The organism is Agarivorans litoreus, assembly GCF_019649015.1.
In the GTDB taxonomy this organism is placed as follows: domain Bacteria; phylum Pseudomonadota; class Gammaproteobacteria; order Enterobacterales; family Celerinatantimonadaceae; genus Agarivorans; species Agarivorans litoreus.
This window is the reverse complement of record NZ_BLPI01000001.1, coordinates 1525001-1582216: the sequence shown is the minus strand read 5'-3', so window position 1 is coordinate 1582216 and position 57216 is coordinate 1525001. Positions and strand designations below refer to the sequence as shown.

General features: G+C 44.3%; 56 protein-coding genes and 3 tRNA genes (2 of these 59 only partly in view). 36 read left to right on the top strand and 23 right to left on the bottom strand.

The window, feature by feature from the left end:
- The 7 genes from K5L93_RS07285 to K5L93_RS07255 form a co-directional block, all read left to right on the top strand.
- Window positions 1-1872, top strand: partial view of a DUF8426 domain-containing protein gene (locus K5L93_RS07285; RefSeq protein WP_246615015.1) — the 3' portion only. Its footprint begins 348 nt before the window's first position; 1872 of the gene's 2220 nt are visible here — the last part of the coding sequence; its start codon lies beyond the left edge, outside the window; its stop codon occupies window positions 1870-1872.
- 5 nt (window positions 1873-1877) lie between these two features.
- The gene (locus K5L93_RS07280) at window positions 1878-3251 is read left to right on the top strand and encodes an McrC family protein (RefSeq protein WP_220719117.1); all 1374 of its coding nucleotides are present in this window, start codon (window positions 1878-1880) and stop codon (window positions 3249-3251) included.
- 70 nt (window positions 3252-3321) lie between these two features.
- Entirely contained in the window at window positions 3322-3633 is a 312-nt protein-coding gene (locus tag K5L93_RS07275; protein ID WP_220719116.1) for a hypothetical protein, read from the top strand.
- Window positions 3634-3686: 53 nt separating this feature from the next.
- Window positions 3687-5534: a metallophosphoesterase gene (locus K5L93_RS07270; protein WP_220719115.1), complete on the top strand. Its 1848-nt coding sequence runs from the start codon at window positions 3687-3689 to the stop codon at window positions 5532-5534.
- 18 nt (window positions 5535-5552) lie between these two features.
- Window positions 5553-5765, top strand: coding sequence for a hypothetical protein (locus K5L93_RS07265; RefSeq protein ID WP_220719114.1), 213 nt, complete (start codon window positions 5553-5555; stop codon window positions 5763-5765).
- A gap of 412 nt (window positions 5766-6177) precedes the next feature.
- The gene (locus tag K5L93_RS07260; RefSeq protein ID WP_220719113.1) at window positions 6178-6669 is read left to right on the top strand and encodes a putative pterin-binding protein; all 492 of its coding nucleotides are present in this window, start codon (window positions 6178-6180) and stop codon (window positions 6667-6669) included.
- A gap of 12 nt (window positions 6670-6681) precedes the next feature.
- Window positions 6682-8589 carry a putative bifunctional diguanylate cyclase/phosphodiesterase gene (locus tag K5L93_RS07255; RefSeq protein WP_220719112.1) on the top strand — a complete coding sequence of 636 codons (1908 nt, stop codon included), beginning with the start codon at window positions 6682-6684 and terminating at the stop codon, window positions 8587-8589.
- On the opposite strand, the gene K5L93_RS07250 is transcribed toward K5L93_RS07255, so the two are convergent.
- Together K5L93_RS07250 and epmB are read right to left on the bottom strand one after the other, a co-directional pair.
- On the bottom strand, window positions 8579-8893 hold the full coding sequence (locus K5L93_RS07250) for a primosomal replication protein PriC (RefSeq protein WP_220719111.1): 315 nt from the start codon (window positions 8891-8893) through the stop codon (window positions 8579-8581). The two genes, K5L93_RS07255 and K5L93_RS07250, sit on opposite strands and share 11 nt — an antisense overlap.
- 74 nt (window positions 8894-8967) lie before the next feature.
- Complete coding sequence (gene epmB / locus K5L93_RS07245) at window positions 8968-9990, bottom strand: EF-P beta-lysylation protein EpmB (protein ID WP_220719110.1); 1023 nt, start codon at window positions 9988-9990, stop codon at window positions 8968-8970.
- A gap of 34 nt (window positions 9991-10024) precedes the next feature.
- Between epmB and efp the strand changes: the two genes are divergently transcribed.
- The 3 genes from efp to K5L93_RS07230 all read left to right on the top strand — a co-directional run bounded on the left by efp (window position 10025) and on the right by K5L93_RS07230 (window position 11513).
- Window positions 10025-10591, top strand: coding sequence for an elongation factor P (gene efp, locus K5L93_RS07240; protein ID WP_220719109.1), 567 nt, complete (start codon window positions 10025-10027; stop codon window positions 10589-10591).
- A gap of 225 nt (window positions 10592-10816) precedes the next feature.
- Window positions 10817-11035, top strand: coding sequence for a hypothetical protein (locus K5L93_RS07235; RefSeq protein ID WP_220719108.1), 219 nt, complete (start codon window positions 10817-10819; stop codon window positions 11033-11035).
- A 328-nt stretch (window positions 11036-11363) separates the two neighbouring features.
- Window positions 11364-11513: a hypothetical protein gene (locus K5L93_RS07230; protein ID WP_220719107.1), complete on the top strand. Its 150-nt coding sequence runs from the start codon at window positions 11364-11366 to the stop codon at window positions 11511-11513.
- 172 nt (window positions 11514-11685) lie between these two features.
- Here K5L93_RS07230 and frdD read toward each other — a convergent pair whose 3' ends face one another.
- From frdD to frdA, 4 genes are read right to left on the bottom strand one after another with little or no spacing between them, the layout of a single operon-like run.
- Window positions 11686-12039, bottom strand: coding sequence for a fumarate reductase subunit FrdD (gene frdD / locus K5L93_RS07225; protein WP_220719106.1), 354 nt, complete (start codon window positions 12037-12039; stop codon window positions 11686-11688).
- 9 nt (window positions 12040-12048) lie between these two features.
- Window positions 12049-12438, bottom strand: a complete 390-nt coding sequence (locus tag K5L93_RS07220; protein WP_220719105.1) for a fumarate reductase subunit C — start codon at window positions 12436-12438, stop codon at window positions 12049-12051.
- 2 nt (window positions 12439-12440) lie between these two features.
- Window positions 12441-13175: a succinate dehydrogenase/fumarate reductase iron-sulfur subunit gene (locus K5L93_RS07215; protein ID WP_220719104.1), complete on the bottom strand. Its 735-nt coding sequence runs from the start codon at window positions 13173-13175 to the stop codon at window positions 12441-12443.
- Window position 13176: 1 nt separating this feature from the next.
- Entirely contained in the window at window positions 13177-14970 is a 1794-nt protein-coding gene (gene frdA / locus K5L93_RS07210; protein WP_220719103.1) for a fumarate reductase (quinol) flavoprotein subunit, read from the bottom strand.
- Between the two features lie 197 nt (window positions 14971-15167).
- Here frdA and epmA point away from each other — a divergent pair, with 197 nt between their 5' ends.
- Window positions 15168-16142, top strand: coding sequence for an elongation factor P--(R)-beta-lysine ligase (gene epmA / locus K5L93_RS07205; RefSeq protein WP_220719102.1), 975 nt, complete (start codon window positions 15168-15170; stop codon window positions 16140-16142).
- 39 nt (window positions 16143-16181) lie between these two features.
- On the opposite strand, the gene K5L93_RS07200 is transcribed toward epmA, so the two are convergent.
- The 4 genes from K5L93_RS07200 to rsgA form a co-directional block, all read right to left on the bottom strand.
- Window positions 16182-17585 (bottom strand): SLC13 family permease, encoded by a 1404-nt coding sequence (locus tag K5L93_RS07200; RefSeq protein ID WP_220719101.1) that lies wholly within the window; start codon window positions 17583-17585, stop codon window positions 16182-16184.
- A 68-nt stretch (window positions 17586-17653) separates the two neighbouring features.
- Window positions 17654-20932, bottom strand: coding sequence for a miniconductance mechanosensitive channel MscM (mscM, locus tag K5L93_RS07195; protein WP_220719100.1), 3279 nt, complete (start codon window positions 20930-20932; stop codon window positions 17654-17656).
- Between the two features lie 134 nt (window positions 20933-21066).
- Window positions 21067-21921 carry an archaetidylserine decarboxylase gene (asd, locus tag K5L93_RS07190; protein ID WP_220719099.1) on the bottom strand — a complete coding sequence of 285 codons (855 nt, stop codon included), beginning with the start codon at window positions 21919-21921 and terminating at the stop codon, window positions 21067-21069.
- Window positions 21922-21949: 28 nt separating this feature from the next.
- Entirely contained in the window at window positions 21950-22990 is a 1041-nt protein-coding gene (rsgA, locus tag K5L93_RS07185) for a small ribosomal subunit biogenesis GTPase RsgA (RefSeq protein WP_220719098.1), read from the bottom strand.
- A gap of 93 nt (window positions 22991-23083) precedes the next feature.
- On the opposite strand from rsgA, the gene orn reads away from it, so the two are divergent.
- The 5 genes from orn (at window position 23084) to K5L93_RS07160 (ending at window position 25464) form a co-directional block, all read left to right on the top strand.
- Window positions 23084-23638 carry an oligoribonuclease gene (gene orn / locus K5L93_RS07180; protein WP_220719097.1) on the top strand — a complete coding sequence of 185 codons (555 nt, stop codon included), beginning with the start codon at window positions 23084-23086 and terminating at the stop codon, window positions 23636-23638.
- A 285-nt stretch (window positions 23639-23923) separates the two neighbouring features.
- Window positions 23924-23999, top strand: a tRNA-Gly gene (locus K5L93_RS07175).
- 91 nt (window positions 24000-24090) lie between these two features.
- A tRNA-Gly gene (locus K5L93_RS07170) sits at window positions 24091-24166 on the top strand.
- A 205-nt stretch (window positions 24167-24371) separates the two neighbouring features.
- Window positions 24372-24447: transfer RNA gene (locus K5L93_RS07165), tRNA-Gly, on the top strand.
- A gap of 297 nt (window positions 24448-24744) precedes the next feature.
- Window positions 24745-25464 (top strand): DNA alkylation repair protein, encoded by a 720-nt coding sequence (locus K5L93_RS07160; RefSeq protein WP_220719096.1) that lies wholly within the window; start codon window positions 24745-24747, stop codon window positions 25462-25464.
- Here K5L93_RS07160 and ppgK read toward each other — a convergent pair whose 3' ends face one another.
- Window positions 25465-26202, bottom strand: a complete 738-nt coding sequence (ppgK, locus tag K5L93_RS07155) for a polyphosphate--glucose phosphotransferase (protein WP_220719095.1) — start codon at window positions 26200-26202, stop codon at window positions 25465-25467.
- Window positions 26203-26261: 59 nt separating this feature from the next.
- Window positions 26262-27395: a tRNA epoxyqueuosine(34) reductase QueG gene (gene queG, locus K5L93_RS07150; protein ID WP_220719094.1), complete on the bottom strand. Its 1134-nt coding sequence runs from the start codon at window positions 27393-27395 to the stop codon at window positions 26262-26264.
- Between queG and K5L93_RS07145 the strand changes: the two genes are divergently transcribed.
- The 11 genes from K5L93_RS07145 to K5L93_RS07095 all read left to right on the top strand — a co-directional run bounded on the left by K5L93_RS07145 (window position 27394) and on the right by K5L93_RS07095 (window position 38867).
- Window positions 27394-28914, top strand: coding sequence for an NAD(P)H-hydrate dehydratase (locus K5L93_RS07145; RefSeq protein ID WP_220719093.1), 1521 nt, complete (start codon window positions 27394-27396; stop codon window positions 28912-28914). The two genes, queG and K5L93_RS07145, sit on opposite strands and share 2 nt — an antisense overlap.
- Window positions 28914-29384 (top strand): tRNA (adenosine(37)-N6)-threonylcarbamoyltransferase complex ATPase subunit type 1 TsaE, encoded by a 471-nt coding sequence (gene tsaE / locus K5L93_RS07140; RefSeq protein ID WP_220719092.1) that lies wholly within the window; start codon window positions 28914-28916, stop codon window positions 29382-29384. The genes K5L93_RS07145 and tsaE overlap by 1 nt, the downstream gene beginning before the upstream one ends.
- The gene (locus K5L93_RS07135; RefSeq protein ID WP_220719091.1) at window positions 29374-30723 is read left to right on the top strand and encodes an N-acetylmuramoyl-L-alanine amidase; all 1350 of its coding nucleotides are present in this window, start codon (window positions 29374-29376) and stop codon (window positions 30721-30723) included. Before tsaE ends, K5L93_RS07135 begins: the two co-directional genes overlap by 11 nt.
- A 4-nt stretch (window positions 30724-30727) precedes the next feature.
- Entirely contained in the window at window positions 30728-32575 is a 1848-nt protein-coding gene (gene mutL, locus K5L93_RS07130; RefSeq protein ID WP_220719090.1) for a DNA mismatch repair endonuclease MutL, read from the top strand.
- Entirely contained in the window at window positions 32565-33491 is a 927-nt protein-coding gene (gene miaA / locus K5L93_RS07125; RefSeq protein ID WP_220719089.1) for a tRNA (adenosine(37)-N6)-dimethylallyltransferase MiaA, read from the top strand. The genes mutL and miaA overlap by 11 nt, the downstream gene beginning before the upstream one ends.
- An 86-nt stretch (window positions 33492-33577) precedes the next feature.
- Window positions 33578-33826, top strand: coding sequence for an RNA chaperone Hfq (gene hfq / locus K5L93_RS07120; protein ID WP_016403748.1), 249 nt, complete (start codon window positions 33578-33580; stop codon window positions 33824-33826).
- A gap of 49 nt (window positions 33827-33875) precedes the next feature.
- Window positions 33876-35168 (top strand): ribosome rescue GTPase HflX, encoded by a 1293-nt coding sequence (gene hflX, locus K5L93_RS07115; protein WP_220719088.1) that lies wholly within the window; start codon window positions 33876-33878, stop codon window positions 35166-35168.
- Window positions 35169-35196: 28 nt separating this feature from the next.
- On the top strand, window positions 35197-36384 hold the full coding sequence (gene hflK, locus K5L93_RS07110; protein ID WP_220719087.1) for an FtsH protease activity modulator HflK: 1188 nt from the start codon (window positions 35197-35199) through the stop codon (window positions 36382-36384).
- 3 nt (window positions 36385-36387) lie between these two features.
- A complete protein-coding gene (hflC, locus tag K5L93_RS07105; protein WP_220719086.1) occupies window positions 36388-37263 on the top strand; it encodes a protease modulator HflC in 876 nt (291 codons plus the stop codon).
- Window positions 37264-37295: 32 nt separating this feature from the next.
- Window positions 37296-37484, top strand: a complete 189-nt coding sequence (locus K5L93_RS20275) for a DUF2065 domain-containing protein (RefSeq protein WP_084682022.1) — start codon at window positions 37296-37298, stop codon at window positions 37482-37484.
- An 87-nt stretch (window positions 37485-37571) separates the two neighbouring features.
- Window positions 37572-38867 carry an adenylosuccinate synthase gene (locus K5L93_RS07095; RefSeq protein WP_040307643.1) on the top strand — a complete coding sequence of 432 codons (1296 nt, stop codon included), beginning with the start codon at window positions 37572-37574 and terminating at the stop codon, window positions 38865-38867.
- 66 nt (window positions 38868-38933) lie between these two features.
- Here the strand turns inward: K5L93_RS07095 and ispB are convergent, their stop codons facing one another.
- Window positions 38934-39905: an octaprenyl diphosphate synthase gene (ispB, locus tag K5L93_RS07090; protein ID WP_220719085.1), complete on the bottom strand. Its 972-nt coding sequence runs from the start codon at window positions 39903-39905 to the stop codon at window positions 38934-38936.
- A gap of 243 nt (window positions 39906-40148) precedes the next feature.
- Here ispB and rplU point away from each other — a divergent pair, with 243 nt between their 5' ends.
- The 6 genes from rplU to folA all read left to right on the top strand — a co-directional run bounded on the left by rplU (window position 40149) and on the right by folA (window position 43865).
- Window positions 40149-40460 carry a 50S ribosomal protein L21 gene (gene rplU, locus K5L93_RS07085; RefSeq protein ID WP_016403742.1) on the top strand — a complete coding sequence of 104 codons (312 nt, stop codon included), beginning with the start codon at window positions 40149-40151 and terminating at the stop codon, window positions 40458-40460.
- Between the two features lie 17 nt (window positions 40461-40477).
- Entirely contained in the window at window positions 40478-40735 is a 258-nt protein-coding gene (gene rpmA, locus K5L93_RS07080) for a 50S ribosomal protein L27 (RefSeq protein ID WP_016403741.1), read from the top strand.
- 122 nt (window positions 40736-40857) lie between these two features.
- The gene (cgtA, locus tag K5L93_RS07075; RefSeq protein WP_220719084.1) at window positions 40858-42024 is read left to right on the top strand and encodes an Obg family GTPase CgtA; all 1167 of its coding nucleotides are present in this window, start codon (window positions 40858-40860) and stop codon (window positions 42022-42024) included.
- A gap of 38 nt (window positions 42025-42062) precedes the next feature.
- Window positions 42063-42884, top strand: coding sequence for a threonine/serine exporter family protein (locus K5L93_RS07070; protein WP_220719083.1), 822 nt, complete (start codon window positions 42063-42065; stop codon window positions 42882-42884).
- Between the two features lies 1 nt (window position 42885).
- Window positions 42886-43353 carry a threonine/serine exporter family protein gene (locus K5L93_RS07065; RefSeq protein WP_220719082.1) on the top strand — a complete coding sequence of 156 codons (468 nt, stop codon included), beginning with the start codon at window positions 42886-42888 and terminating at the stop codon, window positions 43351-43353.
- A 26-nt stretch (window positions 43354-43379) separates the two neighbouring features.
- The gene (gene folA / locus K5L93_RS07060; protein ID WP_220719081.1) at window positions 43380-43865 is read left to right on the top strand and encodes a type 3 dihydrofolate reductase; all 486 of its coding nucleotides are present in this window, start codon (window positions 43380-43382) and stop codon (window positions 43863-43865) included.
- Here the strand turns inward: folA and K5L93_RS07055 are convergent.
- The 6 genes from K5L93_RS07055 to lptD all read right to left on the bottom strand — a co-directional run bounded on the left by K5L93_RS07055 (window position 43862) and on the right by lptD (window position 50467).
- On the bottom strand, window positions 43862-44692 hold the full coding sequence (locus K5L93_RS07055; protein WP_220719080.1) for a symmetrical bis(5'-nucleosyl)-tetraphosphatase: 831 nt from the start codon (window positions 44690-44692) through the stop codon (window positions 43862-43864). The two genes, folA and K5L93_RS07055, sit on opposite strands and share 4 nt — an antisense overlap.
- A 12-nt stretch (window positions 44693-44704) precedes the next feature.
- Window positions 44705-45088, bottom strand: coding sequence for a Co2+/Mg2+ efflux facilitator ApaG/CorD (apaG, locus tag K5L93_RS07050; RefSeq protein WP_220719079.1), 384 nt, complete (start codon window positions 45086-45088; stop codon window positions 44705-44707).
- Window positions 45081-45911 (bottom strand): 16S rRNA (adenine(1518)-N(6)/adenine(1519)-N(6))-dimethyltransferase RsmA, encoded by an 831-nt coding sequence (gene rsmA, locus K5L93_RS07045; protein ID WP_220719078.1) that lies wholly within the window; start codon window positions 45909-45911, stop codon window positions 45081-45083. The genes apaG and rsmA overlap by 8 nt, the downstream gene beginning before the upstream one ends.
- Window positions 45904-46902, bottom strand: a complete 999-nt coding sequence (gene pdxA / locus K5L93_RS07040; protein ID WP_220719077.1) for a 4-hydroxythreonine-4-phosphate dehydrogenase PdxA — start codon at window positions 46900-46902, stop codon at window positions 45904-45906. Before pdxA ends, rsmA begins: the two co-directional genes overlap by 8 nt.
- Window positions 46899-48176, bottom strand: coding sequence for a peptidylprolyl isomerase SurA (gene surA / locus K5L93_RS07035; RefSeq protein ID WP_220719076.1), 1278 nt, complete (start codon window positions 48174-48176; stop codon window positions 46899-46901). The genes pdxA and surA overlap by 4 nt, the downstream gene beginning before the upstream one ends.
- Before the next feature lie 62 nt (window positions 48177-48238).
- Window positions 48239-50467: an LPS assembly protein LptD gene (lptD, locus tag K5L93_RS07030; RefSeq protein ID WP_220719075.1), complete on the bottom strand. Its 2229-nt coding sequence runs from the start codon at window positions 50465-50467 to the stop codon at window positions 48239-48241.
- A 198-nt stretch (window positions 50468-50665) separates the two neighbouring features.
- On the opposite strand from lptD, the gene K5L93_RS07025 reads away from it, so the two are divergent.
- The 3 genes from K5L93_RS07025 to djlA are packed head-to-tail and all read left to right on the top strand — an operon-like array spanning window position 50666 to window position 53141.
- A complete protein-coding gene (locus K5L93_RS07025) occupies window positions 50666-51658 on the top strand; it encodes an aminoglycoside phosphotransferase family protein (RefSeq protein WP_220719074.1) in 993 nt (330 codons plus the stop codon).
- On the top strand, window positions 51655-52335 hold the full coding sequence (gene murU / locus K5L93_RS07020; RefSeq protein ID WP_220719073.1) for an N-acetylmuramate alpha-1-phosphate uridylyltransferase MurU: 681 nt from the start codon (window positions 51655-51657) through the stop codon (window positions 52333-52335). The genes K5L93_RS07025 and murU overlap by 4 nt, the downstream gene beginning before the upstream one ends.
- A gap of 2 nt (window positions 52336-52337) precedes the next feature.
- Window positions 52338-53141 (top strand): co-chaperone DjlA, encoded by an 804-nt coding sequence (gene djlA / locus K5L93_RS07015; protein WP_220719072.1) that lies wholly within the window; start codon window positions 52338-52340, stop codon window positions 53139-53141.
- On the opposite strand, the gene K5L93_RS07010 is transcribed toward djlA, so the two are convergent.
- The 4 genes from K5L93_RS07010 to rapA all read right to left on the bottom strand — a co-directional run.
- Window positions 53134-54090: a D-2-hydroxyacid dehydrogenase gene (locus K5L93_RS07010; protein WP_220719071.1), complete on the bottom strand. Its 957-nt coding sequence runs from the start codon at window positions 54088-54090 to the stop codon at window positions 53134-53136. The two genes, djlA and K5L93_RS07010, sit on opposite strands and share 8 nt — an antisense overlap.
- A gap of 202 nt (window positions 54091-54292) precedes the next feature.
- Window positions 54293-55069: a DUF3530 family protein gene (locus K5L93_RS07005; protein WP_220719070.1), complete on the bottom strand. Its 777-nt coding sequence runs from the start codon at window positions 55067-55069 to the stop codon at window positions 54293-54295.
- A 62-nt stretch (window positions 55070-55131) separates the two neighbouring features.
- Window positions 55132-55782, bottom strand: a complete 651-nt coding sequence (locus tag K5L93_RS07000; protein WP_220719069.1) for a pseudouridine synthase — start codon at window positions 55780-55782, stop codon at window positions 55132-55134.
- Window positions 55783-56119: 337 nt separating this feature from the next.
- Window positions 56120-57216, bottom strand: partial view of an RNA polymerase-associated protein RapA gene (gene rapA, locus K5L93_RS06995; protein ID WP_220719068.1) — the 3' end only. 1822 nt of this gene lie beyond the right edge of the window; 1097 of the gene's 2919 nt are visible here — the last part of the coding sequence; the start codon falls outside the window, past its right edge; its stop codon occupies window positions 56120-56122.

The following is a 57216-nucleotide window of genomic DNA, read 5'->3' as shown; positions in this document are numbered from 1 at the left end:
GATCAATATGTTGAAATACGTGGTGACTACTACCATTCCCCAATAGTTAAGTGTTTAGCGCTAGACAAAGGTCTAGCTATGAGCTTTTCCGACTTAGTTGCTTGGAGTATCGAAGCAATAGAAAGCTTTGAGCTTAGTTATGATCAAGTTGCTGGTTCATTAGGTATTTTAGTTGATGATGCCCAAGCACAAGTAAGCGTGGAAGATAATGACGCTAATTACACCGCCAAAAATGGAGCGAGCCAACAGATGAATAATACAATGGCTAGTCCGCTTAACCAGATTCTTTATGGCCCTCCGGGTACCGGTAAAACCTATCATACGATTGAAGCAGCGGTGAAAGCGGCAGAGCCGAGTTTTGTTTGGGCTAACCGAAAGGAACTGAAAGAAGAGTACGACCGCTTAGTGTTAGACAAGCGTATTCGTTTTGTCACCTTTCACCAAAGTTACGGATATGAAGAGTTTGTAGAAGGGCTACAAGCCAAAACCACGAAAGATAAAACCATTAAGTATGCTTTAAAAGCCGGCGCTTTTAAGGCGATTTGTAAGAAGGCTACGACTCAAAAATTGGCTAAGCCGAAAATAATTAGTGAAGACTCGAGAATATGGCAACTATCGATTGAAAGCAGTGGTAAAAGTGAGGTTAAAGAGCATTGTTTAGCATCTAACATTGCTGCTATTGGTTGGGGGCATGTAGGTGATATGGCCGACTCTCCGCGACCACAAAAGACTAGTGACAACTTGGCTAAAGAAAGCTCCCCAAACCAGGCGACGCTGCGTCATTTTTGTAATGAAATGAGTAAAGGCGATATTGTTTTATGCGTAAGTGGGCAAAAAACAATTGAAGCAATAGGCGTAGCTGGTGACTATGAATATAGACCAAAAGGCGTTTTGTCTAGAACTGACTATTGTCATACTCGAGAGATTAATTGGCTTGTTACCGGATTAACACTGAACGTGTATGACTTAAATTGTCAAACTCTGTTACCGATTAAAACCTGTAGCGAGCTTACCCGGTTCTCAGTATCAGAGTTACTGGTATTTTTAGAAAAAAATAATGTTCGACTAACGGATGATAAAGCCCAAAATGTTGAGAATTTCGTTTTGGTTATCGATGAAATCAACCGTGGCAATATATCTAAAATATTTGGCGAACTGATTACCCTTATCGAGCCTTCCAAGCGGGCAGGTGAAGCAGAAGCAGTAGAGTTAGTACTTCCTTATTCAAGAAAGCCGTTTTCGGTACCTAATAACCTGCATATTATTGGCACCATGAACACCGCTGACCGGTCGTTAGCGATGATGGATACCGCGCTTCGTCGGCGCTTCGATTTTGTTGAAATGATGCCAAAGCCCGAGTTACTTAAAACTTGTGTGGTAGAACATGGTGGCCACAGTATTGAGTTATCAACACTATTAACTACGCTTAATCAACGCATCGAAATCCTCTATGACCGAGAGCATACTTTAGGTCATGCCTTTTTAATGCCAGTAAAAGCGTTAGTTGATGCTGGCAAGCCAGATGAAGCATTTGGGGCCTTAGTTTCGGTATTCAAAAATAAGCTTATCCCTTTGCTAGAAGAATACTTTTTTGAAGATTGGAGCAAGATCCGTTTGGTACTCGCCGACAACCAAAAACCAGAGGAATTGCAGTTTGTTTTAGAAGAAGAGCAAAAAGCACAACAGCTGGCAAGTTTGTTTGGCAAGGGGCACAAGCTAGACCAGTATGGCCAATCGGTAGTTAAGTACACCTTGGTGGAGGGTAATAAAGCCGTTTGGCGTAAAGCCGCTGCTTATGTGGCTATTTATGACTCCGTAAAAAGTGACTCGTCTGAGCTGGATGAGCCTAAGGCTAGCCCAGAAGTTGAATAGTTAATATGCATATTACTGTATTTGAATACGGTTATTTAAGCTGCGATAAATCGGCGTGTGATGAGCTAGGCGCGGAGCTTATTTCTAGCCGAGCTTATAACTATTTAAAAGACGTTTGTTTAAGTGCCAGTGAATCTAACACAGCAAAATGCTTAGGTTTAACCAAGCGCTATGGCTATGAGCTTATTCAGGTTAAAAATTATGTGGGTGTTTTATTTACGCCCACTGGTGAGCATATTGAAGTGCTGCCTAAAACCGGTCGTACAGCGGCGACTAACAAGCAGGCGGTAGCGGAATCTCGACAAATATTGCTGATGATGTTGCAACATTTGGGGGTATTTCGTTATGTGGCGACAAATCAGGCCAATGTTGTAAGTAAACAAATGCCCTTGCTAGAAGTGTTTATTAGTCAGTTTTTACAGGCTGTGAATCGCTTAGTAAAAAGGGGGCTTAAAAGCGATTACCTTAGGCAACAAGCTAACCTGCATTTCCAAAAGGGTAAGTTGAATGTATCAAAGCAACTTAGGCATAACCTGGTTAGCCAGCACAAGTTTTACGTTGAATACGATGAGTATTTACTTAACCGTCCCGCAAACCGTTTAATAAAAACAGCGCTCATTAAGCTAGCTAGTTACACCCGGCTCGCTAGCCATCAAAAGTTACTGAGAGAATTACAGTTTGCTTTTATGGATGTGCCTAGCAGTACGTCAATTAAACAAGATATTAGCGCGCTTAAGCTTGATAGAACTATGGTGGATTACTACAGCCCTATTGCTTGGGCAAAGCTAATTCTTGAAGGCTTTTCACCACTAAGCATGAAAGGGCAAGATAGTGCTTTGTCGCTGCTATTCCCTATGGAGGCGGTTTTTGAAAGTTATGTGGCTTCTGTACTTGGACAACATATAAGTAATCATCCACTCTCTGATGAATTTGAGCTATTAACTCAAGCGCGCTCTTGCCACTTAGTGGAGCACCATGAGCAACAATGGTTTCAGCTTAAACCTGATCTGCTCATTAAGCAGGGTGAGAAGAATGTGTGTGTGCTTGATACTAAGTGGAAAGTGCTTGACCAGAGTAAAGATAACGGTAGCGACAAATATGGCCTGTCGCAGGCTGATTTTTATCAAATGTTTGCCTATGGCCAAAAATACCTTAATGGCCAAGGTAATATGTTTTTGATTTATCCCGCTAACGACAAGTTTCAAACCCCGATAGAACAGAGCTTTAAGTTTAGTGCGCAGTTAACCCTATGGGTTGTTCCCTTTTACTTGGATTTAGAGGGTAACAGTGTTTTGCAACTACCCAATAGCTTAGACCCAGAAATGCAAAAGTTAATAAGCTTATTAACCCCAGCACGTGAGCAGCAATTAGTAAGATAATGTGTAGCTGTTAGGTGGGAGCAAAGCAAAATCTCACTAGCAATGTCATGTTAGAAATTTGGGAGGCACTATGGGTAAAAGAAAAGACGCACAGAAAGCATTGTTGAAAAAGCTTTCTCAAAAAGAACAGCCTTTACGCACATTACATAGTGAGCTGTTTCCTGAAGAGTATGATTTTTATTATGACGACTTTGTTGATGCTAAGAAGCGAAGCCGAGGGGTAAACCCGATGAGTGAAGAGTATCAACACAAAACCAATGTGCGCCGTTTAGCTCTTGGTGTTGAGCCCTATATGGGCGGCGTGAGGGATGAGAGCAGCAAAGGCTTAATGAATAGTTGGGAGTATTGTCGCCTTTATTTATCACAAAATAAGCATGTTTAGCGTTAAACCTTATGTTTTCAATTTAGTTGACCATCTTGGAGAATGACCCTTATATGGCATTAATTTTACCAAAATACATTGATACCTTATTTGCCGATTTAAAGCAGTACGGTTTGCGAGGCAATTCAGCATTATGGGAACAACTAAAGGTAGCACTAAAAGAATCTGAACAAGCATTCACCGCTCAAGGTTTGATTGAGTGGGTACATAGCTATGCGCATCATGCCATTAGCCAAGCCATTATTGCAGAGCTAAGCGCTGGACAAGTTAATAGTATGAATCAGCGTGTTTTATCTGAATATGGTTACCACGCACGCATTGAGCCCAAAGATAAGCAACAAGATATTAAGCAGAACGGTGCGACCGATTGGCTTAGTGATTTTGTAGAAACCTTACTAACTAATCATGACACTGAAAATGACATTTATGTAGAAGCGTTTAACCAAGGCGGCATGTCAGGTGGTGGCTTTAGCTTGTCTTGCTGGAAGCAAGATATGTTGCCTGAGCTAAAGTTGCGTTGTTATCAGTTAGAGGCCGGACTTCAGTTTCGAGAAAAAAATGCGATAGAAAATCTGTTATTTATTGGCGATGTTCACGGGCAGCCTGAAAAACTAGATGCACTGTTAACTCACTCATCTTGGGATAAAGACGACACCAAGTTAGTGTTTGTTGGAGACCTCATCGATAATGCTCCAGAGAGTGGAGTTGACCACCTAGCTTTGCTGAACCAAGTAAAATCATATGTTGATAACAATCAAGCGTATTGCTTGTTAGGTAATCACGAATTTAATGCTATTGGTTGGCTGTTACAAAATGACGATGGTAGCTATTGCCGTGATCGTTCCAACCCAGGAAATATTAAGCAACACCAGTTGTTTCTTGAGCAAATTGGCGAAGGCAGTGCTGAGCATTACAAATGGATTGAATGGTTTAAGTCGCTCCCCCTATTTTTAAACTTTGGTGATATTACAGCGATACATGCGTGTTGGCATTTACCAAGTTTGGCCAAGCTCCGACCTTATCTAAATGAAGATAATTCTTTAAAAAGTGAACACTGGGTCGAGGCTTTTGACAAAGACCACGAGCTTTACCAGCTGATTGAAATTCTCTTAAAGGGCCCAGAAATTCAATTACCAGAAGGCCAATTCTTTTTAGATAAAAATGCTATTGAGCGTTTCGATATTCGAGTGGCGTGGTGGAAGCATGAATATTCTGTTGGTAGCTATCAAGAACTCGCGGTAGTGCCAAGCTCTCAGCGTCACCTTATTCCCAATGTACCTTTAGCGAGGGGAAGTAGAAAGTACAATATTGCGCCTATTTTCCCTGTGGTTATTGGCCATTACACCCTCGACCCTTCTCCATTTCCCGAGGCCTTAAGTGAGCAGGTTGTTTGTGTTGATTTTAATGCCGCCAAGCAAGCACATCCCTTAGTGGGCTTCTTTGTAAATTGCGACAGTTGGTGGGATAGCCCAAGTGAGCTAACCGAATGTGGCGGATTTGTCTGTGTAAATGAAATACATGCTGCAACTCTTGTTAATGAGGGAGTAGGTTGCATGTTGTCTGCTTGTTTAACTCCAAGTGGCCATTTAGTTAAGTCTAAACAGTTTGAGCAAGAAGTGGCGGAAGCTTTGTTGATTCGTTGGGATCCAATTGGAATTTACGATCCCGATGATGATGACCAAGAACTGGCTGATGAGTACGGTGCGTATGAGGCTGCGGTTAATCAATTAGCACAATCAAAAGACCTTAATAAACTTGCAGCATACCTATTCTTGGTTGAACGACATGTTATTGGCATTGAGCGAGAAGGTGCTGAGCGAGAGTGTGCAAAAATAGCCCACTATTTAGTGGATAGTTGGCAAAGCTATTTATCTAGGCAAGTACAGGATGATTTTTTTTAACTTAGGGGAGCATTCGCTATGGGCAGAAAGTTGGTTATTACATTGGATGAATCGACTACCGAAAAGTACTTACAATCAGTATCTACATTGACTGAAGAGCAAGTGGCTGCCGATTGTGAGCCTGCTGGTACACATTTAACCATTCTCGTTGAGGCTGCACATTATGATTCAGAGGTTTACTTAGGAAATAAGGAGATAGGGGTAGCTGCGGTGACCGTTGTAAGTGACTGATTTGTAGATCTGTTAGTGAATTTTCTAGATTATTTTTATATCTGGGAAACTTAGCATGGCATTCATGCGTTTTTGCTCGATTATATCGACATAAATTTCAGCTGTTTTTAGCTTTGATACTTGTAACTTGAGATAGGGGCTTACCTGGTGCTTTGAAATATGGTGGGGTATAAGTTGGGGTACTAAAGATGATGGGTTGGTAAATTTATAACTGTATCAAATGCTTATTAGCTAATGGGCGGCATGATGTAAGCCGGCTTCTCAAGCTCGAAAAAAGGGTAAGCTTTATAGCTTGCCCTTTTTTATTGGCCAAAACTCCCGCATACTCAGCAGACAACTGCAGCAAATGCGCTATGGTTTATGATGAAGTAACTAGATATAGCGCAGCTAACAACGTTAAGGAGAACGAGTTATGCGATTTTTGTTAGCATTAAGTTTATTGGTATGCTCCTCTTTCAGCTTAGCTGAATTACCAAGCCCACAAGACGAACCTATATTAACTATTGCAGGGCTTATTCTGCATGGAAATAATCAAGGTGCAGCAGACTTTGATCTAAAGATGTTACAGGCCTTGCCGCAGCACACCATTGTTACGCGTCACCCCTGGGTTGAAACGCGGCATCATTATAAAGGCCCAAGAGTAGCGGAAGTGCTAGCACTAGCTGGTGCGCAATCAAGCAAGCTTACTTTAGTAGCGCTAAATAATTATGAAGTTGAAATCGATTTTTCTGATATCGAGGAGTTTGAACCGATTTTAGCTTGGTCTGATAACGATCGCCCAATGCGGGTGCGTGATAAAGGCCCGTTGTGGTTAATGCTGCCGATAGACGACCACCCCGAATTACTGCAAATGCCCTACAACGATTTTATGATTTGGCAGTTACGCAGCATTATTGTTAAGTGAGTCTAGCTATTGATGAATTGGCTTATTCAGCTCCCGCAAAAATATAAGAAGTTCTTAATCTCCTTAGTTGTATCGCTTTTTATTGTTAGTGCGATTATTAGTATTTACCAATTAAGGCAAATTATTCAGCTACTTGAATCGCCTAAGTCGTCTACGTCTTGGTCGGTGGTTCAGCTGCAAATGGAGCACCGTCGTTTCATTAATTCGCTACAGCTGTATCGGCTTGGCGGCGTTAAGCATGCCGACTTGATGCTGCGTTATGACATTTTGTGGAGCCGTTTCCCTGTGTTACTGGAGGGCCAAGAAAATGCTGGTTTTCACAATATAAAGTCTGCCAGGCAGTTGGTTCGTGAGCTGTTTCAAGAGGTTCAACGCATAGAGCCTTTGCTGCAAGCCTTGCCGCCTAGCCATGAAAAATTTGAGCAGGTGATTGAGCGGCTAAATATGTATTCTTCCCCCATTAACACCTTAGTGAACAAAGAGTTTCAGCGGAACAGCGAGTTTGATAAAAAAACCGACTTTAAGTTATTGCAGCTGCAGCTGATTTTGTCTTTCGCTATTGGTGCGCTGCTAATCAGCGGATCTATTTTAATCGTGATGATTGTGCGTGAAAATCACATTAATCGCTATCTTGCTAATCACGATGTACTCACAGGCTTACCTAACCGAGCTGGTCTTCGAGAGTTTATTGCTAGCTTAGAGAACAATCGTCGTGATTACGCGATTATGGTGTTAGACCTTAATGGCTTTAAAAATATTAACGATTGCTATGGGCACGAATATGGTGATCGCATCTTAAACGTAGTGGCGCAGCGGCTAAATGGTCAAATGCGCCATTGTGATTATGCGGTGCGTTTAGGGGGGGATGAATTTGCCATTGTGCAAACAAGAGTGCGTTCAAGCGAAGACTGCTCTGGCTTTGCGCAGCGCTTAATTAACGTGATAGAAAAGCCAATGTCTTTGGAAGACAGAGAATGCTTTGTGGGCACTAGCATTGGTATTAGCACTGCCTTAGATAGCCAAGATGATTGGTTGACCATATTAGGCCAAGCCGATACGGCGATGTATCAAGCCAAGCAGGAATCGCGGTGCAGCTCATGGCAGTTTTTTGAGGGGCAAATGCAGCTCGCCAAAGAGCGAGAGCAGCATTTACTTAGCCAGTTTCGTGATGCCTTAGAAAACCAGCAAATGAGTTTGTTTTATCAACCCATTATGGATTTAGTAAACGATAAGGTGGTGGGTGCAGAGGTGCAGGTGCGCTGGGAGCATCCAGTTTATGGTTGGGTAGAACAGGCCGAGTTGGTGGATGTTGCCCATGCTTGTGGCTGTGTAGTGGCGTTAGAGTCTTGGGTACTTCGAGCATCTACTCAGCAACTTAAGCGTTGGCAGCATGGCTTAAATACCCATTTGCAATTAGCAGTGTCGATTTCTTCATCCACTTTACACAACGATTTATTAGTACTGGTGAATAAAGTATTAATTGAAAGCCGAATATTGCCGCATCGCTTAATCATTAACATTATCGATAGTAACCAACAGATGCTGTTGGATTGCGTGGATGCGATTCGAGAGTTGCGCCGTATTGGCGTGAGCTTATCACTAGACAACTTTGGCAGCGCTGAGTGCCCATTAGAATTACTAAATCATTTGCCGGTGCAATACTTAAGGGGCGCAAAATCTCTGATGTTAGACTTGCTAAAGTCGAGTGATAAACAGCCAATGTTAATTGCTACGGTGATGTTTGCTAATCGCTTGGGTGTTAAGTTGATGGTTGACGGGGTAGAGAGCGAACAGCACTTGGAGCAACTTAAGGAAATAACTAAAGAGGTAATGGTGTTGGGGGCAGCTGTTGCCACGTGGGCGCCAGCCGAGGAGTTTTCCCCTTACCTAAGAGCTAATGCCAATATTTCTAGCGAGTAAGCTGTTTGAAATCGGCCAGCAGGGTATGAATCTGCTCTAGTTTAGCTACCATTACTTTTAATTGAGTGACAAAATGCTCGTCGTCTTGGCTTTCTTGCAGTAGCACCAAATCACTAGCAAGTTCTTCTACGTACGGCAAAAATTGTCTGTCTTTAGCTTTAAATAAACTGTCTTTAAACAACTCGGTATACTTGGCTTTGCCTTGCTCTTGTTGCTGCTGAATCACAGTGTCGGCATCAATGGCTTTGTGGTAAATGTCTTTTAAGTTTTCTTGTATTTGCTCAATGAGCTTGGTTTTATCCATGAATGTAGTCGCTGTATTTGGGTGAATACGTGCTTAACTTAAAAAGGAGTTAAGCCTTGTTCTGTTGCTTTAGTTTAGCTCAAGCCAATATCTATGGGTGTTTTACTGCGTTTGCCTGCTTGCTCGCGGGCTAAACGAGGAACTAAGAAGCCAGGTAATCTTTGATATAAGTCCTGCATTATCGCTACTGCGCTTTGCTCGTCAATATCGTAATGAGCTGCACCGGCAACTTTGTCGAGCAAAAATAAGTAGTAAGGCAAAATATTAGCCGAGAATAAGGCCTCACTTAGTTGCGCTAGAATGCTAGCATCATCGTTTATATCCTTTAACAGCACTCCTTGGTTAAGCAAGGTAATGCCTGCTTCATGTAACTTGGCAAAGGCGCTGCTTAGCTCTTGGTTTATCTCGTTGGGGTGATTGATATGGCTTACCATAATGGTTTGCAAGCGAGTCTGTGCCAGTAGCTGAGTCAGCTCGTTAGTCACTCGGCTTGGAATAACCACTGGTAATCGAGTGTGAATACGCAGCCGCTTTAAGTGAGGAATTTGTTCTAGTTGTTCTATTAACCAAGCAAGCTGTTGGTCGTTAGCCATTAGAGGGTCGCCACCACTAAAAATCACTTCATTAATTGCTTGATCTTGTGCGATGTAATCTAGCGCTTGTTGCCAACCCTGTTTGTTTGGGCTGTTATCTTGATAAGGAAAGTGGCGACGAAAACAATATCTACAGTTAACTGCACAACCGCCACGTACAATAAATAATACTCGGCTTTTATATTTATGCAGTAAACCGGGTACAGCGGCTTGGTGCTCTTCTAAGGGATCTTCGTTAAAGCCTGCTACTTCCATAAACTCGGCCTGTTGAGGCAAAACTTGCAGTAGCAGTGGGTCATTAGGGTTGGCTTTTTGCATGCGTTTGGCAAAGCTTAAAGGCACACGCATTGGGAATAATTTACGGGCTGCAATGTCTGATTGGAAGTTTTCCGGGTCTAATTGCAAAAATTGCAGCAGATCTTTGGGATCTGTGATGGCGTTTGCCAGCTCTTTTTGCCAATTACCCTGCACAGCAGCGTCGTTTCGCGGTATTATTCGCAACATTGAAATTGATATTACCTTGTAAGTAGAGGACCAAATGGCGTCATATAGTACCAGTGAATTCAAAGGCGGGCTAAAAATTATGCTCGACGGCGAACCATACGCAATTCTAGAAAACGAATTTGTAAAACCAGGCAAAGGCCAAGCATTTAACCGCGTTAAGTTACGCCGTTTATTAACCGGTAAAGTATTAGAAAAAACCTTTAAGTCGGGCGAATCTGTAGAAGCTGCCGACGTAATGGATTACGAATTAGCCTATTTATACAATGATGGCGAATTTTATCATTTTATGAACAACGATACTTTCGAGCAAATCGCCGCTGACGAAAAAGCGGTGGGCGATGCGGCCAAGTGGTTAGTTGAGCAAGACGTATGTGTTATTACCACTTGGAACGAAAATCCAATTGCTGTAATGCCACCTAACTTTGTAGAGTTAGAAGTGACAGAAACAGACCCAGGCCTTAAGGGCGATACTGCCGGTACTGGTGGTAAACCTGCTACTTTAAGCACTGGCGCGGTTGTGCGTGTGCCATTGTTTATTCAGATTGGTGAAGTGGTTAAGGTTGATACTCGCAGCGCCGAATATGTAGGCCGTGTAAAGTAATCACTACTTAAAAAATAGTAGGGAGCTTCGGCTCCCTTTTTTATTTCGTTTTTTGTGTAAGATCTAGTTTGATCAACTAACTTTTTAGATGAAAAATATGTTTGCTAGTTGAATAAAATTTCCTCGTTAATCGCTTTGATTTAAGTCAATTTTAAACTTTGCGCAATCGCGATTTGTCTGCAATGCTTAATCAACAACCCACTTAATGATAAAAAGGTTATCAGTATGGATGCAGTGATAGAAGCACCTGTAGGGCATGTAAGTAAGCGTTACTCCCATAAACTGAGTTTTGCGAGAGATGCAGGTGATTACCCAACCGGTGTGTTCGAGCAGTTAGCTTGTAAAGAAGCAGAACTGGATATGCTTAAACAGCGAGAGATGCAGTTAGAATCAGAAATTCGTTTACTTAAACGTAACTGCCAACGAGATATTAAAGTAGGCTGATCCCAACTCAGCGTATTTACTATTTAAGCTAGTAAAAGTGTTATCTGTGATAATTGGTTTTTAACTGGGTGTATTGTTGCACTGGCTGCCCTTTTACTAGGCTTAACTAAACGCTAAACTCCTCCAGCATCCGCAGTCGAAGCTGATATATCGTATTTCTTCTCGACATCTATTTTTTTTACCAATATGGCTAAACTTGGATGTTCCTATAGGTAGTCAGTTTTCTTAATTCATCTAACAACATTGAGTAGCTGTGCTAAGCGGTTCTATGTTTTGGCAAGGTATATTAAGTACTAAGTTTTTTAAATTCCGAATCCAAGGAGTAGGTATGCTGCTTGCTGTTGCGTCACTGATATTGATCTTAATTGCTGTGGTGCATTCCTATTTAGGTGAAAAGTACATTCTTATCCGTTGGTTTAAACGCGAGAACATTTCGCATTTATTGGGTGGTGAGCATTTACCAAGGACACTTTGCTAGCCTATTTTTTACTAAAGTTAAAAACTAATCTTGTCTGGTATTTGGGCTGATTAGTGCAATATGTTTTATCGAGGCACTTAGCGGGTAGCAATAATAAATTGCGAGCAGTTAGGGATGATGTAGTGGTGAAACAAAGTGGGCAATTAACTTAGCCCACTTTGTTTTTAGCTGTTTATACTAAGCCCAGTAACAGCAATGTTGCACAGGCGATTGAGCCAGCGAAGGCTACGCCATAGAACAATGCTTTTACTAAGTTGCCAGCGTGAATGCCGAAGTCATGTAGGGTATGGTAAAGGCGATGCATGCACAGCCAAAGTGGTAAGCTAATCACTACCCAAATTACCGCGGCACCTAACCAATGTTGAGAAAAGGCCAACAGCCGCTCATAAGAGAATTGCTCGCCGGGAATAATGCCCATTGGCACCAGTAAGCCAGTGATTAAAATAGCAATTGGTGTGAACAAGGCTGCAACCATGCCGCCCGCGCCAAACATTCCCCAAAATACCGGTTCATTAGAACGTTTCATTGGTGTCTCCTAAATCAAAACCAAGATTAAGCCGGCTAAGCTAATCACCGCCAAAGCGCCGTACATCCCACTCACTATCCAGCTGTCGGGTACGCGCTTTTGGCCTAGCCAAATGTTGGCGGCTTTAGGGGCTAAGCTAAACCAGGTAATACTGTGGTAAAGCGTCCAGGCAAGGCTAAGTATGTGAAATACTACCCAGCCTGGTTGGCTCATTGCAGCTAGCCAACCGTTAAAGGCCTCGGCCCCTTGGCTTAAACGAAATAACCCAAACAGCAATACAAAGCTGTAAATAGCAATCACTAGGCTTGAGCCTTCACGGATGATGTATTTGGTATGAAACGTGTTTTTTAGCCACCACGTTGCACCCATTTTTCTTTCATAAGGTTTACGTTTGCTCATGCTTACTCTCCTGGCTTGAACATGGCTATTACATAGTCTTTGGCGCTATCTACTTTACCAAGTTGAATCGCTGCTGCTGGGTCTACATCTTTCGGACATACCTTCGAGCAGTAACCAACAAAGGTACAGCCCCATGCGCCTTCTTCAGCATTGACTATTTTCATACGCTCGGCCTTGCCAGCGTCACGGCTGTCTTGGTTGTAGCGATGCAATAGTGCGAGTGCAGCAGGTCCAGTGAAAGATTTGTCTAAGCCATATTGCGGACATGCCGCGTAACAAAGGCCACAGTTAATGCACATCGAAAATTGACGATATTGCGCCATTTGCTTAGGTGACTGGGTGTGACAGCCATCTTCTAAGGCGCGTGGCTTATCGTTGATGATGTAAGGTTTTATGGCTTCTAACTTCTCAATGAAGTCGCTCATGTCTACCACTAAATCACGTTCGATAGGAAAGTTTGCTAGAGCCTCTACCTTCATGCCATTGGGGTAATCACGCAAGAAGGTTTTACAGCCTAACTTAGGAACGCCATCTACCATCATGCCGCAGCTACCACAAATAGCCATGCGGCAAGACCAGCGGTAGCTAAGGGTAGGGTCAAGTTCGTCTTTAATGTAAGCCAAGGCTTCTAGCAGCGACATTTCGCGGGTGTAAGGAACGTCGTAGCTTTGCCATACCGGCTCGTTGTCGCTTTCTGGGCGGTAGCGCAGAATATCGATTTTCATCGTTTCGGCCATGTTAATTTGCCTCCGCTTGTTTTTTGGCTGCTTCTTGGGCATCGGCGGCTGCGCCGTAAACACGTTCGGCAGGTTGAGATTTGGTGATCTTCACATCGCTGTAGCTAATCTCTGGTGCACTGTCAGGGCGGTAATTAGCTAAAGTGTGTTTAAGGAAATTCACATCATCACGCTGCTCATAACCATCAATACGCTGGTGCGAGCCGCGGCTCTCTTTGCGGTTAATCGCCGAGACCGCCATCGCTTCGGCTACGTCTAATAAGTAACCAAGTTCTACAGCGTAGAGCCATTCGGTATTAAACACTTCGCTGTCGTCTACCAACTTAATGTTTTTGTAGCGCTGTTTTAGCTCGGCAATTTTATCGATGGTTTGTTGCATGGTTTCTGCGGTGCGGTAAATGCCCACGCCAGCTTCCATGGTACGACCTAACTCGTTGCGAATATCTGAGGTTTTTTCATCACCTTGATTCGATTTTAAGGCTTGGTACTTAGCCAGAGTTTGCTCTGCTTGCTCAAGCAATGAAGCACTGTCGCTATGCTCACTCACAATCGCATTGCGTGCTGCCGATTCGCCCGCTACTTGACCAAATACGGTTATTTCGGTCAGCGAGTTAGAGCCTAAACGGTTGGCGCCATGCAAGCCAACTGATGAACATTCACCCGCGGCATATAAGCCTTTTAGTGAAGTAGCGCAGCGGCCGTCGGTTTCAATGCCACCCATGGTGTAGTGCACGGTTGGCCGCACTGGAATCGGTTCTTTAACTGGGTCTACGCCCATGTAGGCTTTTGCCAATTCACAAATAAACGGTAAGCGTTCTAGTAAGTAGTCTTCGCCTAAGTGGGTAAGGTCGAGATTTACGTAGTCGCCATTTGGCCCTTCAATGGTGCGACCAAGTTGCGCTTCTTGCCAAAAGCACTGGCTTAAACGGTCTCGAGGCCCTAGCTCCATGTATTTGTTTTTAGGTTCGCCAACTGGCGTTTCTGGCCCTAGGCCGTAGTCTTGCAAGTAACGGTAGCCATCTTTGTTGGTAAGAATGCCGCCTTCACCACGACAGCCCTCGGTCATTAAAATGCCTGAGCCGGGTAAACCAGTAGGGTGATATTGGACAAACTCCATATCACGCAGTGCTACGCCATGACGATAAGCCAAGGCCATACCGTCGCCAGTCACAATGCCGCCGTTGGTATTAAAGCGATAAACGCGACCTGCACCGCCAGTGGCAATAATCACTGACTTAGCTTGAATAAGCTTGGCTACGCCTTCAGCGATATCTAAAGCGATAACCCCTTTTACTTGGCCGTCTTCTACGACTAGGTCGAGCACAAAATGCTCGTCGTAGCGCTTAATGCTGGGGTACTTGGTTGAAGTTTGAAACAAGGTATGAAGAATGTGGAAGCCACTTTTATCGGCAGCAAACCAAGTTCGCTCGATTTTCATGCCGCCAAAACGGCGTACGTTTACACTGCCATCGGGACGACGTGACCAAGGGCAGCCCCAGTGTTCTAGTTGAGTAAGTTCTTTGGGCGCGCGCTCAACAAAAAAGTCCACCACGTCTTGTTCACACAACCAATCTCCACCCGATACGGTGTCGTTAAAGTGGTTATCAAAGCTATCGTGATCTTGAGCTACACCTGCAGCACCACCCTCTGCGGCAACGGTGTGGCTGCGCATTGGATATACTTTTGAAATTAATGCTACTTCTAACTCGGGGTGTTGTTCTGCAACTTCAATGGCGGCGCGTAAACCTGCGCCCCCAGCGCCAACAATGGCGACATCAGTTTTGATTAGTTCCACGCTTTTCTCCATACGAAATAAGCCTACAATGATTGTGCGGGTATTAACTTTTTGATGCTTGACTAAAATCAAATATTGACGCTACTTTGTGCAAGCTGCTGAGATAATTTAGCTTTTGAGATATAACTCCCGCTTTTGTTAGCAAAGTGGTATAAAACCCCGCGACAATTTCTAACTCAATGCAGGAAAAAATTTGCATGTCTGAAACACTTTGGCAACCCTCTGCAAGTATTCAATCACTTCAGCAAAGAGCAAAAATCATTAACAAAATCAGATGTTTTTTTGCCAAACGTGAGGTGATGGAAGTCGACACACCTTGTTTAAGCCAAGCCTGCGTGAGTGACGTACACTTGCATAGCTTTAGTACAACCTTGTCGGGGCCAGCAGCACCCAAAACCATGCCTTTGTATTTACAAACCTCGCCCGAGTTTCACATGAAGCGTTTGTTAGCTGCTGGTAGTGGCTGCATTTATCAGCTGGCTAAGGCTTTTCGTAATGAAGAGGCTGGGCGTGTTCATAACCCAGAGTTCACTATGTTGGAGTGGTACCGTATTGGCTTTGACCATTTTGCCTTAATGGATGAAATGGATGAGTTAATCACCGAGGTATTGGCTTGTGATAAGGCAGAGCGTTTAAGCTATGTTGAAGCCTTTGAGCGACACCTTGGCATCAATCCTCTTAATGCTAGCCACGCTGAGTTTGTTGCAGTAGCTAAACGCCTATCAGTTGAAGACTTGGTGGCGAATGAGCCTGATCGAGACACTATTTTACAGCTGTTATTTAGCTTGGGCGTTGAGCCTAAAATTGGCCAGTTGCGCCCTTGTTTTGTTTATCACTTTCCAGCATCACAAGCCGCACTAGCTAAAATTTCAGCAAAAGATCCGCAAGTGGCAGAACGCTTTGAGTTATATTTTAAAGGCGTAGAGTTAGCCAATGGCTTTCATGAACTCACCGACGCTAAGGAGCAAGCTGCGCGTTTTGCTAAAGACCAGCAGGTTCGGGAAAATATGGGCTTGGCTGCTGCGCAAGTGGATCAGCATTTTTTAGCTGCTTTAGCGGCAGGCCTCCCCGCTTGTGCAGGCGTTGCTCTAGGCATCGACCGCCTGTTGATGTTGGCGTTAGGCACACCTAACATTCAAGCGGTGCAAAGTTTTAGCGTAGACAGAGCGTAAATAAACAAACGGGAGTTGCGCTCCCATTTGTTTTTGGTTTTATAGGATCACCATCATCGCGATATACAGCAGTGCCAAGCCGGTGCAGCCAATAATCCCGCCTACTTTTATTAAGTCTTTGGTTTCGATAAAGCCGGTTGAGTAAGCCAAGGCGTTGGGCGGGGTGCTAACGGGTAACATCATGCCTAAGGAAGCCGACAGGGCAACAATAATCAGCAGAGTAGTGATGCCGCCGTCACCATCCAAACCATGCAAGCTGGTGGCAACTGCCGCCGCAATGGGCATAATTAAGTTGGCGGTGGCAGTGTTCGACATAAAGTTCGCCATCACCACACAAATAATCGATAGCACCACAATGACCGCTAACGTGGGCAGGCTAGCAAAATCGATAGATGTAGCTATTTTGGCGGCTAAGCCACTTTTTTCTAATGCCATGCCCATGGCGATACCACCGGCCACTAACCATAGTACATCCCAGTTAAATAGCTTGAGATCGTCTTTGCCAATGACTCCGGTTAAGGTAAACACCGCTAAAGGAATAATAGCCACTACGTAACTGTTCATGCCGTGCCAGGCGGTGCTTAGCCACAGTAAGATGGTGAGCGCAAAAGTGGCATACACAATGTAAGCGCGAGTGCTTTGTTGAAAATGACCTTTCAAATTTAGTTCTAATACACCGGTTTTTGAGGGGTAGAGCTTGCACAATAAAAACCATGCAATGGCCAGCTGAATGATAACAAAGGGAATGCCAAAGGCCATCCAAGACGCAAAGGTGATTTGCCCTTCGGGAATATATTGAAGGGCAATGGCATTTGGTGGCGTCCCAATCGGGGTGCCTATTCCGCCAGTATTGGCAGCAACAGGAATGGCTAAAATAAGCCCTTTCATCCCTAAATCGTTACGTGGAGCTGCAGCGATTAACGGGCCAACTATGGCTAGCATCATTACTGTGGTGGCGGTGTTACTCATAAACATACTGAACACGGCAGTAATTAGCATAATGCCGAGCATGATCATTGGAATGCGCTTGCCAAATGGCCTAAGGAGTACGCGGGCTAAGTTGTTGTCTAGCTCAAACTTAGAGGCGCCAATAGCCAGAGCAAACCCACCCATAAATAGAATAATAATTGGCGAAGAAAAGGCGTTAAAAATACTGGTATAAGGGATTAACTCGCCCATTGGCGCCGCACCACTATCCGTCATGAGAGCACTTATCCCTTGATTGGAGATAAAAACCAGTTCTAGAGTGATAATTAACAAGGAGGTGGCAAATACTGGCACGGGTTCAAAAATCCATAACAATGCCGCCAAAACAAAAATGGCAATAATACGGTGTTGCACCACGGTTAATTCTGGTAGAGGAATTAAGCTAGTGGGGAGTGCCAATATTAACAGGGGAACAATAAAACAAACCAGAAGCTTGAAATGTTTTTGCAAGGCCATGATCGAGGTCTCTAGGCTAATTAATTGAAATAGTGGTTTTTTATAGCCTTAAGATAGCAAAATCATACTTAGGTATTGAGAGATATATCTAATTGTGGGTAGGCAATCTCTATGTTATTCGCCTTAAACTTGTCGTTGATCAAAGTGTACAGTTCATGGGTCATTGGTAAGCGGTAGCGCATTTCACTTACATGGATACGCATTTCAAATTTCATGCCGTTATTAGTGTATTCGGTAAAATAGATTTCTGGTGCTGGATTGGCTAGTACCAAGCTGTTTGCATCTACGGCTTCTTGTAGTAGTTTGTGAACTAATTGGTTATCTGAATTTTGTTTAACTTGCACCATTAGCACCACTCGGGTGATGGGATCGGTGAGCGACCAGTTAATAAACTGTTCAGTAATAAAGGCTTTATTAGGTACGATTATTTCTTTACGGTCCCAGTCTACAATAGTAGTTGCGCGGGTTTCGATGTTAGAAATTGTGCCGGTGAGCTCGCGAATAGTCACGGTATCGCCGATTCGAATCGGTTTTTCAAACAGAATAATTAAGCCGGAAATAAAGTTAGCAAAAATCTCTTGCAGACCAAAACCTAAACCTACGGTGAGTGCAGCTACTAACCACTGAAGTTTTGACCACTCGATGCCCAATAAACCAAAGCCACTAAAAATACTAAACAGTATTACCATGTAATTGATCATCGTGGTGATGGCAAAACCAGTGCCTGGGTTTAGCGACAAATGCTGTAATACCATTAGCTCCAACAAGCCGGGTAAATTACGAACAAGTACTACCGCAAAAAAGATGACCAACAGTGCTGATCCCAGGGAGCGTAGCGTAATGGCATCAACTGTAGCTACGCCAGCACGGCTAGAACTGCTTTCCCATAATGTAACGTTGTCTAGGAATGAGAACGCGCTGGTCATTTCTGACCAAATAAACAATAAAACTAACACTAAAGATAATACTAGTGCTGCTCGCAATAAACCTAAAGATTGAGCGCTAATGGTATCTAAGTCGATCACGGGCTCTTCAATGGCGTCAATCACTCCTTCACTCGAACTAGAAGGGTCGTCCTCTTCTGATTGACGTTGAGCTATCATTTCAGCACGGCGCACTTTGGCGCGGTCGAAGGCTATTCGACGGCGTTGTAACAACATCCACCGATGAATCAGTAAATAACCCAGTAGGAATAGTGCGGCAATGATAAAACTAAGTACCACTTGCCAATAAACGGTAAATGCGGTGGCAAAAAAGCCCGCTGCAGAGGCGAGTGCTGCCATTAATGGGATGCTAATTGCTGCTCCCCAAATGAGCTTTCGGGCTAACTGAGGTGCTTTAAAAATGTCTATGTGGTAGTTAACTGGTAGCTCGATACGATAAATGTTGTGAAAGCCGTAAGCTACCCATAGCAACAATACAATAAAAGCTAAACGCGCTAAACCACTGTAGGCAGGCTGACTGGTTTGTAAAATACAGAGTTTTAGAAGAAATAGTAAAGGTAAAGTGATGTAAACAATACGTCGAATTAGTATGATTGCTTGTTCTACATTTACTAGCGGCCACTTAAAATGGGTGTTTAGTAGTCCATTTTTTTGGCAGAATTGCTGTAACAAATGGAATAGCCACAATACCATAGCCACGCTAACCAGTGCGCTACCAACATCACGCGCAAAAGGGTATTCCCACTCGTAAATCAAAGCATAACCAGCACTACCGATAAATAGCGCTAAAGGTGTAGCAAATGCAGCGCTAAGTACTAAATTGGCCAAAGTATAACTAAATTTATCACGGGTAATGTTGCCGGTTTTTGAATCGATACGTTGCAAGTAACCTTTTAGCCAATGCTTTTTCAAGTAGTAAACATAAGCAACACTTGCCGCGACTAAAAATAGCCAGAATAGCCAGAATCCTGACATATTAGCAATTGCGCTGGTAAGTTGATCTAACTGTTGGGTGTTAAATAGCCATATCAAAGAATGGCGTATATCACTAAAAAAGCTAAAGTCGATGGCTTTCACATCGGCGGTCCAAAATAACTCTTGGTTAGCTTCTTTGTTAATGGTGTTAAGTTGACTATTTAGCTTTGAGTAATCCAGCTTGAGGCGAGCTAACTCGAACAGTCTAGCGTCTAGCTCCAATAAGTATTTCTCTGAAAGTTGCTGGTTAAGCTTTAAATGCTTGTTAAATATTTTGGCTTGTTCTTGATTTAAACTGGCGGTGAACTCTCGCTGAGTTTTTTGTTTGGTTTGATTACGTTGGGTATAAAGCAGGTTTTGATGACGGTGTTTGCTGATCCGCACTTCAATAATTTTCTGCTCTATGGGGGCAACGGTTTTGGGTTTTGGCAAACTCGTAATTTGTTCTCGAAGGTACTCTCCGTATGAGCGTGTGACTTTTAACCAAGACACTTGTTCTTTAAAATTAGCAAAGGTGAGTTTGATGTGCTCAAGCTCGTCATTTACCTGCTGCTGTAAGTCGGCAATTTCTTCACTTTGCTCGAACAGTTCAGATAGTTCGGTTTGTAGAAATTGATTTTGCTCGACCAATTCTTTCACTATTGGGTTGTCGAGTAATTCTGGAGCGGAAAACTCTAGCTGATCTGACAAGCGTTGCGCTTCGACACGGTGTTCTATTGATAAACGATGCTTGATATTTTCTAGAATACGTTTTTCTGCCAACTGTGTGCGTTGCAGCAAGCTTAATTCTAGCTGTAGTAATTCGTTACGGTGGTTAGCACTCTGCGCCGCTAGCTCTAGCATCGCCAATTGAGCGGTTAAGCTGGCTTCATTGACTTGGGCGCGAACTCGCTCGGCTTCTTCAACTTCATTGAGCACACCAAATTCAAGTTGCGCTAGCTTGGCACGCACCGAGTTTAGTTGCTCACGCAGTGGACCGCTGCGCTGATGGTGTTCGCTTACGTCTAAATCAATGCGGTATTGGCGTTGCTTTAACTCATCGATGTTGGTGTTTGTATTGCTGAGTCGAGCTTGCCATACAGAGAGTTGTTCATTTAGTTGGTTTGAATTTAGCTCTGTTAGGCTCTCGATAGTTGGAGCTTGGTATTGATTGAGTTTTTCTTGTTGATCTTTACGCAAGCGAGAGAAGTTATTGATGATATCACGATAGTATTTGGCTTTTTCGCGATAGTTGTTGCCTTCTTTTAACAGCGCCAAAGATTCTTCGTATATGAGCTGCTGCTGTTGGGTGTTTAAGTTATTTGGCTGGATATCGAGGGAGTTAATTAAGCCTTTTAGGTGAGACTCTCCGCCCGCATTGGCTTGAGCCACTGCAGAAATTAATAGCAGTGCCATTGCGAAAGTGCGACAGAAAATCGATAAATTCATTGGTACACAACCATGGTTAAGACCGAACTATTGCGTTTAGCGTTGTTAGTTATTTTATATTAAATATATGAAATAGCGTAATAATAGGCAGAATCGAGTGAGCCTTGGCAAAGATTTACCAAGGCTCACTGTTATTACTCCGCTTTGCTGGCAAAGTGTGTACCCATCACTGTGGTCACGGTAGGCGCTAGTGACTGTTCGAACTCAATGGCATCTTTAGCAAATAGCATGACTACGGTGGAGCCTAATTTAAATCGGCCCATCTCTGCACCTTTATCAAGATTTATCTCCTGATCTTGATAATCCCAAGTGAATACTTGTTTACCACCCGGTGGCGTTACTGTGCCGGACCAAATGGTTTCTATGCTAGCAACAATGGTTGCACCTACTAATACCATGGCCATAGGGCCGAATTCGGTATCAAAAATTGCCACGACGCGCTCATTGCGGGCAAACAGGTTGGGCACGTTGGCCGCAGTGAGAGGGTTAACCGAGAAAAGTTGCCCGGGTACGTATACCATTTTGCGCAGTTTGCCTTTACAAGGCATGTGGATGCGATGGTAGTCTTTGGGGGCTAGATAGATGGTAGCGAAGTCGCCATCGCTAAATTCTTCTGCTAAGGCTTTATTCCCACCGAGCAGTTCGCGAGCGCTGTAGTCATGACCTTTGGCTTGTATTAACTGACCATGCTGAATGGGACCAAGCTGGCTTACTGCGCCATCCACTGGGTGAGCAAGCTTGTTGTCGCCTTCAACAATAGGGCGGGTGCCTGGCTTTAACGGGCGAGTAAAAAACGCATTGAAGCTTGGGTAAGCATTGGCTTCGCTGTGAACAGCGTCATTCATGTCTACTTGATAATGATTTATGAACTTTTTAATGATCCAATGACTCAACTTTCCTGCTTCAGCTTGAGCAAGCTTACCCACTAAACGGGATAAACCGTGTTGAGGGAAGCAGTACTGGGCGGCAACTTTAATTTTGTCTAACACGCTACATTCTCGTCGTTTATTGGTTTAATTATTTCTTTCCGGGAATAACCCGAGAAGGTTTGTTATTTTCCATCGTTTCGAGAATACGCTGGTAGCTGTCGAAACGCTGTTGCAAAATTTTGCCTGAGTCTATCGCTTCTTGCATCGCACAACCAGGGTCTCCTTGGTGCTTGCAATCACGAAAACGGCATTGATTTAACCAAGGGCGAAATTCGATAAAGCCCCAAGCTACTCGGTCTTTTTCAAGGTGCCAAAGTTGAAATTCACGTACTCCGGGGGAGTCGATTAAGCGGCCACCACATACTAAGTGATATAAACGAGCGGTAGTGGTGGTGTGCTGGCCTAGGCCTGATACTTCAGATACTTCTTTGGTATCGATGCTTTGCTCTGGCAGAAGACTATTTACCAGCGAGCTTTTGCCTACGCCTGATTGGCCAACAAAAATACTGGTTCTATTGCTTAATTGTTGGCTTAAATCATCAAGCCCCTCAGCTTGTTTAGTGCTAGCGTAAATAACTTTATAGCCAAGCTGCTGGTAATTTTTGAGTTGTTCTTCAATTGCTTGGCGTTGCTCGGCATCAAGCAAGTCAACTTTGTTCAGCAGGATAATGGGTTCAAGATCTACATCTTCAACGGCAACTAGGTAGCGGTCGACAATGCTGGTGGAGAATTCGGGTAATACTGCAGAAACTATTACTACTTGGTCGATGTTGGCGGCAATGGCTTTGATACCGTCGTAAAAATCAGGGCGAGTTAGTACTGAGCGGCGCTCGTGGCAGGCTTCAATAACCCCTCGAATGCCCGATTGTTCTTCGTTACCGGCTCGCCAAACAACTTCATCTCCAGTGACTAAAGAGCCTACTGAACGGCGCATATTACAACGGAATATTTCTCCATTGTTAGCTTCCACATCGGCATGTTGGCCGAAGCGGCTAATGATAGTTCCCTCTTGTTGAGGACCTAATTGGTCATCTAACCATTGGTGGCTATCTTGTTTTTTTAAGCGCTTTTCTTGGTTGCTGCGCACACGGCGAAGCTGACCTTGGCTCAGTTTCTTTCTCTTTGTCACGAAAACTGCTATTCAAGTAAGTGTAATAAATCGCTATGATACCGCTTATCAAAGATTTGCGGAAAATATTTCCGAAATATAAATAGGGTCAACATGACTGTTAGTGAACAGAACTTAGTTTGGGTTGATATGGAGATGACTGGTCTCGAACCCATGACTGATCGCGTTTTAGAGATCGCGACGATTATTACCGACGCTCAGTTAAATATTCTTGCAGAAGGGCCGGTGATTGCTGTTCACCAATCTGACGATGTTTTAGCGGGCATGGATGAGTGGTGTACTAACACTCATACAGGGTCAGGTTTGGTTGCTAGAGTTCGTGCCAGCAGTGTTGATGAGAAGCAAGCTGCCCAGCAAACTATCGATTTTATCAAGCAATGGGTGCCTAAGGGCGTATCTCCGATGTGTGGCAATAGCATTGGTCAAGATCGTCGCTTTATGCATCAGTACCTTCCTGAGCTTGAGCAGTTCTTTCATTACCGAAATATAGATGTAAGCACGGTAAAAGAATTGGCTCGCCGTTGGCAGCCAGAAATTTTAGATGGCTTTACTAAAAGCGGTACTCATCTAGCTTTGGATGATATACGCGAATCGATTGCTGAAATGCAGCATTATCAAAAAACCTTCTTTAAACTGGGCGAAAACTAAACAAACAGTTTAAGAGCTGTAATTTTTTCTTTTACAGCTCTTGCAAAGGCAAAATTTCCTCGTATAATTCGCAGCCCTAAACAACGTGAAGGCATGGCCTAACTTTGATTTAGCAAATTAAGCGGCACTAGCTCAGTGTGGGTACAACGAGTAGCGCAACCTTTGGTTAGGCTCTCAACGCACTAAATAGTGATAAAGATTAAGCGGCACTAGCTCAGTGTGGGTACAAAGAGTAGCGCAACCATTGGTTAGGCTCTCAACACACTAAATAGTGATAAAGATTAAGCGGCACTAGCTCAGTTGGTAGAGCGCAACCTTGCCAAGGTTGAGGTCATCGGTTCGAACCCGATGTGCCGCTCCAAATTAAAACTTTAACTAATACCAAGTAGTTGAAGTTGAACTGCACTAGCTCAGCGTAGAAGAACACAGCGCTCAATAGTGATAAAGATTAAGCGGCACTAGCTCAGTTGGTAGAGCGCAACCTTGCCAAGGTTGAGGTCATCGGTTCGAACCCGATGTGCCGCTCCAAATTTAAAACTTTAACTAATACCAAGTAGTTGAAGTTGAGCAGCACTAGCTCAGTGTGGATATAAAGAGTAGCGCAACCTTTGGCTAAGCTCTCAACACATTAAATAGTGATAAAGATTTAAGCGGCACTAGCTCAGTGTGGATATAAAGAGTAGCGCAACCTTTGGCTAAGCTCTCAACACATTAAATAGTGATAAAGATTTAAGCGGCACTAGCTCAGTTGGTAGAGCGCAACCTTGCCAAGGTTGAGGTCATCGGTTCGAACCCGATGTGCCGCTCCAAATTGAAGCCCTGCATCATTGATGCGGGGCTTTTTTTTGCCTGTTGTTTTATGGTCAATTAAATACTCAAGCCGTTGTTGGTGGATTAATACCAATCGTACTAAGTAACTGTTCAATCTATCTGGTTAAAATGCTCGATCACTGCGTTAGAATTTTTGATTGTAGAATAACTACTTATCGAAAATTTCTGCCTTATTCTCGAGTATTTTTCCTGCGTTATTTCTGATCACTTACTTAGTGTGATTGGTATAAGCTTGTGTTTAACATAAGCATTTTATTGAGCATAAAGGGTGGGTGATGAATCAAGTCGAACTCGTTCAAAAAGCTTTACGCGAATATGCTGAGCCAGAAAAAGCTGCTTATTTACCGAAGTTTTTTCAAGCATTGCCAGGTGGTTATGGCGAAGGTGATCAGTTTTTAGGTATTCGTGTGCCTAATACTAGAAGAGTTGCCAAAGCCTATCCTTTGCCTCTAGAGGAGCTTACAGACTTAATCTCCTCTGCCTTTCATGAGGAGCGCTTTTTTGCCTTGGTAGTCATGTGTCAGCATTATCAAAAAGCGAAAACATTTCAGCAACAACAAGCGGTGTTAGCGTTTTACCAGCGCTACATTAAGTATGTGAATAATTGGGATTTGGTTGATTGCTCAGCGCCTAAAATTGTTGGCCCTTATATCTGGCAGCATCAAGATTGGGAGCTGCTCGAGCAATTCGCTAGCAACAGTAGTATGTGGCAGCAACGCATTGCTATGGTAAGTTGCTTTTACTATATACGCCAAAATGATGTTGATTTAACTATTACGCTAGCAAAGCGCTTTCATACCCATGCTCATCCCTTAATGCACAAAGCGGTGGGATGGATGCTCAGAGAGCTGGCTAAGCGAGACAAGCCAGCTGTAGAGGCCTTTTTGCAACAGCACCTTAGCGAACTGCCCAGAGAGCTTCTTCGTTATAGCATTGAGCATTTTGACGAGCCGCTTCGCCAATCTTATTTAAGCGGCTCTATTCTCGAATCTTAATTAGCTTTGATGTTGGGCGTACATGGCTGCGCCAACAATGCCGGCTTGGTTTAAGCCCTGTGCAGGCAAAGCTTCAGCTTTTAGCTTGAGCTGCGCTTGGTACTTTTCGAATTTTTTACTGGCACCGCCGCCAATAATGAAGCAATCGGGCGACATTAAAAACTCGAGGCGCTGTAGGTAAAGGTTGAAGCGCTTGCCCCATTTTTTCCAGCTTAGCTCTTCTGCTTCGCGCACTCTGGCGCTGGCATAGTGCTCGGCTACTCGTCCTTCTAAAATAATATGGCCAAACTCGGTGTTGGGAAGCAATTCGCCATTTACAAACACTGCGCTACCTAAGCCGGTGCCAACGGTAATAATCACTACCACACCTTGGTGCTGGTGACCTGCGCCAAAGGCCATTTCGGCCATGCCGGCTGCATCGGCATCGTTCACTACATAACACGGGCAGTCGGTATATTCGGCGAATAAGGCTTCAACGTTGGTGCCAATCCAGCTTTTATCAATATTAGAGGCAGTTTGGGCAACCCCGTGGTGAACCGTTGCAGGAAAGCCGCAACCAATAGGACCTTGCCAAGCAAAATGCTCAACCATCTGCTTTAAGCTTTGGGCTACTGCTTTGGGCGTGGCGGGCTGTGGGGTGGCTATACGATGACGTTCGCTAATAAGCTCGCCAGTGGTAGAATCTACGATGGCTGCCTTTATGCCGGTGCCACCAATATCAACGCCAAGTAAGTGCATGAGCTGCTTCCATTTTATTTGTTCTTAAAAAGTGTAACAGAACTTATTCTACTGATGCATTAAGCATCACGAGTTAATCCTTTTTCTATAATACGGATCAAACGTGCGGTTTTGCGAGAAGCTTTTGCCGCTTTATTCTGTTGTTGCTCTATCGCCCAATTAACGTGGTGTTGGGCAACGGCTTCAAGCCCTTGCTTGGCGCTTAGCTCGTCAATAGCTTGTTGTGAATAGGCTGCGTTGCCTAAGGCAATCGCGATATTGCGTAGCCACTGTTGATAGCCGATCCGACGAATTGGCGAGCCTTCAGTTTTCTTTAAAAACTCTTCTTCGGTCCAGGCAAATAGCGCCAATAGTGTTGGTTGATCTAGTTGTTCTCGGGCAGCAAAGTCGGCTTCTTGAGTTAGCTGGGCGTAGCGATTCCAAGGGCAGGTAAGCTGGCAATCGTCGCAACCGTAGATGCGATTGCCCATTAGCGGTCGTAATTCTTCCTCAATGATCCCATCGTATTCAATGGTGAGATAAGAAATACAGCGACGCGCATCTACTTGATAGGGTTCAACAATGGCTTGGGTGGGACAAATGGTGATGCAGGCAACACAATCACCACATTGCTCGTCTACTGGTTGGTCTATGGGCAGGGGTAAATCAACAAACAACTCACCTAAAAAAAACCACGAACCAGCATCTTGGTTGATGATTAAGCTGTGTTTACCTGTCCAACCTAAGCCTGCTTTAGTGGCCAGTTGGCGCTCCATTACCGGGGCAGAATCGACAAATGGGCGCATATTTAGCTGCTGTTGGCAGTAATCATTAATCGCTTTTCCCAGTTGGTTTAGCCGCTTGCGCATTAGCTTATGGTAGTCACGACCCAGCGCATAACGACTAATATATGCCTGATCGATGGCGCTGAGGCTTTGGGCAAACTTAGCGTCCTCTGGTAGGTAATTCATGCGCACCGAAATGATCCGTTGAGTGCCTTCATGCAGCTGCTCTGGATGTTTGCGAAGCTCAAGATTACGGGCTAAATAGTCCATTTCTCCGTGGTAGTTTTTTGCCAGCCATTGCTCAACATCTTGATGATGTTGACTAAGATCCACATCTGTTATGCCGATCTGCTGAAAACCTAGCGATTTAGCGGTTAGCTTGATATGTTGAACCAGCTGTTTTAGGTCTATTTCGGATAGTAGGGACATGGCTCCAGAGCACCGATTGTTTTCGCACAGTTTACCACAGAGTTTATGGCGCGCCGAAGTAGTGAAACGCCAAGAAGCAGTGCTGGCTGAGCAGCAAGGTATTAGCTTGTATTCTTTGATGGAACAGGCGGGCTTGGCTGCCTTTAAACTGATGCAGTGCCAATGGCCCAATGCCAAGCGCATTTTGGTATTAGCGGGCGGTGGCAATAACGGCGGAGACGCCTTGGTGGTTGCGCGGTTGGCCAAGCAAGTTGGTAAACGGGTAAAGGTGCTTGCCTTAGGTGATTTAGACCGAATGCCTAGTGAAGCACAACAAGCCTTAGCCGCCTGGCAAGCCGAGGGCGGACAGCTTGATCTTAGTAAACAATTTGATTGGCCGTGTGATGTGATTATTGATGGCGTGTTGGGCATTGGCTTAAACAGTGATGTGCGAGCGCCATTGCAAGCGCTGTTTGCGCAAGTCAATCAAAGCGGCGTGCCAGTGCTTGCCTTAGATTTACCTTCAGGTTTATCTGCAGATACCGGAAAGCTGTTAGGTAGTGCGATAAAAGCTAGCGCTACTATTTGTTTTATCGCTGCCAAGCAAGGTTTGTTTACCGGGCAAGCACCTGAATATGTTGGCAAGTTGCTATTTGCCGGTTTGGGGCTAAGTGACTTGTTCGAGCAACAAAATACTACCGAAGTTAGCCGCGCAGATTATGCTCAGTTACGCTCGATGCTTGCGCCTAGGGCAAAAGCAGCTCATAAAGGTAGTTGTGGCCGAGTGACTTTAGTAGGCGGTAATACTGGAATGGTCGGTGCTATTCGTATGGCTTCCGAAGCCTGTTTACGCACTGGTGCTGGTTTGGTTAATGTATTTACTCAGGCGCAAAATCAGTTGGTGGTGAGCAGCGGGCGCCCAGAGTTAATGGTTACAGCAGTGGCTAAGCATTCTCTGCAGCAGCTATACAGCAGTTTAGTCCAAGCTAGCTGTAAGGTGATAGGTCCCGGATTGGGACAAGATGAGTGGGCGCAAGCGCTGTTTTCAGCTGTATTAAGTGAGGACAAAGCCTGCATAGTAGATGCCGATGCACTTAACCTGTTGGCTAAAGCACCGATGCAGCATGAGCAATGGGTACTAACCCCACATCCAGGCGAGGCAGCGCGTTTGTTGAATTGCTCTGTGGCAGAAGTAGAAAGTGATAGAATTGCTGCCGCTCAAAACATACAGCGCTGTTTTGGTGGTGTATGTGTATTAAAAGGTGCCGGCACCGTTGTAGCTGGCGCGCAAGGGCAAGTGAAAATTTGTACTGTAGGTAACCCCGGCATGGCTTCGGGCGGGATGGGAGATGTTTTGTCTGGTATAATCGGCGGCTTAATCGCCCAATTTGCAGCCAAGCACTCATTGTTTGATATTGCCTGCCTTGGGGTGTGTATTCATGGTATGGCTGCAGATAAAGCTGCAGAACAGGGAGAAAGAGGCATGCTGGCCTCAGATCTAATGCCTTTTATAAGACAACTAGTGAATCCAAATTTGTAATGAAAACGTGGCATATTGAGTTAACTGACGCAGAACAAACGGTAGCCTTAGGCGCATTATTAGCTAAAGCTTGTCAGCAGGCATCAGTTATTTATTTAGAAGGTGATTTAGGCGCTGGGAAAACCACTTTAACCCGCGGTTTTATTCAAGGTAAAGGCCACACTGGTAAAGTAAAAAGCCCAACCTACACCTTGGTTGAACCTTATGAATTAGGTGAGTGGCGAGTCAATCATTTTGATTTGTACCGTTTGGCCGACCCAGAAGAGCTAGAATTTATTGGTATTCGCGATTACTTTGCCGACGATTGTTTGTGTTTGGTGGAATGGCCTGAAAAGGGTCAGGGCTTTTTACCAGCCGCAGACTTGTTGGTTGAGCTAGCTTATCGAGGTGAGCAGCGCAGTGCTCAAGTGAAAGCATTGAGCGAGCAAGGACAAAAAGTAGTGGAGTGGTTGAGTCAACATGCAGGGTAGTTTTAGATTAAGTCGCTGGATAGGCTTAGGATTGTATTTGCTTTGTGGGCTGGCAATGGCCAGTAGTGATGTATCTGGGGTGCGTGTTTGGAGCGGCCCAGACAATACTCGTATTGTATTGGATTTATCTGGTGCGCCACAGTTTAGCCATTTCAACTTAAGTAAACCTAACCGCCTTGTGTTGGACCTCTCCGCTAGTAAAATGCTCAGTGATTTGAGTAAAGTTCCTTTATCTGGTGATTTGGTCAAAAAAATCCGTCCGAGTACCCCAAAGGCTAAAGGCGATTACCGCTTGGTTATAGAGCTTTCACAAGCGGTTAATCCTACGGTGTTTGCCCTTAAACCTACCGGAAATTATGGCCATCGCTTGGTGATAGACTTGCCAGACAAAGCCGGTAGCGCACAAATTAAAAAGCAACAACAGCAGATTTCTAAAGCTAAAACCCAGCAACAGTTAGCGGGCAACCGTGACATTATTATTGCTATCGACGCCGGCCATGGTGGTGAAGATCCCGGTGCCATCGGCAACAAAAGAACCTACGAAAAACATATCACGCTGGCTATCGCTAAGCGTGCGCAACGCCTTATTAATCAAGAGCCCGGCTTAAAAGCCGTGTTGATTAGAGAAGGTGACTACTTTGTTAATCTAAATAAACGCTCGCAAATAGCGCGCAAAAACAAAGCCGACTTTTTGGTGTCAATTCATGCTGATGGTTTTACCTCCTCTCAACCAAAAGGCGCTTCTGTTTGGGTGGTATCTACTCGCCGGGCTAAAAGTGAAGTGGGTCGCCATTTAGAACAACATGAAGCCGAATCTGATTTGTTAGGCGGTGTTGGTGAAGTAATGGGCAGTGTAGAAAATGACGCACATCTTAACTTCGCTTTGATTGATATGCAGATGGACTACTCAATGAACACCGCTTATGAAGTAGCTAAAAAAGTATTAGGTGAACTAGGCAAAGTAACTTCGCTACATAAAAAACGTCCCGAGCATGCCAGCCTAGCAGTGCTTAAGTCGCCAGACATTCCTTCTATTTTGGTGGAAGCGGGTTTTATTACTAATCACAAAGAAGAAAAGTTACTAAAAACGGGTAATCACCAAGAAAAGATTGCCAAGGCGGTAGTGAAAGGCATTAAAGCCCATTACCGCACTAAGCCTTTGGCGGGCACTTTGTATGCGCAAACCTATGGCGTGCGTAAGCATACCGTGAGAAAGGGCGAGTCTTTATCGGTGTTGGCTGCTCGTTACAATACCAGCGTTGCGGGTTTGAAAAAGGCCAACAAACTAACTTCTAATACCTTGCGTATCGGTCAAGTTCTGACCATCCCAAATAGTTAATTCGATGCCTATTCAAATATTGCCAGCGCAGCTGGCTAACCAAATTGCCGCCGGAGAAGTGGTAGAACGTCCTGCTTCGGTAGTTAAAGAGCTGATTGAAAACTGCCTTGATGCCGGCGCAACACGTATCGATATCGAAATTGATAAGGGTGGCGCAAAACGTATACTCATTCGCGACAACGGCAGCGGCATTGCTAAAGACCAGTTGGGTTTGGCGCTTAGTCGTCATGCAACCAGCAAAATTGACAGCCTTGATGATTTAAGTGCGATAGCCACCTTGGGTTTTCGCGGTGAAGCATTGGCAAGTATTAGCTCGGTCTCTCGACTAAGTTTAAGTTCTCGTACTGCTGAGCAAGACCAAGCTTGGCAAGCTCAAGCTGCTGGTCGTGACATGCAAGTTAGTTTGCAACCCTGCGCCCATCCAATTGGCAGTTCGGTAGAAGTGCTCGATTTGTTTTTTAATACGCCTGCACGGCGCAAGTTTTTACGCACTGAGAAAACCGAATTTTCGCACATTGATGAGCTGTTGAAACGTTTAGCCTTGAGCCGTTTTGATGTGGCGCTGAGTTTAAAACACAATGGCAAATTAATCCGTCAGTATCGCATAGCCACAGACTTGGATAAGCAGCTGAAGCGAGTAAGCACAGTATTTGGTGCCCCTTTTGCTAACCACTGTTTGCATCTAGATAATCAGCATGACCAACTACGTTTACACGGTTGGTTAGGTTTACCGGAAGTGGCACGTGCGCAAAACGACCAGCAGTATTTTTATGTGAATGGTCGAATGATGCGCGACAAGTTGCTACAACACGCTATTCGCCAAGCATTTGCAGCCTATTTACCCGATGAACAATATGCCAGTTATGTATTATTTCTGGAGTTGCCATTAGACCAAGTAGATGTGAATGTACACCCGGCTAAGCATGAAGTACGCTTTCATCAAGCCCGTTTAGTGCATGACTACATCGTACAGGTATTGGCATCAGCCTTAAGCAAAATACCGGCCCATAATCACACTAGCGAACTGCCGGTTTGCCAAGATGAACCGGTAAATGAAATATTCGCTCCACCACTAGAGCAAGTTGCTCATAGCTACACCAGCGCAGTTTCTACCATGCCGAGAGTGAGCGAAGGTCGCCAGAGCTATCAGTCAAGTTTGCAGCGAGCCGATAAGCCGCGGTCTTCAGAATTATCAGCTAATCATCACTGGTTGAGCAGCTCGGCCAATTTTACCGGTGAAGCAACGAGGGCAGACTCTACTAGCCAAGTGAGTGCTGTGAATGCTAAGCCACAAACCGCTGCGCTATATCCTTTGCATTTGGTTGAAAGTGCCTATTTGTTAGCGTGTATTGGCGAGAAGCTGATATTGCTAGACCTTTGGGCTTGCCAGCAACACTTGGCCTATAGCCAAGCGATGCAACAGTGGCCGCAAGGCTTAGATAGCGTTCCTTTGCTATTACCGTTAAAACTTGCTTTAGATGAGCCAATGCATCTTTTACTAAGCCAACAACAAGAAGCACTGCGGCGTATCGGCTTTGTGTTTAATATTACTAACAAACAGCAAGTTATTGTAGCTCAAGTGCCTAAGTTGATACGCAAGGCCGACTTTGCTCAGTTAGTCCCAAGCTTATTAACGGCGATGAGTCAGCTTCCGGATTCAGAATGGCAGCAAGCCGAAGCCTTGTTAAGTGGGCTAATTAAGCTGCAAAGCAAACCTAAAGAGCACACTTGGCAACAGGCGATAGAGTTAAGCCAACAATTGCATAGTCACTACCCGAGTCAACTGCCTAAGCATCTGTGGCGAGCGGTGGATTTAAGTGCCAGCATCGAGAGTTTTAATCATGACAACTAGCCTGCCTGTTATTACGTTGATGGGGCCTACAGCCTCAGGTAAAACCGCTTTAGCTATTCAGCTTCATCAGCAAATGGGCGCTGAATTGGTGAGTGTTGATTCTGCATTAATCTATCGTGGAATGGATATCGGCACCGCTAAACCAACTGCCGAAGAACAACAGCAAGCCCCGCACGCTCTAATTGATATTTGCGATCCTACTGAAGTGTATTCAGCTGCCGATTTTCGTCGCGACGTGCTAGAGCAAATTGATGCCATTCATGGGCGTGGTAATGTCCCGCTGTTGGTGGGCGGCACCATGTTGTATTTTAAAGCCTTAGTGGACGGTATAGCTGATTTGCCGGAAGCTGATGCAGCCTTGCGCAATGAGATTCAGCAGCAAGCAGCAGATAGTTCTTGGGAAAATTTGCATCAAGAACTTAGCCAATACGATCCCACCTCCGCAGCAAGGATCAATGTTAACGATCATCAGCGTTTGATGAGGGCGGTTGAAGTATATCGTTTAACCGGTAAATCTCTGACTGAGATTAATAATCAACCGCTTGCGGCCTTACCTTATAAAATCCATCAGTTTGCTATAACGCCGAAAGAAAAAGCCCAACTGCACCATCTAATAGAAGTGCGATTTAAGATGATGTTGGAACTTGGCTTTGAAGCCGAGGTCAAATCGCTGATGCAAAGGGGGGATCTAGATTTAAGTTTGCCGTCTATGCGGAGCGTTGGGTATCGCCAAATGTGGCAATATCTAAGTGGCGAGATGGATTATGATGAAATGGTATTTCGCGGCGTAGTGGCTACGCGGCAACTGGCTAAAAAACAAATGAATTGGTTAAAAAGCTGGTCAGATCTCACTTGGTTACAGAGTGGTGATCCAAGAAACAACAAAATAATTACTAATTCGCTAAGTGATACTTGAAATTGTCGCTATAAGGCTCCAAGTTAGTGGTATATAATCGAATTTGATCTATGCCAATTAATTAATAAGAAAAAAGGAACAATAACATGGCGAAGGGGCAATCATTACAAGACCCATTTTTGAATGCGTTACGACGTGAGCGTATTCCCGTTTCAATTTATTTAGTAAACGGTATTAAGTTGCAAGGCCAAGTTGAATCATTTGATCAGTTTGTCATCTTGTTGAAGAACACTGTCAGCCAGATGGTATACAAACATGCTATCTCTACTGTGGTACCAGCTCGCGCTGTTCCACACCATACCCCAGTATCTGACGACTCGAAGAACGACGAATAGCATTTGCGAAGGCTTATCAGCCTTGGTAATTGCCAAGGAGTAAAATAGCTTGTTTGACCGTTATGAAGCAGGTGAACAAGCCATCTTAGTACATGTAAATTTTAGTGACGAAGATGAGCGAGAAGACCTGGAAGAGCTGAAGATGTTAGTCAGCTCTGCAGGCGTAAATGCGGTGGCTACCATCACCGGTAGCCGAGTTTCTCCCCACCCTAAGTATTTTGTAGGTGCGGGAAAAGCAGAAGAAATCGCAGAATTAGTGAAAAGTGCCCAAGCGGATGTGATTATTTTTAATCACGCTTTATCGCCAGCACAGGAGCGAAACTTAGAAATGCTCTGTGAGGCGCGGGTTTTAGATCGTACCACCCTCATTTTAGATATTTTTGCCCAACGCGCGCGAACCCACGAAGGTAAGTTGCAAGTTGAGCTAGCGCAATTGCGCCATATGTCGACCCGATTAATACGCGGCTGGACTCACCTAGAAAGACAAAAGGGCGGCATTGGTTTACGCGGCCCTGGTGAAACTCAGTTAGAAACCGATCGACGCTTGCTACGTGCGCGTATTAAACAAATACAACAGCGTTTAGAAAAGGTGGGTAAGCAACGAGAGCAGGGCAGAAGAGCAAGGCAGCGTGCCGAGTTACCTACTGTTTCTTTGGCCGGTTATACCAACGCTGGCAAATCGACCTTGTTTAATCGCATCACCGAATCGAAGGTTTATGCTGCGGATCAGTTGTTTGCAACCTTAGATCCAACACTACGGAAAATTGACATTGAGGACGTCGGTAAGGTGATACTTGCCGATACTGTGGGCTTTATTCGCCACCTCCCTCATGACTTAGTGGCTGCCTTTAAAGCAACTCTAACCGAAACTCGTGAAGCCCAGCTATTATTACATGTGATTGATTGTAGTGATGAAAGAATGGCTGAAAACGTTGAGCAGGTTGAGGTAGTATTAGAAGAGATAGGTGCAGGAGAGATCCCTTTCTTGCAGGTCTACAACAAAGTAGATCAACACCCCGATATGAGTCCACGTATTGAACGTGACGAAAATGGTTTACCCCAAAAAGTGTGGGTGTCGGCGTTAACGGGAGAAGGTTTGCCTTTGTTGTACAAGGCAATCAGCGAGCGTTTAGTCGGCGATATGGTTAACCACACTTTACGTTTGCCTCCTAGTGAAGGGCGCTTGCGTAGTCGTCTGTATCAGTTAGACTGCGTAGCAGGTGAACGTTTAGACGATGAAGGAAATATCGTTGTAGATATCCGACTTGATGCTATTGCATGGCAACGGTTAGATAAACAGTTCGACCATAGTTTGGAAAGTTTTATTGCTCAATGTGAGTAGGCATTAACTTTAATTTCTGGAGACACAGATGGCCTGGAATGAGCCTGGCAACAAAGGTGGCGGCGGTGATCGTGACCCTTGGGGCAATAACAATAAGAATGGTAATCAGGGTCCACCTGATTTGGATGAAGTAATTACTAAGCTAAGCCGTAAGTTTGGTGGCATTTTGGGTGGTGGTAAAAAGCCATCATCTGGTGGTAGCGGCGGTGGTGTGAGTGGTTTTGGCATTGCTGTCGTAGTGGTCATCTTGGCTGTTATTTGGGTGGCGAGCGGTTTCTACACCATTAAAGAAGCTGAAAAGGGCGTAATTCTTACCTTTGGTAAGTACGATCCTGAATCAGGTTTAGTAGATTCTGGTTTGAACTGGAAAGCAACCTTTGTTCAAGAAGTGATCCCAGTGAACGTAGAGGCTATTCGCTCTTTACCAGCATCGGGCTTTATGCTGACTGAAGACGAAAACGTAGTACGCGTTGAAATGGATGTGCAGTACAAAGTGGTTCGTCCACATGCTTACCTGTTTAGCGTAACTGCGCCGGATGATAGTTTGGCACAAGCTACCGACAGTGCCTTGCGTTACGTGATTGGTCACACCACCATGGATGATATTTTAACCACGGGTCGTGAAGTTGTGCGTAGCGAAACCGAAGCCTTATTAAACAAAATCATCGAACCTTATAACTTAGGTATTGAAGTGGTTGACGTGAACTTCCTGCCGGCTCGTCCGCCAGAAGAAGTTAAAGATGCCTTTGATGATGCTATCTCTGCACAAGAAGATGAGCAGCGTTTCATTCGTGAAGCTGAAGCTTATCAACGTGAAATTGAACCACGAGCACGTGGTCGAGTTCAGCGTATTGAGCAAGAAGCCCAAGGTTATCAAGAGCAGATTGTATTGCGAGCACAAGGTGAAGTGGCTCGTTTCGAACAGTTACTTCCAGAGTATGAGTCGGCACCGGACGTAACTCGCCACCGTTTGTACCTAGAAACGATGGAAGAGATCTATGCTAAGTCGAATAAAGTCCTGATTGATGCATCAAACAACAGTAATTTGCTTTACTTGCCTATCGATAAGCTAATGGAGCAAGGCCAGCAGCCTACTCAACGTAAATCTAGCTCGGGCAATAAACCATCAACTATAAGTTCAGAGCCTGCTAGCTCGATTCCGTCACGCCCTTCGTCGATTCGAAGCAGTGACCGCTCTAGTTCGGGGAGAAACTAAGCCATGAAACAATTAGCTATATTTGGCATTATTTTAGCCTTGTTAGTGGGTTACTCGTCGGTATTTGTAGTGAAGGAAGGTGAACGCGGTATTGTTATTCAGTTTGGTAAAGTAAAACGTACTGCTGATGGCGCAACCAAGGTTTACCCACCGGGTTTACAGTTCAAGGTTCCATTCATTGATTCTGTGCGTACTTTAGATGCACGTATTCAAACTTTAGATGGTAACGCTGACCGTTTTGTAACCTCAGAGAAAAAAGATTTAATCATTGATTCTTACGTGAAATGGCGAATCGCTGATTTTTCACAGTTCTACCTATCAACAGGTGGTTCGGTGCTTCAAGCCGAGTCTTTGTTAACGCGTAAAATAAACAATGGTCTTCGTAGCGAAATAGGTTCGCGTACTATTCGCGATATCGTCTCTGGAGAACGTGGCCAAGTAATGGAAGATGCGCTTAAACGTATGGCGCGCTCTTCTGAGATTGGTATCGAAGTTACCGATGTGCGTATTAAGCAAATTAACTTACCTGATGAAGTAAGTAGTAGTATTTACCAACGGATGCGAGCAGAGCGTTTAGCGGTAGCTAAAGAGCACCGTTCGCAAGGTCAAGAGCAAGCCGAGATTATTCGCGCTAATGTTGATCGCCGTGTAAATGTACTACTGGCCGATGCGGATAAGCGTGGTCGCGAAATGCGAGGTGAAGGTGATGCTACAGCCGCTAAAATTTACGCTGATGCTTATACCAAGAACCCAGAGTTTTATAAGTTCTGGCGCAGCTTAATGGCTTATCGCACCAGTTTCGATAACGGTGGAGACGTAATGGTGTTAGAACCAGATAGCGAATTCTTCCGTTATATGAAAGAACCTGCGAAACCATAATACTGAGGGCCCAGTTAACGCTGGGCTTTTTTATGACAGATTCTGTATTACTTGCATTAGCTCTAGTGTGCCTTATCGAAGGCCTAGGGCCTTTATTGTTTCCTAAGCGTTGGAAACGGCTACTAAAAACATTATCGGAAGCGCCGGCGAGTAATATTCGGCAAATTGGACTCGGCTTAGTGGGTGTTTCAATTATACTCTTGTATGTGATTAATCTTTGACCTTGGCACATAAAATCGGTATAACATGCACCCCTTGACTGTCCGATTTCTGCTAGAATCGCTTTTTAACTGAGACGACAAAAGACAATGGGAAAGAACGTAGTGATCCTTGGCTCCCAATGGGGAGACGAAGGCAAGGGTAAGATCGTAGACTTACTTACCGACAAATCAAGCTATGTGGTGCGCTATCAAGGCGGTCACAATGCTGGTCATACCTTAGTTATTGACGGTGAAAAAACTGTCCTCCACTTAATACCATCTGGTGTACTTCGCGATAACGTTACCTGTGTAATTGGTAATGGCGTGGTATTAGCACCTGATGCGCTATTTAAAGAAATGGCTATGCTCGAAGAGCGCGGCGTTCCTGTAAAAGAACGCTTGGTGATCAGTGAAGCTTGTCCTCTAATTTTGCCTTACCATGTCGCCTTAGATATGGCGCGCGAAAAAGCGCGTGGTAAAAACGCTATTGGTACTACTGGTCGTGGTATCGGTCCAGCTTATGAAGATAAAGTTGCTCGTCGTGGTTTGCGTGTTGGCGATTTATTCGACATGGAGCAATTTGCGACCAAGCTAAAAGAAGTGATGGAGTACCATAACTTCCAACTTAATCATTACTACGACGCGCCAAGCGTAAGTTATGAAGAAGTGCTTGAGCAAATGACTAAGATGGCGCCAGTAATTACGGCTATGGTAACAGACGTTACTGACTTGCTAGACAAGGCTCGTCGTCGTGGTGACTCAATTATGTTTGAAGGTGCTCAAGGCACTTTATTAGACATTGACCACGGTACCTATCCGTTTGTTACTTCATCAAACACAACTGCGGGTGGCGTAGCTACGGGTAGTGGTTTTGGCCCTTGCCATTTAGATTATGTTTTGGGCATTACTAAGGCTTACACCACGCGTGTGGGTTCAGGTCCTTTCCCAACAGAGCTTGATGATGACATCGGCCAACACTTAGGTGTGAAAGGTCATGAGTTTGGTGCAACCACTGGTCGTAAACGCCGTTGTGGTTGGTTAGACGCAGTAACTATGCGTCGCGCAGTACAAATTAACAGTCTGTCAGGTTTGTGTTTAACCAAACTGGATGTGCTAGATGGCTTGGAAGAGTTAAAGATTTGTACCGGTTATAAAATGCCAAATGGCGATGTCCTGTCTGTACCGCCTATGGCTGCTGAAGGTTACGAAGTGGCTGAGCCTGTGTATGAATCAATGCCTGGTTGGTCGGAGAACACCTTTGGTGTAACAGCTCGCGAGCAACTGCCACAAGCAGCATTAAACTACATTGCGCGCATTGAAGAGCTATTAGAAGTGCCGGTTGACATTATTTCAACGGGTCCAGATCGTGTAGAAACTATTATTTTACGCCATCCTTTTGCTTAATTAATGTTGAGCTAATAAAAAGGCTGCCCTTAGGCAGCCTTTTTTGTATCCATTTATTGAGACTCGCTAAGCGGCACGGTCGGCTGCGATATTGGCTAGGCTCATTAGCGCTTGCTTGTAGTTACTGTTAGGAATCAAGGCTAAAGCGTCAATCGCTTTTTGTGCTTCTTCAGCTGCGCGCTCTCGGCAGTAATCAAGTGCCTTGGTTTTGTCTAAAATTGCTAATATCGCGTCGAGTTGGTCGCGTGAGCCACCTTGTTTAATGGCTTCGCTAATTAGCGCCTTATCGGCTGGCTCAGCTTGTTCCATTGCGTAGATAAGCGGTAGGGTTGGTTTACCTTCTGCTAGGTCGTCACCTACGTTTTTACCCATCTCAGCTTGGTCTGCAACATAATCCAATACATCATCCATAATTTGAAATGCTGTGCCTAGGTATTTGCCGTAGTCTTGCATTGCAAGTTCTATCTCAGCGCTTTGTTCACCTATTACTGCCGCTAAGCGAGTGGCCGCCTCAAACAGTTTGGCTGTTTTGCAGTAAATAACTTCAAAGTAACGTGCTTCATCGGTATCAGGGTCATTGCAGTTAATCAGCTGTAATACTTCACCTTCAGCAATAACATTGGTGGCATCTGCTAGTATGTCCATCACTTTAAGGTTTTGCAGTTGGGTCATTAACTGGAAAGAGCGTGAGTAGAGGAAGTCGCCAACTAATACACTGGCTGCGTTGCCAAAGCGCGCATTGGCTGTGTCTTTACCCCGGCGTAACTCAGATTCATCAACCACATCATCATGTAAGAGGGTAGAGGTATGAATGAATTCAATAATGGCCGCAAGTTTGATGTGTTGATCTTGCTGATAACCTAAAGCTCGCGCTGCCAATACGGTTAGTAAAGGTCGGATCCTTTTGCCGCCACTATTTACAATATAAAAAGAGATTTGGTTTATAAGAGCCACATCTGATTCGAGTTCTTTAAAAATAAGCTCGTTTACCGCAGACATGTCTTGATCAGACAGCTTTTTTATCGCATCCAATTGCATAATTTCTTATTAGAGGTTGTTGCCGATGAATCAGCAATATTATGGTGATAATTTAATGCTGTAATAGTATCTCATTTCCTTTGTTTAAGCAGCTTTCACCGCTTAAAATTCTTGGCCTTGCGTGATTTTTAAACTTTTTTGAAATTCCCCTTGCGGGAACAGATCTTTTTCCGTAGAATCCGCCGTCATTGTTGAGAATTATAGACACCTTGAAATATTAGGTGTAAGCGGAGTTTGAAAAAAATGTACGCGGTTATCCTAAGTGGTGGTAAACAGCACCGTGTGGCCGAAGGTCAAACACTTCGCCTTGAGAAACTAGACGTTGAAACTGGTAACACAGTTGAATTTGATAACGTATTACTAGTTGCTAATGGCGAAGACGTTAAAGTAGGCGCACCTTACGTAGATGGTACCAAAGTAACAGCTGAAGTTGTTTCTCATGGTCGTGGCGATAAAGTTAAAATCGTTAAGTTCCGTCGTCGTAAGCATTCACGTAAGCAACAGGGCCACCGTCAGTGGTTCACTGAAGTTCGCATTACAGGCATTAACGGTTAATTTAGAGGAAAATACTCATGGCACATAAAAAGGCTGGTGGTAGTACTCGTAACGGTCGCGATTCGGAAAGCAAACGCCTAGGTGTTAAGCGTTTCGGTGGCGAGTCTGTATTAGCGGGTAGCATTATTGTTCGTCAACGTGGCACTAAATTCCACGCTGGCTCTAACGTTGGTATCGGTAAAGACCATACTCTTTTCGCAACTGCCGAAGGCAAAGTGAAATTTGAAGTAAAAGGTCCTAAAAACCGTAAGTTTGTAAGCATCGAAGCTGAATAAACGTCCAATTAGATATTTGAAAAGCCCCGCAACTGCGGGGCTTTTTTTTTCCAAGAAACCACTATTTCGCTTACGAAGTAGGCGTGTTGCATTATAGTTAAGCGATAATGCTGGAGTGAAAAATGAAATTTGTAGATGAAGCGGTAATTAAAGTAGACGCAGGTGACGGCGGCAACGGCACTATTAGTTTTCGTCGGGAAAAGTATGTTCCACGTGGCGGTCCTGATGGCGGTGATGGCGGAGATGGTGGCAGTGTATACTTGGTTGCCGATGAAAATCTAAACACCTTGATTGATTACCGCTTTGAACGTTTTCATAAAGCAGAGCGTGGCGAAAATGGCCAGGGTTCTAATTGTACTGGTAAGCGTGGTGAGGATTTAGAGTTGCCAGTGCCGGTTGGTACGCGAGCACGTGATCAAGACACAGGAGAGATCCTTGGCGATCTTACCCAACATAAACAACGTTTGTTGGTTGCTAAAGGTGGTTTTCATGGTTTAGGTAATACTCGCTTTAAGAGCAGTACCAACCGAGCGCCTCGTCGCAAATCTAATGGTACTCCTGGTGAAGTTCGTAACCTTCAATTGGAGCTGTTGCTACTTGCTGACGTAGGCATGTTGGGTTTGCCAAATGCGGGTAAATCTACCTTTATTCGCAGTGTATCTGCAGCCAAACCTAAGGTGGCAGACTACCCATTTACTACACTTATTCCTAATTTAGGGGTGGTGCGTCAATCAGAAAACCGCGGTTTTGTTATTGCTGATATTCCCGGTTTGATTGAAGGTGCAGCCGATGGGGCTGGGCTTGGTGTGCGTTTCTTAAAGCACTTAGAGCGTTGTCGTGTACTGTTGCATATGGTGGATGTGCTGCCAGCAGATGGTAGCGACCCTGCTGAAAATGCTATCACTATTATTAAAGAGCTGGAGCAATACAGCGAAAAGCTATTCGAGAAGCCTCGTTGGTTAGTGTTTAACAAAGTCGATTTAGTACTTGAAGAAGAAGCTGAAGAGATCCGCCAAAAAGTGATTGAAGCACTGGATTGGCAAGGTGAGGTTTTCTCAATTTCCGCTTTAGAAAACAATGGAACTAAAGACATTTGTAAAGCGATTGGTCAATTTATCGAAACCCTACCTATGGTAGAAGAAGAAATGGCTGAGCGCGAAGAAGTTAAATTCCAGTGGGATGACTATCATCAACAACAAATCGACAAAGTAAACCAAGAAGACTGGGATGACGACGATGATGATTGGGATGATGACGATTATGATGTAGAGGTTATTTACCAACCATAGTAAGCTATTAGATGTGCTAGTATTACTTGGATCTTTAAATGTTACGCTCATTTAGACACTCTCCGGAGCCTGTTCAGGCTCCGGTTCGTATTATTTCTCTAGAACAACAAACAGAGATTTGTCGGGTAGCTGTGCAGGCTGGCAGAATCATGCAGCAGCATGGCGCAGAAAGTAAATTAATTGAAGAAACGACAGTCCGTTTAGGTAAAGCCTTAGGCCTAGAGAGCGTAGAATTGGCTATCACTGCTAATGCGCTTATTCTTACGGGCTTATCACAAGGTCGCTGCATTACAACTACTCGACGAGTTTATGATCGCGGCATTAACATGCATATGGTATGCGAAGTGCAAAGGATCACCATCATGGCTGAGAAACAGCTATTAGGTGTTGATGATGTGGTAAAACGTTTAGAACGCTTAAGGCCTTTCAAACATAATCGTTGGTTAGTGGTGTTTATGATCGGTATGTCTTGTGCTTGTTTTAGCCGATTATTTGGTGGTGACTGGGCCGTATTTGCGATGACTTTTGTCGCTTCGGCTGTCGCTATGTTGTTTCGCCAAGAAATGGCACATCGTCATCATAACCCTATCCTTAATTTTGGCATGACCGCCTTTGTTGCTACCTCTATTGCAGGTCTTGCAGTTCGTTATGATATCGGTAACCAACCACAAACAGTGATGGCTGCTTCAGTGTTGTTATTGGTGCCAGGGTTCCCACTAATTAACGCGGTTTCAGACATGGTAAAAGGCCATATTAGTATGGGTATTTCTCGTTGGTTTTTTGCATCCTTGCTTAGTTTAGGAGTGGCTATGGGAATTGCTTTTTCGATGTGGGCCACGGGTGTAAGTGGGTGGTTATAAGATGATTGAATTGTTTAAGTTATTACTTAACGATGCTCTTTTTTCAGCGGTTCCTGCAGTTGGTTTTGCCATGGTATTTAATGTACCTACTCGAATGTTAGCCTTTTGTGCTATTGGTGGTGCGTTCGCTCATAGTCTTAGAACCTTATGCATTTACTGGGGGGTGCCGCTTGAATGGGCAACTTTAGTTGCGTCTACCAGCGTAGGTTTAATTGGTGTTTACTGGTCGCGCCGTTACTTAATTCCACGGCCAGTATTTACGGTTGCCTCTATTATTCCTATGATTCCGGGCAGTTATGCATTTACTACCATGGTGGGGATTATTAGCTTATATAGCAACGGTTTTAGCGAGCCTTTGTTAGCCACCATCATTGAAAATGGTTTAAGGACGATGTTTATATTAATGGCCTTAAGTTTTGGCTTAGCTATACCATCCGTTGTTATATATCGTGGTCGGCCAATCGTTTAGAAGCCTCAGTTTAAAAAGGTAATACAGTGAAAGTAGCAATGATAGCCGCAATGGCTAAGCAACGAGTTATCGGCAAAGACAATCAAATGCCTTGGCACCTACCGGCCGATCTTAAGCATTTTAAAGCGGTGACGATGGGCAAACCGGTAATTATGGGTCGCTTAACTTATCAGTCGATTGGTCGCCCATTACCAGGGCGCTTAAACATAGTGGTAAGTCGCAATGTGGATTTAGCCATAGAAGGGGTTACGGTAGTTAACACCGTTCAGGCGGCTTTAGATTTAGTTGAAGACGAAGATGAAGTAATGATTATTGGTGGTGGAAATATCTACCAACAGTGTTTAGTGTTTGCCGATACATTGTATTTAACTTTCATCGAAAAAGATGTGGAAGGCGACGCTCATTTCCCAGATTACCAGCAGTATCAATGGCAACAACTCGCTAGCGAAAAGCACTTGGCTGATGAGAAAAACCCTTACAACTATGAGTTTGTTACTTTAGCGCGCGTTTAGTTGCTTATATTTTTGTTTAGGCAATCTTGAGTATACATGCGTTGGTCTTCCCAGCGCAGCATTGATAGGTGATTACCCCATACACAGCCTGTATCAAGCCCAGACACTAAGTCGTGCTTACTCTTTCCCATTAGCGCAGCCCAGTGCCCAAATACAATATGGGTCTCTTTTAGGTGTTTTCCGGGGAGTTCAAACCAAGGTTTTAGGTTCGGGTTAGTATTTTTGTTGGGAGGTAGCTTTGATTCAAAATCAAGGCTAGCATCAGGGAAACAATAACGCATCCGAGTGAACACATTAATAATACAGCGCAGGCGATCATAACCTACTAATTCATCACTCCAACGAGCCGGTTCATTGGAGTACATGTTTTTTAGTAGTGATAAGTAATCATCGCTAGCAAGTTGCTTCTGAACTTCTTTACCAAGTTTCAGTGCTTTGCTGACTTTCCATTTCGGATAAATGCCTGCATGCACCATCACTACATCGTAGTCGGGGTGTTTTTTGATTAAGGGTTGTTGTCGCAGCCAGTTTAGCAATTCTTCTCTATCGGGCGCATCAAGTAAATCTTGCAAGTTATCGCGCCGTTTGGCGCGATGGATACCGTTGGCTACCGCTAACAGATGTAAATCGTGATTACCTAGTACCACTTGAGCGGCACAACCCAACTCTTTAACAAAACGCAAAGTTTCCAAGGATTTTGGGCCTCGAGCCACGAGGTCTCCGGCGAGCCAGAGCCGATCTTTTTTAGTTGAGAACTTGCACTGCTTTAGTAGTGCCTTTAATTCATCTAAACAACCTTGGACGTCACCAACAAAATAAGTTGCCATAACATACCTTAATTAGTGAAGCTTATTTGGAAGTGATAAACGAAATGGCGGGATTTCTGCTTCAAACTCATTACCGGCTTCGTCAATCAACGTGTAGCTGCCTTGCATTACGCCTACTTCGGTTGCTAACACGGCACTACTGGTATAAGAAAAAGGTTTTTCCGGCTTAAGATGGGGTTGTTTACCTACTACACCGTCGCCTTTCACTTCATTTACTTTGCCGTCGCCGTCGGTAATCACCCAGTGACGGCGTAATAACTGCAGCGCTTGTGCACTGCAGTTGCGAATAGTAATGGTGTAAAAAAAAGCGAATTGTTGTTTTTCTGGCACTGAGTGCTCTGGCAAAAAGCCGGACTCTACTTCAATATCCAAGTCATATTCTGGGGTATTACTCATCGCTACTAGAAGCCTGTAATAACTGGTTTTTATCTATGTAATTAGCAATATCACAAAATTGTTGAATAGTTAAATTTTCTGGGCGCAGCGTCGGCTTTAAACCAAGCTCAGCTAAGTGCTCTACTGTGAGTAAATTGCCGAGTGCGTTACGAATCGTTTTACGACGTTGATTAAAGGCTTCTTTACACACTCTATCTAAAGTTGCTAATGAGTTAAGTGGGTACAGCGTACTTTCGTAAGGCTCCAAACGCACCACTGCAGAATCAACTTTAGGTGGTGGCGCGAACGCTTCGGGAGGCACTTCTAAGGCCGGCATAACATTACATTGCACTTGAGTCATTACGCTTAAACGACCGTATGCTTTGCTATCTGGGCCTGCAGCCATTCGTTTCACCACTTCTTTTTGCAGCATAAAGTGCATATCAGAAATAGCGCTGGTAAAGCTTAGCAAGTGAAAAATAAGCGGTGTAGAAATGTTGTAAGGTAAGTTGCCAAACACTCGCATTTTTTGTTCAGGCTTAGACAGCTGCATGAAATCGAATTTAAGCGCATCAATTTCATGGATAGTAAGTTTACTAGCGAGAGTGGGGTGCTCGCGTAAGCGCTGAGCTAAGTCACGGTCTAATTCTACAACTTGTAGGTGGCCAGCGGAGCTGGCAACTGGCTCGGTTAACGCTCCCAAACCAGGGCCAATCTCAACCAGGTTCTCACCTGGTTGTGGGTAGATGGTGGCTACAATTTGGCTAATAACAGAGTCATTATTTAGGAAGTTTTGACCAAAACGTTTGCGGGCGCGGTGCCCTTGATGAACTTGTTTATTCATGTTCTCGCTCTACCATATCTATGGCTTGTTCGATGGCGGTAATCATACTTCCATGATCGGCTTCACCAGTTCCCGCTAGCTCTAAGGCAGTTCCGTGGTCAACTGAGGTTCTAATAAATGGTAGGCCAAGGGTAATGTTTACCGATTGGCCAAAACCTTTATATTTTAGCACTGGTAGGCCTTGGTCGTGGTACATGGCCAACACCGCATCGGCTTCTGCCAAGTATTTATCTTGGAAAAGCGTGTCGGCGGGTAATGGACCAATTAAGTTCATACCATGTTGCTCACGCATTTCATCAAGCAAGGGGATAATAACGTCTAGCTCTTCGCGGCCAAGGTGACCATCTTCTCCTGCATGAGGGTTAAGCCCGCAAACAAATATTTTGGGTTGCTTAATGGCAAACTTAGTTTTTAGGTCATGGTGCAAAATACTGATGATGTTATGTAAACGTTCATGAGTAATCGCTTTAGCTACATAGGCTAAGGGCAGGTGAGTGGTGGCTAAAGCAACGCGTAAACCTTCTGTTGCTAGCATCATAACTACATCGGCAGTGCCTGATTGCTGCGCAAAGAACTCAGTGTGACCACTAAAAGATACGCCAGCTTTATTAATTATGCCCTTGTGTACTGGACCGGTAACCACTGCAGCAAATTGACCATTCATGTTGCCATCACAAGCAAATTTTAAGGTATTTAGCACATAGTGGCCATTAGCCTCATCAAGTTGCCCCGCTATAGCTGGCTTAGACATGGCAACCGGAGCAACAGTTAAGGTACCGGCAGCTTGTGGTTTTGCCGCTTGTTCTGGCTGATATGGTAGTAGAGTAATATCTATACCTAGCTGGTTAGCCCGCTCTTTCAACAAACGAGGATCAGCAACCACCACTAGCTCCATTGGCCAATCCCGTTGGCTTATGGCAAGCACTAGATCGGGGCCAATACCTGCCGGTTCACCAGGGGTAATTGCTAATCTGGCTATAGGCTTACTCATGCCTCACCATCCAATATTTCTACGTATGCTTCTTCGCGAAGCTCTTCTTGCCATGCTTGGGTTTCTTCATTGAACTTACGATTGAAGATTATTTGATATGCGCGGTTTTTACTGGCTGAATTGGTGGTATCAGTGGTGCGTTTATCCAACATTTCCATTAAGTGCCAACCAAAAGTTGAGCGGAAAGGTTGGCTAAGTTCTCCTATCTCCAAACGATTAGCTGTGTCTCTAAATGCCGGGACAAACACACTAGGGTCAGACCAACCTAATTCACCTCCGCGTACTGCTGAGCCGGGGTCTTCAGAATATTGGCGAGCCAGTTCTTCAAATGTTACTTCACCTAAAATTAGCTGTTGGCGAAACTCCGACAACAAACTTTTAGCTTTTCTATCGCTAAGAATAATCGAAGGTTTGATTAGAATATGTCGGGCATTCACTTCTAAGGTTTCTATTTTTTGTAAACCTTCTGTATCCATCACCATAATAATGTGTAAGCCTGAGTCGGTGCGAATAGGACCTAATACTGAACCTTGGTGCTGATTTTTTACAACTCCAGCAAACAAGGTTGGCATCTCTTCAATGGTCATCCAGCCCCAATCGCCGCCTTCTAAAGCTTTAGGGCCTTGCGAATGAGTCATCGCTAGTTGGTTAAAATTTTCACCATTTTTAAGTTGTTTAACTAGACTTTCTGCTTGTTGTTGAGTGACTTGCTCATCACCAGATATGCGTAGCAAAATATGACCAACATGATAACGAACAGTGCCTTTATCTTGCTCTTCGATAAGCTTTATTAAGGCATCTGTTTCTTGTTCCGATACATTAACTCGCCTTTGCACTTGGCTTCTGCTTACTTCTCCAAGAATGATCTCTTTTCGAATATCTTCTCTAAATTGACTATAGCTCATGCCTTGCTTGGTTAAATCGTCTAAGAACACCTCCCTGCTGGTGTTTTCGCTGGCAATAATGTTATCAATGGTGTTCTCTAATTGGCTATCACTAATCTTAATGCCTAAGCGCTCAGCTAATTGAAGCTGCAAACTTTCTAGAATTAACCTATCCATTATTTGTTGCTGTAATTCTTCTTCGGGAGGAAGCTCCTGCTGTGCATCTGTGGCATTTCGCAGAACTTTGCCAGTTAGCTCATCCACTTGGCTCTGAGTGATCACATCGTTATTTACAATAGCGACAACTTTGTCGAGCAATTGCTCCTGAGCCTGTACCAACCCAGTAGCAAGCATGAATATGCTTACACCAAGCAATATTAATTTTTTCATTTCGTTCCTATCATTACTGCGAGCAAAACGTCGCTTACTTTATCATATTTGTTTTAAAGGTTTTAATGGTTGAGGTAAAAGGGGCGCCCATATTTGAAGTTACCACCTTCTAGCATTTCTTCTCGGCTGCTGGTGTCGCTACCACCTAAGCCTTTAATCTCAAAATCGAGGCTGAGTGAGCTGTCAAATTCACCGACTCGGTCAATACCTGAATTGTCATCCACATAGGCACTTTGTAAGCCGCGTTGATAGGTAAGGCGAATGCCCCAACAACAAGAGTTATATTGCACACCCAAGTAGCTCTCAATACTGCGGTCTAAAATCATATCACGGTAGTAACTTCCTACCGCTGATACGCGATCGGTTATTGGCCAAGCAACCTTAGTTCCTACTTGATTTACGTCGCTGACCATGGTTTCAGAGGCTTGCGAATAGCGATAGTTCATTTGTATTAGCTTTTGTGCCTCGGGTCGCCACTCGATTGCGGCGTTGGCTTTATTTAGCCGCCCTTCTAAAGTATCGATTTGAAAGCCAGTATGCCCAAACCAATCTTGTTTGATATTTGCATCTGCTTCAAAAGCCAGCGCTGAACTAGAGTTATCAGAAGGCTCACTGCCGGGTATTAGAGTGGTGCGACTAGGCTCAAAGTAGATGATTTGACCGAGGCTTAAACGTAATGTCTCTTGGTTACTAGGCGATAAAAAACGCGAGTGTACCCCAAGGGTGATTTGATTCGCATCGGCGATTCTATCTAAACCGCTATAACGTTTGTCTCTAAATAAGCCGTAATAATCTTGTTGTAGATTATCGGTATCATAGATCCCAATATCATCCTGATTAGTATAAGGAATGTATAAGTACTTAATTACGGGTTCTAAAGTTTGAGTGTAATTATCGCCGAACCAAAGGGTATTTCGGTCAAAGTTTAAGCCTCCTTCTACACTTAGCTTAGGCAAGGTTCGATTAACTGTGCTGGCTAAATAGTCATAATCGAAATTAGTTCCTTTATCTTGGCTATAGTAGGTATGCATTAAGGCTAAATCAGCTTTGAAAAAACCAGCAGGTACTACATAAGGCAAACTTAAACTGGGTTCTACATGAACACGTTGTGCGGTGTAGTAGGAGCTATCACTGTGAGTAAAGTTACTAATTTCTGAATCAAAGCCAAATTGCAGGGTTTGCCAGTTTAAATCCCAGTCTCCAGTGAAACTTAATTGAGGAAGTAGAGTGTGAGGCTGCTCGGTATTGCCAAGCACCTGAAAATCTTGCACTAATAGTTCGGTGTACCAGTATTTTGTGTGATAACCCACGACACCGGTTTGTAGTAACTGGTTTTCGTTTACCTTACCAAGCTTGTCGCCTAAGTCATTAAAGTAGTTATCATCACTGATGCGGGTGTAATCGGTATTGAATCGCCAGTGACGTTTGTACTGCCCTTGGTGATCCCAATGAAACAAATATCTGTCGAGATCTAACTCACTATCGTTAGCTAAATATTCAGCATTCAAGGTGCCGGTGTGTTGGCCGAGCAAATATCTGAACTCACTTTGCAGCTGCAAACCACGCCGTGTCATCAAACGTGGGGTTATCGTTGCGTCAAAATTCGGAGCGATGTTCCAGTAGTAAGGGGTGGAGACATCAACTCCGTTTTTGGTTGAAGTAGAGATACTCGGAAATAAGAAACCGCTATGGCGTTGATCGCCAATTGGGTAGGAAAAATACGGTAAGTACATTACCGGTACATTAAAAAGCCGTACAGTGGCATTTTTGGTTGTAGCCCATTGTTCACTAGAGTCGATATCAATTTTCTCTGCGTGAATCTCCCAACTTACATCACCCGGAGGGCATGCTGTATAACTGGCATCTTCTAAGGATAAGTTTTGTTCATCATTAATTTTTAAATTACTGGCTTCTCCGCGTCCTTGCTGCTCAAACAGTTGGTACTCAGCTGAGTTAAGTGTAGCTTGATGATCTTTTAAGTTGGCGTCAAAAGTATCACTTTTCACACTGACTAAATTATCTTGAAACTCAATCTTTCCGGTCGCTTTTAGGGTTTGTGCTTGCTCGTCTAATACGGTGTTTTCAGCCTTTAATGCCCGAGGGCCTTGGGAAAACTCAACATTACCACTAAAGCTCGCTTTATCGCCTTGTTTTGCATGTAATTCATCAGCGGCAATCACGTAGGGAGCGTTAGGGTCAATGGGACCGGATTTTATGCGTTCTGGGATATGTGCTCGGCACTGAGGCATAGATAACGGTGTTTCTGCTAAGGCACTGAAGCTCGAAAGCAACGTCGCTAATCCTAGCGAAGTTTGCAGGCACCGTTTAGTTACGAACTTATAAATGTGAACTATTCCCTGATATAAACAAATTCCAAGCCTGTAACGTCAACGTTGTGCTTAATGAATTCTATGGTTAAAGTTAGCCGCTTATAATACTGGATTTATTGGTGAGCGGCTATTTAAAGGCTGTTATTAGTATAAGAAATTATGAGTAATTTAGTACGCGAATCTGCTTTACAGCAATGGTTGTCAAATACCTTAGACATTATGTCTCCTCAGTTAACGATGATAAGTGGCGACGCCAGTTTTCGGCGCTACTTTCGTTTCCAACTTTCTAATGGTGACACTGCTATTGCCGTTGATGCGCCGCCCGCTACCGAGAAAAACCAACAGTTTGTTGATATTGCTAATGCCTTAAGCGCACAAGCTCTGCCGGTGCCCAAGGTGTTAGCAGCAAACATTGATGCTGGTTTTCTATGTATTGAAGACCTTGGTTCAACCATGCTTGAGCAAGTGCTAAGTGCTGATACTGCTTCTGAACTTTATAGACAAGCGCTTGCATTAATCGTTCAACTTCAGGCTACTAAACGTGAAGATTTGGCAGAAATGGAAGAGTTTGACCAAGCATTTATTCAACGTGAGTTGGATATATTCGCTGACTGGTTTGTTAAAGCAGAGTTGCAGGCGGGAGAAAACTGGCAGCAGCATTGTGATTGGCAAGGCTTATGTCACACTGTTAGCGAAGCTATTTTAGAACAGCCTTATGCACCTATGCATCGGGATTTTCATAGTCGTAACTTGATGCTCAATCAACAGCAAATAGTGATGATTGATTTTCAGGATATGGTTTGGGGGCCTATTGCTTACGATGTGGTTTCATTGCTGCGTGATTGTTATATCGCTTGGCCTGAAGCCTTGGTTGATAGTTTGCAACAAGATTTTTTAAGCGAAAAATCGGCTCACTTAATTGCGCCCATCGAACTAAGTACTTGGCAGCGTTGGTTTGATCTAACTGGTTTGCAGCGGCATATTAAAGCGCTGGGAATATTTTGCAGATTAGATCATCGGGATGGTAAAGCTGCCTATCGCGAAGCCATTCCTCAAACACTCGAATATGTACTTCAAGTGACCAAGCGTTATCCTGAATTACAGGCCTTTCATCAGTGGATTAGCCCTATCGCAAAAGAGTTTAAAGCATGAGCCAAATTCGCACCGCAATGATTTTGGCAGCGGGACGCGGTGAGCGGATGCGTCCGTTAACTGATCATTGCCCAAAGCCATTGTTAAAAGTTGCTGGTAAAGCCTTGATTAACTGGCATATCGACAAATTGGTTACCGCAGGCGTAACACGCATCGTAATAAATACCGCTTATTTAGGCGAGATGGTAGAAGCACATGTGGGCAATGGTGACAAGTGGGGAATAGAGGTTCTTTATAGTCATGAACCTAGTGCTTTAGAAACGGCCGGGGGCATTGTTAGCGCCTTACCTATTATCGCTAGCGAGCAGTTCTTGGTGATTAATGGGGATGTTTGGAATGATTGGGATTACCAAGCTATTTGCCAAAATAGCCAAACCGACAGTAATGCCCATTTATACTTGGTGGCCAATCCCAGCCACAATTTAACCGGTGATTTTAGCTTGGAGCAAGGTTTGGTGATAGATAAGCCTGAGTTTACATTTAGTGGTGTGGCCATTTATCATCAACGCTTTTTTCAGCATGTGCCTAGCGGTAAACAAGCACTTGCACCTTTATTACGTAAAGCAATGTTAAGCCAACAAGTGAGTGGTCAACTACAAGGCGGCGAATGGGTAGATGTGGGGACCCCTGAGCGGCTTCAACAACTAGACCAGCAATTAACCAAAGATAGAGAATAGTGATGCGAATTTGGGGAAAAGTATTAGGCGTATTTTTTGGCTTTATGTTTGGTGGGCCTTTTGGTGCCTTGCTTGGCCTATGGCTAGGCCATCGGTTTGATAAAGCGGTAGGCGGCAATTTTGCCTTCTCGGCAGCGAGTAGCCAAGCTGCTCAGCAAGCCTTTTTGTTCTCTACCTTTGCGGTGCTTGGCCATATTGCTAAGTCAAAGGGCGTGGTTACGCAACAAGAGATTCAGGTCGCTAACTTTTTGATGGATCAAATGCGGCTGCAAGGCGAAGCTAGGCGCCAAGCTCAAGATGCTTTTCGCCAAGGTAAAGATGCAGATTTTCCCTTGGAGGAGCAAATTTCTCGCTTTGTTAGCGCGGTTAATGGGCGTCGTGATTTATTGCAAATGTTCATGGAAATCCAGCTGCAAGGGGTGTTTGCAGATGGCGTAATCGACGACAGTGAACATGCTTTATTAAAGCGTGTAGCCAAGGCTTTAGGCTTCTCGGAAGCAGAGCTTCAAGCGATGATTTCGCGCTGGGAAGCCGAGCTTAAGTTCCATCGCCATGGTGGTCAACGCCAAAGCGCGCAAAGTAGCGCTAAGCAGCTAGAAGAAGCCTACCAAATCTTAGGCGTTAACCAACAAGATAGTGACCAGCAAATCAAACGTGCTTACCGCAAACTAATGAGCCAGCATCATCCTGATAAGTTAGTCGCCAAGGGCTTACCACCAGAAATGATGGAGCTAGCTAAGCAGCGCACTCAAGATATTCAACAGGCTTACGAGTTAGTCAAACAACAACGCAAGAGCGCTAATTAGCGAATACTTGGTGGCGTGGTTTTCCTGCTACAAATGCTTCAATATTATCGATCAATTGGTCAGCCAAAACTTGCATGTTTTGGCTGCTCGCCCAGCCCACATGTGGGGTAAGTATAAAGTTATTTAGGCTAAGTGCTTGCATCAGTGGGCTGTCGTGCGTAGGTGGTTCACATTCAGAGACATCACTTGCTGCGCCAGCAATTTGCTTGTTTTGCAAAGCCTGCAACAAAGCCTGTTCGTTAACTATTCCGCCGCGGGCTGTGTTAATTAGTAGGGCCGTCTCCTTCATCATCGCCAATTCTGGCTCGCCAAACAGGTCTTTAGTCTGCGGAGTCAGTGGACAATGGATGCTAATCACATCTGCACTGCTAACTGCTTCTTCAAAGGCAACTCTGCCAGGGCGAGGAGTTTGGCCTTTGTGTTCTGCCATTACTACCTCCATGCCTAAATTGCCGGCTAATTGGGCGGTCGCTTGGCCCAAGTTACCGCCGCCTATTATTGCCAGCGTTTGTTTAGCCAAGTTATCGATGGGGAAGTCAAAAAAACAAAATTGCTTAGCGTGTTGCCAACGACCTTGTTGAATCGCCTGATGGTAGGCTAATACATTGCGCCTAAGGTTAAACATTAGCGCTAAGCAGTGTTCGGCAATGCTTTGAGCGGCATAATTTCTTATATTGCTAACGATTATGCCAAGTTCTTCGGCTGCCGCTAGATCCACGTTGTTGGTCCCGGTAGCTGCAACCGCAATCATTTTTAGCTGTGGCAATTGAGTTAAGGTATCCCTACTTAATTGCACTTTATTCACAATGATGATGTTTGCATCTTGGCAGCGCTCACGTACTTGTTGTGGTGTGGTGCTGGGGTATTCTTGCCATTGATGAGCAAAACTGGGACGCGCCAAGTTGATATGGCTAGCTAGGGTGAGGCGATCTAAAAAAACTATTTTCATGGTTAGGGGCTTATTTCTACTGCGTTATTAGCTTCTCATGTAGGCTCGCTACACATTAAAGCTTCTGTCTTGTATCAATTAACCACAAATCACTGCAAAAATCAGCTCGAAAGATAAACAGCCCTAAGCTTTAGCTAAGTTATGTTGGGCTCAGCTTAGCAATATCTACAACTGCTCACCACTGCCGGCTAATAGAGTCTTGTTAGTACCAACCCAAGGCGTTAAACCAGCCGTAAACAGTTTTAGTTAGTTTTGCACTATTGGGCGCGGTGTCTGCGGTGGCGGGTAAATGGGTTTGTCGGTAGTTTAGCTTTTGATTTTTGTTACTGGCCGTTAAACGTTGCTCTCGGGCTTGTTGCTGCCAATGGTTATAGTGCTCGGCATAGATATCTAGCACTGGAATAGGCAGTGTTGCGGTTTGCTCGGCCAGTTTTTTATTCAGCGTTTGGTTAGGGTAATAAGCACTAATAAGTACAATGCCATCGGGTTGTTCTAGCTCGTCTTCGGCTAGCAATTCAACCAGCCATGCTCCCATCACACCTTGTGCAATAATCACTTGAAAACCAAACTGCTCAGCCTGATTTTGTTTAGCTGCTTGAATAAGCGCTTGTAAGCTTTGCTTGTATTGCTGCCGTTGCTCATCATTTTCGGTTTCTGCTTGCTGCATTAAACCTGACATGGGCTTAGGGGGTAAAATAGCGCCGGTTTCCCAGCCTAGTTTGGGAAGAGCTTGGCGAAGTGAATCAATACTGTTGGGAGCGCTTGGTGATATACCCCAATCGGGAAGTAAAATAATGGTGCCACGTTTTTGCGGGGTTTCTTCTTCTAGCCACAAACTAACAAATTGTTGTTGCTCTACATCCAGCTGTTTTAATTCACCAATTACTGGCCAATGGCTAAAATCTTGAGGCTGAACCTCAGCAAATGCGCAGTTTATTGCTAATAAACTGGAGAGAAAGCAATACTTAGCAAGCTGCACAATTTGTGTTCCTTGGCGAGGTGTATGCTTAATGTATCGGACAATACCCAGCTTTGCTTTAACTAAAATGGCGGAGCACACTCAAATTCCATAAATTGCTCCGTTTCTGGATGATAAAAACCTATTTTGGCAGCATGAAGGTGTAAGCGTTCGCTTAGCGCTTTTGCCTGTTGGCATGCATAAAATCCATCGCCAACAATGGGGCAGCCTAGTTGTTGCATATGCACCCGTAGTTGGTGGGTCCGCCCAGTTATTGGTTTAAGTTCAACTAAGCTTGTTTGAGGCCTTTGCTCAATAATCTGCCAGTGTGTTAAAGCGTCTTTGCCTTGTTCAAAATCTACAATTTGTTTGGGGCGATTAGGCCAATCACAACGCAGTGGCAGGTTTACTTCGCCATGCTCTTGCTCTGGATGACCAAAGATCTCGGCATAGTAGGTTTTAGTAGTGCGTCGTTGCTGAAACTGACGACTTAAGTGACTTTGAGCCGGCTTGCCTAAGGCCATAACTATCAGCCCTGAGGTTGCCATATCTAAGCGGTGCACAACTTTAATGTCGGGCCAAACACGTTGAGCACGATCCCACAAGCTATCTTTTTCAAGCCGACCTGGCACCGACAGTAAACCACTGGCTTTGTTAAATACAATTACAGCTTCGTCTTGGTAAACAACGCTAAAGTAGGGAGACATTGGAGGGCGATAAACAAAATCTGGCATTAGTGCAGCTCTAAAAAATAAGACCCTAGTGTAAGCTAAGGCCTGCTATTAAATAAAATAGAATCTCGATTTGCTAGGGGCTGTAGATCTTTGGTGTTGAAATTTTGTTCGAGATAAGCGGGCTTTAATCGCGGCGAGCACTTAGAAGCCTAGTGGGCTAAGCAAGAAGTACTTAACAAAGAGTAAAGTTCGCTTATCCGAACCCTTCGGGCAGCATTTCTTAGCCATTTATTCAGCGTTAGCGAGTGATTATTAAGCCCACTTAACTGCACACTCACTGCCTTGCCTAAATGGCTAATTAATTGCTGCAAAAACCATCAGCAAAGATCTACAGCCCCTAGTTATGCGAAACCAATATCACCCGCAGCGCATCTAATTTTACTTGGGCTTTTTGTAGGTAGTCGCCAGCATTGTCACGTAAGTTTCGTAAGGTATTTAATTCATCTTTACGAATGCTTGGGTTTACTGCGCTTAAGGCTTCAAGGCGTTCAAGCTCGCCATTTAAGCTTTGCTTCATATGCTCACTGGCTTGTTCAACAATAGTTGTTAATTGTTGTTGGGCGAGCTCATTGGCTTGCGCAAGCAAAGGATGAATTTGTGTTTGTGAAGCACTAATCAACTTCGCGGCTAAGTGGCGGTTAACCGCAGAAAGTTGTTGATTGAACTGTTCAAAACCAACATTGGTAGACAAGTTTCCGCCGTTTTTATCCAGTAAAATACGCACCGGTGTAGCGGGCAAGTATCGCTCAATTTGGTACTCGGCAGGTGCGCTGGTTTCTACTACAAAGATCCCTTCAACAAATAAGCTACCTACTGGTAAGGCGCGATTTTTAAGTAAGGCTACCGAAGTTGTGCCTAAGTCGGCCCCCAAGATAGTATCGATACAGCTTTGAATCAGCGGGTGCTCCCAAGACATAAGTTGAATTTCGTCTCGGCTAAGCGCTGTGTCTCTGTCATAAGTAATGGTGCAACCGTCTTCCGGCAAGCCATTAATAGACGGCACTAGCATTTGTTCACTCGCATGCAATACCAAGGCATTTTCGCCTTTGTCATCTTGGTTGATACCAATGGTATCGAACAAACGTAGGCTAAACGTCACAAAATGTGGGTCTTGCTCTGCTGCTTGAATTTTCTCAATTAGCTCTGCAGCTTTGTTGCCACCACTTGAGTGTATTTCTAACAAGCGGTCACGACCGGCATCTAACTTGGCTTTAACTTCATGGTAACGCTTGGCTGTTTCTTTTATTAGTGTGTTTAGTTCTGTTTCGTCTGGTGTGTTTTGTGCTAGCAGACTTGTTAAGGTTTCACCAAATTCAGCAAAAATGGCTGAGCCTGCTGGACAGGTTTGTTCAAAGGCGTTTAAGCCCTCATGGTACCAACGTAACAGTGTTTGCTGCGGTGTACCTTCTAAATAAGGAACATGAATTTGAATAT

Bases quoted from the DNA above. Each gene is read 5' to 3' on its own strand.
- K5L93_RS07280 (WP_220719117.1), top strand. From the start codon at position 1,878: ATGCATATTACTGTATTTGAATACGGTTATTTAAGCTGCGATAAATCG.
- K5L93_RS07275 (WP_220719116.1), top strand. From the start codon at position 3,322: ATGGGTAAAAGAAAAGACGCACAGAAAGCATTGTTGAAAAAGCTTTCT.
- K5L93_RS07270 (WP_220719115.1), top strand. From the start codon at position 3,687: ATGGCATTAATTTTACCAAAATACATTGATACCTTATTTGCCGATTTA.
- K5L93_RS07265 (WP_220719114.1), top strand. From the start codon at position 5,553: ATGGGCAGAAAGTTGGTTATTACATTGGATGAATCGACTACCGAAAAG.
- K5L93_RS07260 (WP_220719113.1), top strand. From the start codon at position 6,178: ATGCGATTTTTGTTAGCATTAAGTTTATTGGTATGCTCCTCTTTCAGC.
- K5L93_RS07255 (WP_220719112.1), top strand. From the start codon at position 6,682: ATGAATTGGCTTATTCAGCTCCCGCAAAAATATAAGAAGTTCTTAATC.
- K5L93_RS07250 (WP_220719111.1), bottom strand. From the start codon at position 8,893: ATGGATAAAACCAAGCTCATTGAGCAAATACAAGAAAACTTAAAAGAC.
- epmB (WP_220719110.1), bottom strand. From the start codon at position 9,990: ATGTTGCGAATAATACCGCGAAACGACGCTGCTGTGCAGGGTAATTGG.
- efp (WP_220719109.1), top strand. From the start codon at position 10,025: ATGGCGTCATATAGTACCAGTGAATTCAAAGGCGGGCTAAAAATTATG.
- K5L93_RS07235 (WP_220719108.1), top strand. From the start codon at position 10,817: ATGGATGCAGTGATAGAAGCACCTGTAGGGCATGTAAGTAAGCGTTAC.
- K5L93_RS07230 (WP_220719107.1), top strand. From the start codon at position 11,364: ATGCTGCTTGCTGTTGCGTCACTGATATTGATCTTAATTGCTGTGGTG.
- frdD (WP_220719106.1), bottom strand. From the start codon at position 12,039: ATGAAACGTTCTAATGAACCGGTATTTTGGGGAATGTTTGGCGCGGGC.
- K5L93_RS07220 (WP_220719105.1), bottom strand. From the start codon at position 12,438: ATGAGCAAACGTAAACCTTATGAAAGAAAAATGGGTGCAACGTGGTGG.
- K5L93_RS07215 (WP_220719104.1), bottom strand. From the start codon at position 13,175: ATGGCCGAAACGATGAAAATCGATATTCTGCGCTACCGCCCAGAAAGC.
- epmA (WP_220719102.1), top strand. From the start codon at position 15,168: ATGTCTGAAACACTTTGGCAACCCTCTGCAAGTATTCAATCACTTCAG.
- K5L93_RS07200 (WP_220719101.1), bottom strand. From the start codon at position 17,585: ATGGCCTTGCAAAAACATTTCAAGCTTCTGGTTTGTTTTATTGTTCCC.
- mscM (WP_220719100.1), bottom strand. From the start codon at position 20,932: ATGAATTTATCGATTTTCTGTCGCACTTTCGCAATGGCACTGCTATTA.
- orn (WP_220719097.1), top strand. From the start codon at position 23,084: ATGACTGTTAGTGAACAGAACTTAGTTTGGGTTGATATGGAGATGACT.
- K5L93_RS07160 (WP_220719096.1), top strand. From the start codon at position 24,745: ATGAATCAAGTCGAACTCGTTCAAAAAGCTTTACGCGAATATGCTGAG.
- ppgK (WP_220719095.1), bottom strand. From the start codon at position 26,202: ATGCACTTACTTGGCGTTGATATTGGTGGCACCGGCATAAAGGCAGCC.
- K5L93_RS07145 (WP_220719093.1), top strand. From the start codon at position 27,394: ATGGCTCCAGAGCACCGATTGTTTTCGCACAGTTTACCACAGAGTTTA.
- queG (WP_220719094.1), bottom strand. From the start codon at position 27,395: ATGTCCCTACTATCCGAAATAGACCTAAAACAGCTGGTTCAACATATC.
- tsaE (WP_220719092.1), top strand. From the start codon at position 28,914: ATGAAAACGTGGCATATTGAGTTAACTGACGCAGAACAAACGGTAGCC.
- K5L93_RS07135 (WP_220719091.1), top strand. From the start codon at position 29,374: ATGCAGGGTAGTTTTAGATTAAGTCGCTGGATAGGCTTAGGATTGTAT.
- mutL (WP_220719090.1), top strand. From the start codon at position 30,728: ATGCCTATTCAAATATTGCCAGCGCAGCTGGCTAACCAAATTGCCGCC.
- miaA (WP_220719089.1), top strand. From the start codon at position 32,565: ATGACAACTAGCCTGCCTGTTATTACGTTGATGGGGCCTACAGCCTCA.
- hfq (WP_016403748.1), top strand. From the start codon at position 33,578: ATGGCGAAGGGGCAATCATTACAAGACCCATTTTTGAATGCGTTACGA.
- hflK (WP_220719087.1), top strand. From the start codon at position 35,197: ATGGCCTGGAATGAGCCTGGCAACAAAGGTGGCGGCGGTGATCGTGAC.
- hflC (WP_220719086.1), top strand. From the start codon at position 36,388: ATGAAACAATTAGCTATATTTGGCATTATTTTAGCCTTGTTAGTGGGT.
- K5L93_RS20275 (WP_084682022.1), top strand. From the start codon at position 37,296: ATGACAGATTCTGTATTACTTGCATTAGCTCTAGTGTGCCTTATCGAA.
- K5L93_RS07095 (WP_040307643.1), top strand. From the start codon at position 37,572: ATGGGAAAGAACGTAGTGATCCTTGGCTCCCAATGGGGAGACGAAGGC.
- ispB (WP_220719085.1), bottom strand. From the start codon at position 39,905: ATGCAATTGGATGCGATAAAAAAGCTGTCTGATCAAGACATGTCTGCG.
- rplU (WP_016403742.1), top strand. From the start codon at position 40,149: ATGTACGCGGTTATCCTAAGTGGTGGTAAACAGCACCGTGTGGCCGAA.
- rpmA (WP_016403741.1), top strand. From the start codon at position 40,478: ATGGCACATAAAAAGGCTGGTGGTAGTACTCGTAACGGTCGCGATTCG.
- cgtA (WP_220719084.1), top strand. From the start codon at position 40,858: ATGAAATTTGTAGATGAAGCGGTAATTAAAGTAGACGCAGGTGACGGC.
- K5L93_RS07070 (WP_220719083.1), top strand. From the start codon at position 42,063: ATGTTACGCTCATTTAGACACTCTCCGGAGCCTGTTCAGGCTCCGGTT.
- K5L93_RS07065 (WP_220719082.1), top strand. From the start codon at position 42,886: ATGATTGAATTGTTTAAGTTATTACTTAACGATGCTCTTTTTTCAGCG.
- K5L93_RS07055 (WP_220719080.1), bottom strand. From the start codon at position 44,692: ATGGCAACTTATTTTGTTGGTGACGTCCAAGGTTGTTTAGATGAATTA.
- apaG (WP_220719079.1), bottom strand. From the start codon at position 45,088: ATGAGTAATACCCCAGAATATGACTTGGATATTGAAGTAGAGTCCGGC.
- rsmA (WP_220719078.1), bottom strand. From the start codon at position 45,911: ATGAATAAACAAGTTCATCAAGGGCACCGCGCCCGCAAACGTTTTGGT.
- pdxA (WP_220719077.1), bottom strand. From the start codon at position 46,902: ATGAGTAAGCCTATAGCCAGATTAGCAATTACCCCTGGTGAACCGGCA.
- surA (WP_220719076.1), bottom strand. From the start codon at position 48,176: ATGAAAAAATTAATATTGCTTGGTGTAAGCATATTCATGCTTGCTACT.
- K5L93_RS07025 (WP_220719074.1), top strand. From the start codon at position 50,666: ATGAGTAATTTAGTACGCGAATCTGCTTTACAGCAATGGTTGTCAAAT.
- murU (WP_220719073.1), top strand. From the start codon at position 51,655: ATGAGCCAAATTCGCACCGCAATGATTTTGGCAGCGGGACGCGGTGAG.
- djlA (WP_220719072.1), top strand. From the start codon at position 52,338: ATGCGAATTTGGGGAAAAGTATTAGGCGTATTTTTTGGCTTTATGTTT.
- K5L93_RS07010 (WP_220719071.1), bottom strand. From the start codon at position 54,090: ATGAAAATAGTTTTTTTAGATCGCCTCACCCTAGCTAGCCATATCAAC.
- K5L93_RS07000 (WP_220719069.1), bottom strand. From the start codon at position 55,782: ATGCCAGATTTTGTTTATCGCCCTCCAATGTCTCCCTACTTTAGCGTT.